This window comes from Arthrobacter globiformis, from assembly GCF_046536215.2.
In the GTDB taxonomy this organism is placed as follows: Bacteria; Actinomycetota; Actinomycetes; order Actinomycetales; family Micrococcaceae; genus Arthrobacter; species Arthrobacter globiformis_E.
The window spans coordinates 2,180,733-2,236,367 of the sequence record NZ_CM143421.1 but is presented as its reverse complement, the minus strand read 5'-3'; the positions used below and the strand labels follow the sequence as shown (position 1 = coordinate 2,236,367).

Here is a 55,635-nt window from a genome sequence, read left to right as displayed (position 1 = left end):
GCAGCGCCCAGGTTAACCGGGCGCTGCCGCCGTCGTTCATTCGGATTTGACCGCAGCCCCAACCCGGGCTTGGACAAAAATACGCCGTCCAGACTGCGTCATAGCTGGACAATCGGCGTATCGCGGCTGCGGGTTTCCGGCAATTCAGAGGTCATTGAATATTCAGCGCGAATTTACGCAGAAATCGAAGAAGATTCTGCAGGACCAGCTTTCCGACCGTCCGTTCGGGAAAATAAAACAAAAAATCGACCGCTCGCAAATCTGTGATTTGCCGCACAAACTGGCCGTTTGTCTCAGCATGCGGACAGTTCCGTCCATTGTTACTTGCAAGTTTTCATTGTTACGTTGCACACTTTCAAATGTGAACAAGAACTCAACAGCACCTGCAGCCGCAGAATATTGGCCCAGCACATCCGCTGCTGCCGAGATGCGCTGTTGTCGAATGCACGCCTAACTTTCACCACCCCACGAAGTTTTTAGGCATTCGCCCCCAGCCCAGCGTAGGGCGCCCCTCCCCAGAATCATTGCGGGGACCCAAGCATTCGAGCCGCGATGACGGCCATTCACATTGAGGTAAGCATTCATGTCAGTTGCATCCGGATACGTCCACATCTCAGTCCGTAACGCCAACAAGGCAGGCCAGGCACAGGGACTGCGCCAGGGATTCGGCGCCCGCCCCGCCTTCGCTCCCGGCGGCCAGGCCAACAGCATTCCGGCAGCCCCGGGTTACGCACCCCAGGGATACAACCCGAACTCCTACGGCCAGCTGCGCGCCGTGCAGGCTGACGAAGCCGCGCCGCTTACCGCGCCCACCCCTCTTGTGGCCCCGGCCGTCACCGCGCCGGTCCGCCCGGTTCCGAACGATAATGTCGCCCGCGGGTTTGTCCTGTACATGGGCATTGACGAGGAGACCGCGGCCGCCGCCGGCACCTCGATCGCCAAGCTTGCCCAGGAGATCCGGGCCTACGCCCAGTCGCTGGTTACCGGTGCCGAGAGCTACGCCGCCGTCGCTGTGGCCCCGGCCAGTGCGCCCGGCTCGGCGCTCGACGTCGTCCGTTCCACCTTCGGTGACCCCACGGTCAATGCCCGGCAGCGCACCGAGACCGCCCGCGTGCAGCCGGCCCAGGACCCGCGTCCCTCCGGTGTCCTGATCGACCTCGCCCGCCGCGAGGTGCACCTCGACGGCGAGTCCCTGAACCTGACCTTCAAGGAATTCGAACTCCTCAACTACCTCGTGGAGAACGGCACCCGCACCGTGGGCCGCGACGAACTGCTCGAGGGCCTGTGGCGCAACGCCGAAGAAGTGCCGAACGAGCGCACCATCGACGTCCACATCCGCCGCCTCCGCTCCAAGCTGGGTCGCCTCGCCAACACCGTGCGCACCGTCCGCGGCCAGGGCTACCGCTTCTACGAGCACCCCGAGGTCGTTGTCTGGGCCGCTCCGGAGTACTCGATCTAGTCCCTGGCCACCTAGCACTGGCCTCCGCGGCTGGGGATAGGCTTGGGCCATGAGCGCGCACCATAAGAAGCGGTTGGTCCTGATGCGCCACGCCAAGGCCGACTGGCCTGGCGGGGTGGCAGACCATGAGCGTCCCCTGGAGGAACGCGGCCACCGCGAGGCCCCGCTTGCCGGCAAATGGCTGCTCAAGCACAACATCGTCCCGGACTTCATCCTGTGCTCCAGTGCGCTGCGGACGCGGCAGACGTGCACGTGGGTGTGCAGTGAGCTCGGTGAGAAGGCCCCGACGCCGAAACTCGAGGACGGCCTCTACGCTGCCTCCGCCCTGCGCATGCTTGCGGTCATCAACCATGTGCCGGACACCGTGACCACGCTGATGGTGATCTCCCACATGCCCGGCGTGCAGGACCTGGCCATGCATCTGGCATCGCGCGACTCCAACCACGACGCCTACATGGATGCCGCCACCCGCTTTCCCACCAGCGGGCTGACGGTGCTAGAAACGGAAAAGCCCTGGGCTGAACTGGATGGCCAGGACGCCAGGCTCACACACTTCAAGGTCCCGCGCGCCCACTAGCCGCGCGCTCTTGCGCCGACGAGTAGGCTTGTCCCCAGCGTCGTCTAATGGGGAAGGGCCGCCATGCTGAATTCCGTATCCGCCCGGTGCCGGGCCGGTGCCCGGCGGTGCGCTGCCGCCGTCGTCGTTCTCCTGATGCTTTCCGCCGGCGCCCAGCAGGCAACTGCGGCGCCGTCCGGTGAGTTGCTGTCCACGCAGGTGGTTTCGAACCCCGGCAATGCGTGGGTCCTGGTGAACAAGTCCCGCCCGCTGAACCCGCGGCAGTTCGCGCCCACGGACCTCGTCAGCTGGAGCGGCACCGGCCATCTGCTCCGGCGCCAGGTCGCAGGCTCCCTGGGCCAGCTGTTCGCGGGCGCGCGTGCCGCGGGCTATTCGTTGGAGGTCATCAGCGGCTACCGGTCCTACGCATCCCAGAGTGCCCTGTACAACTCGTACGTGCAGATGTACGGGCAGGCTTACGCTGACCAGATTTCGGCCAGGCCGGGATACAGCGAGCACCAGACCGGGCTCGCGGTGGACGTCGGCAATGCGGGCGGCGCCTGCGGACTGACGGATTGCTTCGGCGCCACTCCCGGCGGGCGCTGGGTGGCGGCGAACGCCCACCGCTACGGCTTCATCGTGCGCTATCCGCAGGGCTACACCGGCATCACCGGCTACACGTATGAGCCCTGGCACCTGAGGTTCGTCGGCGTTCCGCTGGCCACCGAAATGAAGAGCCGCGGCATTGCCACCATGGAACAGTACTTTTCCGCCAGGCCCACCATCAGGAGCGGGGCTGACGTGCTCGCCGCCGACTCCAGCGGCGTGCTGTGGTCCTATCCGGCCAACGGCAAGGGCGGTTTCGGCACCCGTGTGCGGATCGGACCGGGCTGGTCCGGCCTGAAGGCCGGCTTCGTCGCTGACTGGAATGCCGACGGCGTGAACGACATCGTGGCCCAGTGGAAGACCGGAACCCTCTCCGTGTACCGCGGCAAGCTCTCCGGCGGGTTTCTCAGCCCGGTCCGCGTGGGCAGCGCCGGATGGCAGTCCATGCACATGACCGTGGGGAAGTGGCACAACGGACAGCGCTACCCGGGCGTGGTGGGCACGGCAGCGGACGGCGCCATGTACTTCTACCCGAACGCCACTGGCGGCGCCCTCAGCGCGCGGCTCCGGCTCGGGCAGGGATTCCAGGGCATGAAACTGACCATGGCCGACTTCGACAACGACCGGCGCCAGGACCTGCTGGTCACCACTGCGTCCGGAGAACTCCTGCTGTACAGGTCCGACGGCGCCGGCAAGTTTGTTGCCGAATCCCGCCGTCGGGTGGGGACCGGCTGGAATGCGCTGGTCCAGTCGCACGCGTCGTTCGGCTTCCAGGGGTCGGGAACGCGCGGTCTCACCTCAAAGACGACCGATGGGCGCCTCGTGTACTACAGCCTGGGCAACAGCCAGTTCACGGGTCTTCGGACTGTCGGGCCGGGCTGGCAGTCGTACAACATCTTCCGGTAGCCGGGGCCCCTGGTTTAGTCGCCGCCCTTAGAGCCGCCACTTGTACCGTCGCCGGACTCGGCGCTGGGTGGCTGTCAGCGGCGCGCAGTCCGTCCGTCGGACCGCTGGACCGGCTTCTGTTGGGTGGGCCGCTTTTGCTGCGCCGGTTTTTGCTGTGGCGGCTTGGGCTGGGCCGGCTTCTGTTGGGCCGGCCGCTGGGCCTGCTGTTGCCGGACAGGCGCCTGCGTTGGTTGCCGCGCCCCCGCCGGAAGCCTGGTTGCAGGACGCGCCGGTGCTCCGGCTGCGCGGGCCGGCCCTGGGCTTCTGGCCGTCCCTGTGCCCCGGGCCGGGTCTGCTGCGGTCCGGGCCGGGCCGGCGGCGGCGCGGGGCCTGGCGGTCTGGGTGGAACGGCTGCGTCCTGCTTGCCGCAGACGTCGGCGGGAGGGCCAGACCGCGGCGCAAAAAAGCACCAGCAGTGAGAAGCATCCAGAGGCCGCCGCCAGATAGAAGTAGATGTCCGAATCCCGGGTGGTCACGGCCTGACCCAGGGCTGCCGGACTTTGGTTGAACGCCAGCCCCCACATGCGCAGGAAGGCGATGCTGCAGCCGATGAACAGGCTTGTTCCGGCCCCGCCCGCCAGCAGGGCAAGGTAGCGGCGCCGCGCAAAGGCTTCGGCCACGGATGCCACGTACCCCACGGCAACGGCGCCAAGGAATGCCACCAGGGCGGCTTCCTCCAGGGTGTAGGCGGTCAGCACCAGCAGGCCTGCCGCCGCGGCAAACGCACCAATCGCTGTCTTTCCGCTGTTACCCATGTGACCCATGGGACTAATCATCCCTGAGGATCGAGCCCCTTCAGCACGTAGCCGCGCATGATCGTCATGATCGCTGCAACGCTTTGGTCACGGCTCCGTTCCGGGTTGTAGGTCTGGCGGTCCAGCCCCACCACGAAGCAGGCGCCAAACACAGCCGCCTCCAGGCTTCCGCGGGAAATGGACTGGTCCACGGGGTACTCTGCCGCCACGCTTTCGATGGCCGTGCCGATCACCTGCAGCAGCCGGGTCCGGAGCTCCACGAAGGTTTCCTGCCATTCGCTCGGGGTGCGCCACTGTTCGCCCACCCACAGCCTGGCGAAGGACGGATACTCTGCCATGAAGTCCATGGCCTGGCCGATCATCGCCTCCATGCCGGCCAGCGGATCCGCCGCTCCGCCACGCACGCTGAGCAACCGGGCCTCGAGGATGTCCACGCCATGGCGCAGCAGCTGGGCAATCAGATCTGACTTGCTGCCGAAGTTGTAGTAGACGGTTCCCTTGGACACGCCGGCCGCGGCGGCGATCTCGTCCACGGTCACGCCTGACGCGCCGCGTTCCCCGATCAGGTCCATGGATGCCTCGAACAGCTTCTGCTTCGTGGCATTGGTCCGGCCGGGGCGGAGCTTCCTCGGTGCAGCGGGTTCCTGATCCGCCTCCAGCGTGCTCATACGGCGATCTCCGGTTTCAGGGTCTTGAGGGTCCAGAACTTGTTCTTGCGGACGGCCAGCGTCGAAAGGGCTATCCCCAGCAAAGTGTAGCCAAACAGCCCCGCCAGGGTCGCCGGGATCAGGGACAGGTCCGCGCCGTAGACCAGGTGCCGCATGCCGTCCACCACGTAGCCCATGGGCAGGACCCGGTGGACCGCGTGCAGCGGCTCCGGCGTGGTCTGCCACGGGAAGGTGCCGCCGGAGGAGACCAGCTGGAGCACGAGCAGGATGAGGACCACCAGCTTCCCGGGTGAACCGAGCAGCGCCACCACGCCCTGGATGATGGCGCTGAACGCCATCGCGGCCGCCAGCAGGAACAGCCACATCAGCCAGGGGTGGGCAGGGTGCAGTCCCAGCCCCACATTGACGACGACGGTCAGCACGCTCGCCTGCACGGCGGACACCGCCAGGAACGGAAGCCAGCCGCCGACGGCGATTTTCCACGCCGGCGCGTTGGAAGCGAGGGCGCGCTGGGTGACGGGCCGCATGGCCTGGACCAGCATGAAGATGCCGATCCACAGCGCCAGCGTCATGAAGAAGGGGGCGAGCCCTGCCCCGTAGGAGCCGGCCTTTGCCTGCGAGACGTTGCTGACCGCCACGGGATCGGACATCACGGCCGAGAGGTCGCTCTTCTGCGAGTCGTCGGGGTGGGGGACCTTGCCGGCACCCTGGGCCAACCCGCCAGCCAGTTTCCCGGCCCCGGCGGAGGCGGTGCCCGCTCCGCTCTCCAGTTGCGCCGCGCCGCCGTCGAGCTTCTGGGCACCTGCCGACAGCGCAGCGGAACCGTCTACCGCCGACTGCTCACCGGAGGCCAGCGTTGAGGCGCCGGCCGCCAGCCGGTCTGCCCCGGCAGACGCCGTCGAGATGCCGCCGGTCAAGGCCGGTGCGGCGGCAGCCAAGCGCGCCGCGCCGGCACTGACAGCCGCTGATCCGTCGGAAAGCTGCTGGATCTGCGCGGCGTCTGCCTGGATCTTCGCTTTGGCATCGCCGACCGGGCCGGAGGCGGCTGCGGAATCGGCTTCCGCGAGCACCTTGTCCGCCTGCTCCTGGGTCAGGACACCGGCGGCCACCAGCTTGCTGTTGGACTCCTGCAGCCGGCCACGGAGGTTGTTCTCAGCAGCCGCCAGCTGCCCAACGGCGTCCTGCACCTTGTTGTTCAGCGCCGCGTTTCCGGCGGCAACCTGCGCGGCCCCGTCAGCGAGGCGCTGTGAATCCACCGGCAGCCCGGCCGTTTTGTCCCGAAGCTCTGCCAGCCCGCCGCTCAGCTGCCCTGCGCCGGCCGAAAGCTCGTTGGCACCGTCGCGGAGCCTGACCTGGCCGTTGTAAAGGTCGGCGGCGCCGGTTTTCAGCGTTCCGGTTCCCTCGTGGAGGGTGACAGTACCGTCATGCAGCCTGGTGACGCCGTCGGCCAGCTGGGCGGCACCGTCGGCGGCCTTGACCATCTGGGTGTGGATGGTGCCGAATCCGGTGAGGAGCTGGTTGGCCGTCTCCGCGCCGACCTCCTTGGCCACGGACGCGTGCACGGCAGTGGTCAGCTTGTCCACGATGGTGCTCAGCAGATAGTTGTTGGCGTCGTTGGTGGTCACGTTGAGCATCGCCTGGGTGGCCGAATCGAAGCTGCCGGGCGAGGCGAGGTTGGCCGAGAAGTCCTTGGGGATCTTCAGCGCAAACGCGTACTTTCCGTCGCTGACCCCCTGGTCCGCCTCTGCCGCGGACTGGACGGTCTGCCAGTTGAACACGTGGCCCTCGAGGAGGCTGTCCGCCACCTTTTGCCCGGCTTCCAGCCGCGTCCCGTCGCCGGCGGCGGACCCGGCGTCCTCCACCACGAGCGCGGCGTCGATCCGGTCGAGGTTGCCGTACGGATTCCAGTTCGCGTAGAGGTACACCGCGCCGTAGAGCAGCGGCACCAGGGTGAGGGCCAGGATGGTCAGCTTGGGCAGCAGCCCGCCGGTCATCCGCTTGAGTTCGGAGCGCGCCAGCCGCAGGACAGTCACTTGGCCACCCCACCCGTCACGCTGGAGCCGCCGGTCACGCCGGAGTTTTCGTCCACATAATCGGACTTCGGGGGCGTTTTGGTGCCATTATCTGGACAAAAACTCGCCGCGGAAGGACGGGCGGGGGCGTTGCCGATATCCGCAGTCGGCCCGGTCCAGCCGTCCGGGAGGGCAGTAACGGTTGCGAGGACGGCGAGTGGCCGGCCGCCGTCGTACGCCAGTTCGCTGAGCCGCGGCAGCCAGCCGGCGGGGTCGGCGCCGTGCCTGTCGGGGGAGTCCACGACGAGGAGGTCCGTTGCAGGGTTGGCGAGGGCCAGCGCAGTGAGGAGCTCGGTGCGGCGTGCCGGGGGGAGCTGCTCCGTCCACATGCCGGCGACGTCCTCGAAGCGGTTGACCTTCAGCCACGGCTTGCTGAGCAGGGCGCCGCGGTAGCGCCGGGGCACCAGGGCCAGATCCTCGGTCACCAGGTCAGCGACGCTCAGGTGCTGTTCGGGTTCGTTGACGCCGGGGGAGTCGACCAAGGCGCTGGCGCGCCGCAACGGCCTGATCCCTGCAGTGCCGCTCCAGGTGACCGTGCCGCCGTCGGGCTTCATCCGGCCGCTGAGAACAAGCGCCAGCGCCGTCCGCTGGTCCTGGCGGTCGCCGGTCACCAGCAGCAGTTCGCCGCGGGATACCTGAAGGGAAGTCGGCGGCAGGAGGTCCAGCCGCCGGCCTTTCACGCCGAGCTGTTGTGCGCAGAGCAAAGGGAGCCTTTCGCAGAAGTTGTCTGCATCAAGGCTAACTGAACTGACTAGTCAGTTCAAATAAGAATGTGCCAATCGGGATCAGAGGCCGTATTTCTCCAGCAGCCGCAGCCAGACCTCGCTGATGGTGGGATAGGAGGGGACCGCGTGCCAGAGCCGGTCAAGCGGGACCTCCCCGACGACGGCGATCGTCGCGGCGTGCAGGAGTTCGGCGACGTCCGGCCCGGCGAAGGTCGCACCGAGGAGCACCTTGCGGTCCTCGTCCACCACGAGCTGCGCCCAGCCCTCGTAGTTCCGGGCATGCAGCGAGGAGCCCGCCACTTCGATCGGCAGCTCCACCGACGAGGCGTTGTAGCCGTCCTTGCGCGCCTGCTCCAGCGACCTGCCGACATTGGCCAGCTCGGGGTCGGTGAACACCACGTTGGGAACGGCGTGTTCGTCGGCGGTCTGCGCATGCCGGCTCCACGGCTCCGGCTCCCCGCGCAGCTCGCCCTTGGCCCGGGCGGCAATCGCCGCGCCCGTGGCCCGCGCCTCGTACTTGCCCTGGTGGGTCAGCAGCACCTTGCCCGCGGCGTCGCCCACCGCATACAGCCAGGGACCGTCGCCATTGCCCGCCGCTTCCGCCACCAGGCCGGTGGAGTCGGTGCGGATGGCCAGGGGCTTGCCGTCGCCGGCGGACAGGCCCACGTTTTCCAGCCCGAGGCCTTCCAGGGCAGGCCGGCGGCCGGTGGACACCAAGAGCTTGTCCACCGTGACGGTGTCACCGCCGTCGAGCGTGAGCGTCAGGGAACCGTCGGAGTTCCGGTGGACGCTGCGGGTCTTGGTGCCCAGCCGGAGCTCCACGCCGTCGGCCCGCAGGCCGGCGGCCACCAGGTCCGCGGCCTCGGCAGGGAAGTTGCGCAGCAGTCCGCTGCGGGCCACCAGCGTGACCGTTGATCCGAGCCGGGCGAAGGCCTGGGCAAGCTCCGTGCCGGCGACGCCGCCGCCCAGCACGCCAAGCCGCTCCGGGACCTCCTTGGCCGAGGTCGCCTCGCGCGTGCCCCAGTACTCAACCTCGGACAGCCCGTCGACGGGCGGCTGGTTGGGTGTGGAACCGTTGGCAAGTACGACGGCGTGACGCGCCGTGAGTGCGTAATCGTCGCCGTCCAGCCCGGCCACCTTAACTGTCCGCTCGCCGGTGATGCGTGCCCGGCCTCGGATCAGTTCGATGCCGGCGCCCTCCACCCATTCCACCTGGCTGGCATCCTGCCAGTTTGAGGTGAAGGAGTCGCGCCGTTTGAGGACCGCAGCCGCATCGAGTGTTCCGGTCACGGCCTCGCTGGCGCCGGGAACTGCCTGGGCTCCATGCAGCGCGGTGCCCGGACGCAGCAGCGCCTTGGATGGCATGCACGCCCAGTAGGAGCACTCACCGCCCACCAGTTCGGCTTCCACCAGGACCGCCGTCAGGCCTCCCTGCACCACCCGGTCCGCGGCGTTTTCCCCCGCGGCGCCGGCGCCAATGACAATGACATCGAATTCCCGTTCAACAAGACGTGGCATGGCAAAAGCCTACGCCCGCCGTTACCGCTGGGTATGGTGGCCGCTGCCGTAACAATGGACCGGCCGTTCCGGGGACGTGGGACATCCGCTACGGTGAGGAAAAGTCCGGACAGTGCAAAGGAGCCCCCATGCAGCCCTCCAACGTGGTTCCGCCGGCCCGCTTCAGCGCTCAGGCCCGCTTGCGCGCCCTGCAGTCGGACATCATGGAACTGATCCTGGACCGCGAGCTGGAGCCCGGCGATGCCCTCCCCACCGAAAACGAGCTGTGCCTCGCGCTCGGCGTGGGCCGGAATACCCTCAGGGAGTCACTGAAGGTCCTGCAGGCCCTGGGTGTCATCGAAATCCGCCACGGCTTCGGCATGTTCGTGGCGCCCAGCAACTTCGAGTCCCTCGCCGACGGCCTCATTTTCCGCGGGCGGCTGTCCCTGCGGCACCACGGCCTGGAGGCGCGGCAGCTCGTGGATGTCCGGCAGGCGCTGGAGGCAGGCCTCATCGGGAGCGCAATGGACGAGATGACTGCCGGCCAGCTGGCCGCCATCGAGGAATCCGTGATCCGCATGGAAAAGAGTGCGACGGCGGGGGAGGCGTTCGTGGAAGAAGACGCCGAATTCCACCGCAGGCTCTTCGAACCCCTTAACAATGAACTGCTGCTCAACCTGCTGGGCGTCTTCTGGAAGGTCTACCGCAAGATCTACACGGAGGTCGGCCCTGGGGTGGAGGATCTGCCCGCGATCGCGGCGCTGCACCGGAACATCTTTACGGCCGTGGCCGCCGGGGACAAGGCCAGAGCCGCCCGCGAGCTGACCCAACACTTCGACGGCTTCCGGCAAAGGATTGTGGAGGCCGTCGGCGAATAAGCTATTTTCGGAGGGCAGGGGCGTAGGGTCTCTGCCAAGCAGGGCTTAACGCAGAAGGTCCGCACCGGTTTCCCGGTGCGGACCTTCTCTCTGTGCGCCCAAAGGGATTCGAACCCCTGACCTTCTGTTCCGTAGACAGACGCTCTATCCAGCTGAGCTATGGGCGCATCTTCCGTTTCGTTTCGAACTTTTCCTTTTCGCTCGCCCCGAACCTCGAATAACTTTACGCGAGGACGGCCGCAGTTCCAAATCGAGAGCCATGTAATTTACGCAACTAGACCGGTCTATGTGACCTTCGTCACTAATTTCGAGTTTTCTAAATCCAAATTCCGCGAGTTTCCGCGGAATTTGTCTTCCGGCGGGCAGGACATCCGATGTCTGACCGCGAATTGGTCCAGATCATCAGAAATAGCATTTAGCACACACCACTGAACCCGAAGAAGGGAACTGCAATGGCCCACCTGGCGCGACTGCCGCTGCTTGAGAAAGCACCCACCACCCATGCCGGTCTGCTGGCCTGGGTTGAAGAGGTCGCTGGGCTGACCCAGCCGGACCGCATTCATTGGGTCGACGGCTCCGAGGAAGAAAACACCCGCCTCACCGATGAACTCGTTGCGGCCGGCACCCTGAAGCGGCTGAACCAGGACCTGTTCCCCAACTCCTTCGCAGCCTTCTCGGATCCTGCCGACGTGGCCCGTGTTGAGGAGCAGACCTTCATCTGCTCCGAGAAGGAGCACGACGCAGGCTTCACCAACAACTGGATGGCCCCGGCGGAGATGAAGGAGAAGCTGCGCGGGCTGTTCTCCGGCTCCATGCGCGGCCGCACCATGTACGTCATTCCGTTCGTCATGGGCCACCTCGATGCTGAAGATCCCAAGTTCGGCGTCGAGATCACCGACTCCGCCTACGTGGTTGCCTCCATGCGCATCATGGCCCGCATCGGCACCGACGTCCTGAACCGGATCACCGAAACCAACGCGTTCTTCGTTCCAGCCCTGCACTCCCTGGGCGCTCCGCTGGAGCCCGGCCAGGCAGACGTCCCGTGGCCCTGCAACCCGGACAAGTGGATCGTGCACTTCCCCGAAGAGCGCTCCATCTGGTCCTTCGGCTCCGGCTACGGCGGAAACGCGCTGCTGGGCAAGAAGTGCTACGCCCTGCGCATCGCGTCGGTCATGGCCCACGACGAGGGCTGGCTTGCCGAGCACATGCTCATCCTCAAGCTCACCTCGCCGGAAAACAAGACGTACTACGTCTCGGCAGCCTTCCCGTCCGCCTGCGGCAAGACCAACCTCGCCCTCCTGGACCCCACCATCAAGGGCTGGAAGGTGGAGACCCTCGGCGACGACATCACCTGGATGCGGTTCGGCAAGGAAGGCGAGCTCCGCGCCGTCAACCCCGAGGCCGGCCTGTTCGGCGTGGCCCCCGGCACGGGCTGGGGCACCAACCCCAACGCCATGCGCGCCATCGCCAAGGGCAACAGCATCTTCACCAATGTTGCGCTGACCGACGACGGCGGCGTCTGGTGGGAAGGCATGACGGAGGAAACTCCCGCCCACCTGACCGACTGGCAGGGCAACTCCTGGACGCCTGAGTCCGGCAAGCCGGCAGCCCACCCGAACTCGCGCTTCTGCACCCCGATCGACCAGATCGACATGCTGGCCGAGGAGTACCACAGCCCGAACGGTGTGGAACTGTCCGCGATCCTGTTCGGCGGCCGCCGCAAGACCACCATCCCGCTGGTCACCGAGGCCCGCGACTGGACCAACGGCATCTTCATGGGCTCCACCCTGTCCTCGGAGACCACCGCTGCTGCGGCCGGTGCCGTCGGCGTGGTCCGCCGCGACCCCATGGCCATGCTGCCGTTCATCGGCTACGACGCCGGCGACTACCTGAACCACTGGGTCAACCTCTCCGCCAAGGCCAACCCGGAGCGCCTGCCCAAGATCTTCCTGGTCAACTGGTTCCGCCGCACGGCAGAGGGCGGCTTCGCCTGGCCTGGCTTCGGGGACAACTCACGCGTCCTCAAGTGGGCCATCGAGCGGCTCGAAGGAAAGGCCGACGCCGTAGAGACCCCCATCGGCTTCGTTCCGACCGGCGACGCCATCGACCTCGAAGGACTCGACATGACCCCCGCCGAGGTTGAGGAAGCGGTGCACGTCGACCCCGAGGAGTGGAAGACCGAGCTCGCCTCGATCGAGGAGTGGTTCGCCAACTTCGGTGACTCGCTGCCCGCCGCGCTCCAGGGCGAACTCGACGGCCTGAAGTCCCGCCTGGCCTAGTCCCCACTGCCTCCCCAATCTCGCAAGCTCGATTGGGGCCCCTCGGCAGCGTGGGCCCACCTGGCCTAGACCGGTGAAAGTACGACGGCGGCCCCGCACCTTTTTCTTCAAAGGTGCGGGGCCGCCGTCGTCCGTCTTGGAGTTTTTGTCCAGATAATGGCCGCTAAAGGCCTCCAAAGCCGCGACAAGTGGACAAAAACTCCAAGGCCGGAGGGGCTAGGAGGCCAGCCAGATGTCCGGGCCGAAGACCTCGTAGTGGATCTTCGTGGCCGGGATGCCGGCGTTGATGGCCTCGTTGCGGATGTTCTTCATGAACGGCAGCGGGCCGCACAGGTACAGCGATGCGTCGGCGGGGAGGTCCACTTCGCGCAGGGACATGAAACCGGACTTGGAGCCGGCCTCCGGCTGCTCAAGCCAGAGCTGGAGGTCGGCGCCGTCGAGGCGTTCGACGTCGTCCGTCATCTGGGAGCGCAGGGCCCAGCTGTCCAGGGTGCTTTCGGCGTGCAGGACCAGGACCTGGCGGTCGGAGCCGGTTTCGGCAAGCGAACGCAGGATCGAGGCCGTGGGCGTGCAGCCGATGCCTGCGGAGGCAAGGACCACGGGGCCGTCGCCGTCCTTCAGCGTAATTTCGCCGTAGGGGTTGGAGATGTCGATGACGTCCCCCACTTCAACGCTGTTGTGCAGCACGGGGGAGACCTCGCCGCCGTCGTCGAGCTTGGTGGTGAAGCTGCGGCTGGTGCCGGCGTCGCCGGAAAGGGAGTATTGGCGGACCTGGCGGATGCCGTCGGGCAGGGTGACCTTGACGCTGATGTACTGGCCCGGCAGCGCCGGGGTGACCGGGGTGTCATCGGCAGGCGCCAGGGTGAACGTCATCGATCCGGTGCCGGCGGGGGTCTTTTCGACGACCGTCCACGGCATCCACATTGCGGTGTTCGCCTGTGCCGCGTACAGGTCCTTTTCCAGCTTGATCAGGGCGTCCGCCATGAGCCAGTAGACCTCGGTCCAGGCCTCGGCGATTTCCGGCGTGATGACCTCGGCCAGGTCGTCGGCGATCGCGGCGAACAGGTGCTCGTAGACCACCTGGTACTGCGGCTCGGTGATGCCGAGGGAGGCATGGCGGTGCGCGATGCGGGACAGCACGGTCTCCGGCAGGGTATCCGGGTTGTTCACGAGGTGGGTGGCGAAAGCGGCGATGCTGCCGGCCAGGGCCTGCTGCTGGTTGCCGTTGCGCTGGTTCGAGCGGCTGAACAGCCCGTCCAGGAGTTCCGGGTGCGCGGCGAAGAGCCGTGCATAGAACTTGGGGGTGATCTCGCCGATTCGTGAACCGACCAGGGGAAGGGTGGCTTCGATGACAGGACGGGCTTTGTCCGAGAGCATTGACACTCCTGAGCTAGTGGTCCGGGGTCTTTGGCCGGACCGGGGCTGCAGATACTGGCATTTGAAATGCGACTTTCTGCTGAGTCATTTCTACACCCTGTAGAAGTGATTTTCCAAATGGGGAGGGGAGTGTGCCGGAGCTGGGCCTTGAGGGGCCCGTGACGGGCGAAGCTCAGGCGCCGGGGCGCAGCCCGATCGCCTCGAAAACGGGTGTCATCTGGCGGGACGTCGGCAGCTCGGCCACCACGACGTCGTCGAGCTCGCGGTAGAAGGCCTCGCGCGCCCGGGCGAGGGCGCCGCGGAGCCGGCATTCATTGATGAGGGGGCAGCTGCCCGCCGGGCCGATGCACTCGGCGGCATCCTCGCGGGTGTCCAGCTCCCGCAGGACCTGGCCAACGGTGACACGGCGGCCGGCCGCGCTGAGCCGCGACCCGCCGTTGCGGCCACGCTCAACATCGATGAGGCCCAGCATTCGCAGCTTCGCCACGGCCTTGCTGACGTGGTTGTAGGGGGTTCCGACGGCGTCCGCAACGTTCTGGGTGGTGAGCAGGCCGCCCTCCGGGGCGGCAGCGAGCACCATGAGGGCGCGCAGGCTGACGTCCGCGAAGGCGTTGATTTTCATGCTACTAGCCTAATAGCCTGTGCAAATCGCCGGTCCGCCTTTGGCGCATCGTGTGGTCCGTGCGCGGCGGGGGAGCAGGTCAAAGCGCTGTTCCGGACCGGTCTAGGCAGCCCAAATGACGGGCTCGTTGGAGTCGGCCGCAAGGTCGCCGAACGCCCACTCGCCGCCGCCGTTTCCGGGCGAATACGGCAGGACGGCCGCGAAGACCGCTCCGTCCCGGTGTTCGGTGGCCACGTGGATGGCGTCCGAGTCCTCTTCGACCAGGGTGATGTCGCAGACGATCGCGGCGGCGCGGAATTCGTCCCGGTGCTGGCGCAGAAGTTCCGTGATGTCGCGGATCATCCCGTCGGCGTCGAACTCGCTGTCCCCGCCGGCCTCCGGATCGGCCGGCGACACCGCCACCAGCCGGACATCGCCGTCGTTCTCCACCACGAGGGCGAACGGCAGGAACCCGCCGCTGCGTTCAAGCTGCTCCTGGGCTGCCGCCAGTCCGGTGCCCAGGAGGTTTTCCAGGTCCGTGGCCGTGGCCTCCGGTACGGATGCGCGCCACGACGGCTCGGCCGGTGTCGAGTCGGGTGATGCCACCGGGCGGTCCTAGCTGCGGACCAGGGCCAGCACGCGGTCGCGCACGCGCTCCATCGTGGCCCGGTCCGTGGCCTCGGCGTTCAGCCGCAGGTACGGTTCGGTGTTGGAGGGGCGCAGGTTGAACCAGAAACTGCCGTCGGCGGCCGTGAAGGTGCTGCCGTCCAGGTGGTCCACCGCCACGTCCTCGGTCTCGAAGTCGGCCCGGACGCGCTCCACGGCGCCGGCCTTGTCCTCGATTTCGGAGTTGATTTCGCCGGAGGAAACGTACGGTTCGTACTCCCGGCCGAGCTCGGAAAGCGGGCCGTCCTGTTCGCCGAGGGCGGCCAGCACGTGCATGGCGGCAAGCATTCCGGTGTCCGCGTTCCAGAAGTCACGGAAGTAGAAGTGGGCCGAGTGCTCACCGCCGAAGATGGCGCCTTCCTCTGCCATGACGGCCTTGATGAAGGAGTGGCCAACCCGGGTGCGCACGGCACGTCCGCCGTCTTCGGCTACGAGTTCGGGCACCGCACGGGAGGTCAGGAGGTTGTGGATGATGGTCGGCGTGGCCTCGCCCTGCGCCTTCGCGCGGGCGATTTCGCGGCGGGCCACCATGCCGGTGATGGCCGACGGCGAGACCGCCTCGCCCTTTTCGTCGATGACGAAGCAACGGTCGGCGTCGCCGTCGAACGCCAGGCCGATGTCCGCGCCGTGCTCGACGACGGCGGCCTGCAGGTCTCGCAGGTTTTCCGGCTCCAGGGGGTTGGCCGGGTGGTTCGGGAAGGAGCCGTCCAGTTCGAAGTAGAGCGGAACGATGTCGAACGGCAGCTTGGGCAGCAGCGTGTCGCCCAGGACGGCCGGCGTGGTCAGTCCGGCCATGCCGTTACCGGCGTCCACCACGACCTTGAGCGGGCGCGAGCCGGAGAGGTCCACGAGCGTGCGCAGGTATTCGGCGTAGTCCTTCAGCACGTCCCGGACGCCGATCTGGCCCTGGGTTTCGGCAGCAGGGATGGAGCCCGTGTTCAGGTACTGCTCGGCGAGTGCCTGGATCTCCTTGAGGCCCGTCTCCGACGAGATGGGGACGGCGCCGGCCTTGGCCATCTTGATGCCGTTGTATTCGGCGGGGTTGTGGCTGGCGGTGAACGTCGCGCCGGCGGCGTTCAGGGCGCCGCAGGCGTAGTACAGCTCGTCCGTGGAGATGAGGTCCAGCAGCTGGACGTTGGCTCCGCGGGTGGCGGCGCCGCTGGCGAACGCCTTGCTGAACTCGGGGGAGGAGGGGCGCATGTCACCGCCGACCAGGACCGTCTGTCCCTCCAGGCCAAGTACGTCAACGAACGCTGCGCCTACGGCCTCGACGATTTCAGCGGTGATGGATTCGCCCACGATGCCGCGGACGTCATACGCCTTGAACGAGGCCGAAAGGTCAAATGTACGGGTCTGGTCGCTAGTCACGGCACTTATCTTACGGGCACGCGCGCGGCGGCCTGTGAAGGGGGAGTCACAGAGTTGTGTGGCGGCGGGTTGTCCACATAGCGGGCGCCCGGGGTTTGGTGTGTCAGAGGCGGCTGGGATACTGAATCAATGGCAAATAACCAGCACGCTCCTGTCCTTGCTTCTGCCCCCGGCCCCTCCGGTACCGGTGCCGGAAGTGAAGAGGGAACGCTCAACGGGACGCGCGGCCAGGCCCTGTCGGTGCTGCGCGAGCTGGTGGGCCGGCCGGAGGCCGACTTCCACGACGGCCAGTTCGAGGCCATCGAGGCACTGGTCGACGGCGGCCGCCGGACACTCGTGGTGCAGCGGACTGGCTGGGGAAAATCGGCCGTTTACTTCGTGGCGTCGTTGCTGCTCCGGCGGCGCGGGGCCGGACCCACGCTGATCGTGTCGCCGCTGCTGGCCCTGATGCGGGACCAGGTGGCCGCTGCCGCCCGGGCGGGTGTCCGGGCCGTGGCCATCAACTCCGCCAACCAGCTGGAGTGGGACGCGGTGCGGGAACAGCTTGCCGCAGACCAGGTGGATGTCCTGCTGGTGTCCCCCGAGCGGCTCACCAACCCCTCGTTCCGGGAGAACCAGTTGCCCGAACTTATCCGGCGGACGGGCCTGCTGGTGATCGACGAGGCCCACTGTATCTCCGACTGGGGCCACGACTTCCGGCCCGACTACCGGCGCATCGCACACCTCATTTCGGAACTGCCAGACACCGTGCCTGTGCTGGCCACCACAGCCACCGCCAACTCCCGGGTGGTCCACGACATCGAGGAACAGCTCGGCGACGGCGTGCTCACCATCAGGGGCGCGCTCGGCCGGGAATCGCTGCGGCTCGGTGTCCTGGCGCTGCCCGATTCGCGCGAGCGGCTGGGCTGGCTGCTCACACACCTGGCCGATCTGCAGGGCAGCGGGATCATCTACACCCTGACGGTCTCCGCCGCCGAGGATACCGCCAGGCTGCTCGCGGAGGCGGGTCACGAGGTGCTGGCATACACGGGCCGCACCGACCCCGCCGACCGCGAGCGGGCGGAGCAGCTTCTCAAGGACAACCAGGTCAAGGCGCTCGTGGCCACGTCGGCGCTGGGGATGGGCTTCGACAAGCCGGACCTCGGCTTCGTGGTGCACCTGGGCGCACCGTCGTCTCCGGTGGCCTATTACCAGCAGGTGGGCAGGGCAGGCCGTGGCGCCGCCAACGCCGACGTCCTGCTCCTGCCCGGGTCCGAGGACCGCGAAATCTGGCAGTACTTTGCCACGGCTTCCATGCCTTCCGAGGAGAAGGCCACTGCCGTGCTGACCGCCCTGGCAGAGGCGGGCTCGGCGGTGTCCACGGTAGCTCTGGAAGCCCGGGTGGACCTGCGCCGGACGCCTCTGGAACTACTGCTGAAGGTACTCGCCGTGGACGGGGCGGTGGAACGCGTCGGCGGCGGCTGGCGCTCCACCGGCATGCCGTGGACGTACGACGCCGAACGGTACCGCCGCATCGCGGAGGCCCGGGTGGACGAGCAAGACTCCATGGTCATCTACCAGGACACGGCCGGATGCCGGATGGAATACATCACCTCCGTCCTGGATGACGAGACCGCCGCCGCCTGCGGCCGGTGCGACAACTGCGCCGGCCGGTGGTTCCCGTCAGAGGTCGCCGCCACAGCCACGGAGGCTGCCGGGCAAACCCTCAGCCGCGCGGGCATCGTGCTGGAGTCCCGGCTCCAGTGGCCGAGCGGAATGGACCGCCTGGGAGTGCCGGTGAAGGGCAAGATCAAGCCCGACGAAAATACGGCGGACGGCCGGGTCCTCGCCAGGCTGACGGATCTGGGCTGGGGCGGGGCGCTGCGCGAACTTTTCGCGGCCGGGGCTCCGGACCGCGCCGTCGATCCCGGCATGCTGCAGGCCTGTGTCCAGGTGCTGCGTGAATGGGGCGCCGGTGACTCCCGGATTCCCGGCTGGAGCGGCGCAGGCAGGCCGGCCGCGATTGTCAGCATGCCCTCGCGCAGCAGGCCCGAACTCGTGGATTCCCTCGCCCGGGGCATTTCCCAGATCGGCCGCATTCCGTACATCGGCCAGCTGCAGCTCGAACACGGCGGGCCCACCGGCGGGCGCGGCGGCAACAGCGCCTACCGGCTGGCCGGCGTGTGGGACCGCCTCGTGGTGGGGGAACAGTTGGCCGCAGAGCTCGCAGGCATGGGCGGCGGCCGCGTGATGCTCATCGACGACCTCGTGGACAGCCGGTGGACCGTCACCGTCGCCGGACGCGCCCTTAGGCGGGCCGGCGCGGGCGCGGTGCTTCCGCTGGCGCTGGCCCAGGCCGGCTGACCTCGGCTCCCGCGTGCCGGTGCAGCATCAGGCTGTCAACGGTGCTGAGGAGCATCAGCACCGCAATCGACACGAACGCGCCGCGGTAGGCAGCCACGCCGCCGCCGTCCGGTCCGGCTGACAGGATGCCGCCAAGCCCGGACGAGAGCAGCGAATCCGATTCGAAGAGGCGCAGCAACAGGGCGCCCACTGCGATTCCGGCCCCGGTGGCCAGCTGCACCAGCGTCGCGGAGACGGCGTTGGCTGACGTCAGCTGGGCCGGCACGATGTCTGCGTACTGGACAGATGCATAGGCGGAAAAGCCGATGGACCGGAACGCCCCGCTGCACACGAGGAGCGCGAACACCAGCGGTTCCGGTGTGTCCGGGGTCAGCAACGCGCAGAGGGCAAAGGTGGCGGCCGAGGCCAGAGACGCGAACACCAGCACCGGCTTGAACCCGAAGCGCCTGATCAGCGGCGTCGTGGTGGGCTTGATGCCGATGTTCCCGACAAACACGGCGGCCACCATGATGCCTGCGTGCAGGGGGCTCCAGCCGAAGCCGTTCTGGAACATCAGCGGCAGCAGGAACGGCACAGCGCTGATGGTCAGCCGGTAGATGAAGCCGCCCGAGTTGGTGGCCCGGAACGTGCGGGTTCCAAATACCGTCAGGTCAAACAGCGGGTGGGCCGCGCGGCGCATCCAGAGGACCGCCGCGGCCAGTGCGAGGACCCCGGCCAGAATGCTCGGCCAGGTCCAAATACCGCCCGGGTGGCCGCTGGCCAGTTCCAGGCCCGCCACCAGCGCCCCCACACCCGCCGTCGTGAGGGCAAGCCCCAGCCAGTCCAGCCGGCGGCTCCGGTCGCCGGGAACGGCGGGAACCAGGCGCAGGGCGGCCAGGAAGGCTGCGGCACCGAGGGGCAGGTTGATCAGGAAGATCCAGTGCCAGGACAGGTAGGTTGTCAGGGCGCCGCCCACAAGCGGTGCCAGGACCGGAGCCAGCAGCCCGGGCCAGACGAGATAGGCCGTGGCGCGCAGCAGATCCGACTTTGGCGTCCCGCGAAGCACCAGCAGCGTCCCCACCGGCACCATCATCGCGCCGCCCAGGCCCTGCAGGACCCGGCTGACCGTCAGGACCGTGAGGTCCTGACTGGCAGCGCACAGCAGGGACGCCACGGTGAAGACGGCGATGGCCAGGCAGAAAATCCGCCGGGCCCCGAGCCGCTCCGCCAGCCAGCCGCTCAGCGGGATGCCCATGGCCACCGTCATCAGGTAGGCGGTCATGGTGATGTTCACGCTGGCCGACGGCACGCCAAAGTCGCCGGCGATGCTCGGGATGGCGGTGGTCAGGACCGTCCCGTCGAGGAACTCCATGAAGAACGTGGCTGCCACAAGCAGGGCCAACCTGGGACTCCAGGCCTCGTTGGCGGAAAGCTTGTTCATGGAGTCATCCTGCCACCGGAAAGCGCTTTATCGCCTTGAGCGTCCGGTACGCGGACGGCCGGGGGCCAAACGAAGGGGGTCGCGGGGCCTGAGGGATTTCGGGGTCCGGGAACGCAAAAGGCCCCGGTCCGAGGACCGGGGCCAAACGCGGAGACGGGGGGATTTGAACCCCCGGTCGAGTTTAACCCCGACCCTTCATTAGCAGTGAAGTCCATTCGGCCGCTCTGGCACGTCTCCAATTGCTATTACTAGCCCACCAAGGATACGCAGAACCGGCCATCCAGTGCAAAACGGCCGACGCAGCCCGCCTAAAACGCGCCAACACCCGCAAACCGCCGGAGTTTTTGTCCAGATAATGGGGCCTCGGGCGCTCCTAACTCGCGATATCTGGACAAAAACTCCAAGAGGGTGGCGGCAACGTCCCGAAGGTGCCCGCGGGCAGCGCGCGCTGAGCGGCCGGTCAGGCCGTGCCCTCTGCCAGCGCCTTCCACAGGAAATGCTGGCTGCGGCCCTGGAGCGCGGCTGCCTGCCGGTTGTCCGAGGCTCCCGCGTGCCCGCCTTCGAGGGCTTCGTGGAACCAGACGTTGGGGATGCCCATGGCCAGCATGCGCGCGGCCATCTTCCGGGCCTGCACGGGGCCCACCCGGTCGTCGGACGTCGCCGTCCAGATGAACGTTTCCGGGTACTCCACGCCGTCTTTCAGCTGGTGGTACGGCGAGAAGGTCTTCATGAACTCCCAGTGCTCGGGGAGGTCGGGGTCCCCGTACTCGGCAATCCACGAATGGCCCGCCGACAGCTTCGTGTACCGGCGCATGTCCAGCAGCGGCACCCCGCAGGACACGGCACCGAACAGTTCGGGGTACCGCGTCAGCATGTTGCCCACCAGCAGGCCGCCGTTGGAACCGCCCACGCAGCCGAGCCGTTCCCTGCTGGTGACCCCCCGCGAGATCAGGTCCCGGGCCACCGCCGCGAAATCCTCGTACGCGCGGTGCCGGTTCTCCTGCAGCGCGGCCCGGTGCCACGAGGGACCGTACTCGCCGCCGCCGCGGATATTGGCCACCACGTACACGCCGCCCCGGCTGTGCCCCTCCGGAAGGCCGTCGCCCGGAACCGGGGCAGTGCGCCGTTCCAGCCACGCCCGGCCGATGGTGCCGCTGTACGCCGGCGTGCGCGAAACCTCGAAGCCCCCGTAGCCGGAAAGCTGCGTGGGGTTCTGCCCGTCCAGCACCAGGCCGCGCGCCGCCACCTGGAAGTACGGCACCTTCGTGCCGTCCGCAGAAACCGCGAAGTGCTGCTGCACCTCATACTCCGCTTCGTTGAAGAACGACGGCGACGCCTTGACTTCCGCATGGCTGCTTACCACGCCTGCCGCGGCAGTTCCGCCGGAAGCTTCGCCGGCGGCCGTGCCGCCGTCGGCGGTGCCGTGCGTTAGCGGCCCGCGGGTCAGGGTGCCTCGGGTCAGGGTGCTCGGCGTCGTGAAGCCGGTGGCCACGAGCCAGAAGTCGTCCCCGGCCCCGCCGTCCGCACCGGCCCCGCCTTCCGCCTCGTCCTCGTCGTCCACCGCGAAGGCATTGACATCGTGCAGCGGCGGGCAGGCGTCCAGCAGCGAGGACCGCCATGAGTCGGCGGGATCCAGCACCCGGATTTCCGAGGACACGTCCTTGAGCAGGTTCAGCAGCAGGAAGTTGCGGGTCCAGCTCCAGGACTGCAGCGACGTGTGCGCGTCCGGGGCGAAGAGGACCGTCAGCTCGCGCTCGCCGGCCAGGTACGCCCGGAAGTCGGCGGCGATCAGGGAACCGGCCGCGTACGTGGTGCCGTCCACCGTCCAGTCGCGCTGCGGCCTGAACAGCAGCCATTCCCGGTGGACGCCGGTGTTCACGTCGGTGGGCACGTCCACCGGCACCCAGTCACCGTCCTGCAGGACGGACGTGCGGCGGTTGAAGAAGTCGATCCAGTCCACCGCGAACGTCCGCTCGAAGCCGGGTGTGGAGTCGTGGGCCACGATCGCCATCATGTGGTCCTCGGGGATCTCGAAGATGCGCGGCGCATCGGCCAGGGCCTGGCCCCGGTGCAACCGCACGGCGGTGCGGGCGTACGAGGACGCCGTGCGCGGGAGATCCTCCGCGGTGCTGGCGACCAGCAGCGTGTCCGCATCGAGCCACGAGACGTTGCCCTTCGCCGTCGGGAGGTCAAAACCTTCAGCGGCAGGGTCAACGAAGGCGCGGGTCTCGACGTCGAATTCGCGGTAGCGGTTGGCGTCGCCGCCGTCGGGGGAGAGCGCCACCATCGCGCGCCGGTACGGCTGCCCGGGTTCGGGCCGGAGCAGGTTTGCCCCGTGAAAGACCCATTCCACGCCGTCGGCGGCCGCCAGGGCATCCACGTCAAGCAGCACGTCCCACTCCGGGGCGTCGCTGCAGTAGCTCTCCCAGCTGGTCCGGCGCCACAGACCCTTGGGGTTCTCCCGGTCCTTCCAGAAGTTGTAGTACCACTCGCCGTGCTTGCTCACCATGGCGATCTTGTCCGTTGAGTCCAGCACCTCGAGGATCTCGCCCTCCAGCCGCGCGTAGTCGGCGTCCTCCAGCAGGTCCTCCGTGCGGGCATTCTGCTCGCGGACCCAGGCCAGCTGTTCCTCGCCGTAGATGTCCTCCAGCCAGATGTTCTCGTCAGTGGGCGCGGGCGCGGTTTCCGGAGGAACGGCGCCGGACGCGGGGGCAGAGTCAGCTGCAGTGGTGGTCATGCGCCCATCCAAACAACATCCCCGCTCAGCTAGCAAGTCACATGCCGATACTCTGGAAGGCGTGGTTATTTCGCAGAGCATCCGGACGGCGCTGATTGGCGCCGGTCCGAGGGGTACCAGCGTGCTGGAGCGGCTGCTCGCCAACTGGTCCGCCGCCCGCCCTGCCGGAGCCCGCCTGCACATCGACGTCATCGACCCGTTTCCCGCCGGTCCCGGCCACGTCTGGCAGCCCGGCCAGTCCCGTCTCTACCTGATGAACACACAGTCGTTTTACCCCACGCTGGTTCCCGAAGACACAGGCCTGGCCGCGCCGGTAGCAGGCACCACCTTCGACCGCTGGCGGAAAGCTCAGCAGCACAGCCCCCTGCCGGAGCTGTCCGACGACGAGCGGGCAGAGCTCGCCGTGCTGGGATCCGGCGACTTCCCCAGCCGCGCCATCTACGGCCTCTACCTGCGGTCCACCCTCGAGGAGCTGCTCGCCGCGCTGCCCGACGGCGTCACCATCGAGATGCACCAGACGACGGCCACCGCCGCGCGCCGGCGGCCGGACGGAAAGTTCGACGTCGAACTGGAGGGCGGTGAATCGAACGACGGCGGGACCCTCACCGTCGATTCCGTGGTCCTCGCGCTCGGCCACCTGGCGTCCCGCCTCAGCCCGGAACAGCGCGAACTGCAGGCAGCCGCCGCCCAACTGGGCCTGCGCTACCTCCCGCCGGCTGTTCCGGCCGACGTCGACTGGGGCTTGGTTCCGGCCCAGGAACCGGTGCTGGTGCGCGGAATGGGCCTGAACTTCTTCGACGTGATGGGCCAGCTCACGGAGGGCCGTGGCGGGAAGTTCGTGGAGGCCGGGGACCGTCTGGAGTACCTTCCCTCGGGCCAGGAACCGGTGATCTTCGCCGCGTCCCGGCGCGGCACCCCGTACCGGTCCAAGGCCAGCCTCGAAGGGTACTACCCGGCGTCGGTAACGCTCCGCTACTTCACCGGCAAGGCGCTGCAGAGGTTCACGGCGGCCGGGATTGTGCCGGCCTTCGACCACGATCTCTGGCCGCTCCTGCACCGGGACGCGCTCTGGGCCTACTACACGACCCTGGTGCGTTCGCAGCCGGACGCCGTGCAGGACCATGCCGCGTTCCTCAAGGAACTGGACGAGGCGTTGCACCCGCATGCCCACAGCACCGGCCGCTGGGAAGAGGGATTTAACGCCGTCGTCGGCCGGCATGTCCATCAGGGCAGCAGGCTGGACCTGCGCGGGCTTGCCGCCCCGCTGTCCGGGCGGACCTTCGCTTCGCGCTCTGAGCTGGATGCCGCCGTCGTCGATTACCTCGACGACGATGCCCGCCGCTCCGCGCTCGGCGAGGACGACCCCGTCAAGATGGCCATCGGTGCCCTGCACCACGGCCGTGCCGTGCTGAAGTCGGTGGTGGCCGACGGCGGTATCACCGATGAGTCATGGGTCGCCGGCCTGCGTGGCTGGTTTGAGTCGCTGGTGGAGGGCCTCGCCAGCGGCCCTCCCGCGCTGCGCGCCGAGCAGCTGGCGGCACTGGCGCGCGCCGGAATTGTCAGCTTCGTGGGCCCTGACCCCAAGTTCGGTGTGGCCCGCGGGAAGAGGACCTTCACCGCTGCCTCGCCGTGGGTCCGGGGCGGTGCCGCGGAAGCACGCACACTGGTGGAGGCACTGGCGCCGGCCAACAGGGTGGCCCTCAACGAGTCCCGGCTACTGGAACAGCTCCTCGCCGACGGACTCGTCCGGCCGCGGACCATGATGACCGTGGAAGGCACGCCGGTGCAGTCCTCCGGGCTCGACGTCCGCCCGCACCCGTACCGGCCGGTGGCTGCGAACGGCGAGGTCACCGAAGGGATGTACGTGCTGGGGCTTCAGCTCTCGGCCACGCAGTGGGGGACGGCCATCGCCGCCGAAGCCGCGCAGCAGGCCGGGCCCGTCTACCCCAGCGGGCAGCGCACGCTCCGCGACGCCGACGAGATCGCCCGCGCCATCCTCGGCCTCACCCCAAACCCTCTCGCAGCTCCTGCCGCATAGCCCCAAACCCTCTCGCAGCTCCTGCCGCTTAACCCCAAACGCTCTCGCAGCTCCTGCCGGAACGCCACCCCCACGCGAGCACAAAGAATGCCGGCCGGCAGCTCCCACGGGGAAGCTGCCGGCCGGCACTTGTTCAGCGGAGTCCCTACAGGGCGCCCTGTCCGCCGGTCCCGGCGTCGGCCGCGTTACCCTGGCCGGTGTCGGTGATGAGCTTGAACCTCGCCCCGGTGGGGTCCGTCAGCGTGGCCATGCGGCCGTAGGGTGTGTCGTCCGGGCCGTCGACGAGGGTCGCGCCCAGGCTGACGGCCTTGTCAACGGCGGCGTCGGCGTTCTCGACGGCGAAATAGACAACCCAGTTGGAGGGGACTTCAGCGGGAAGGTCGTTCGAGGCGTCGTAAATTCCGGCCTTGGCATCCCGCCCGGAGCCGAGGGTGGTGTAGCGGAATTCGGGGGTGTCGGACATGACGTCGGTGTTCCAGCCGAACACCTCCTGGTAGAACTTCACCGCGGCGGCGTAGTCCTTGGTGTGCAGCTCGTGCCAGGCCGGGGCGCCCGGCTCGCCAACAAGTTCGTAACCGCGCATCTCCCGCGGCTGCCACACACCAATCGTGGCGCCGGAGACATCACCGAAGAACGCCATGTGGCCCTGCTCGGGGACGTCCATGGGTTCCATGTACACCTGGCCGCCGTTTGCGGAGACCGCCGCAGCCGTGGCGGCGGCGTCGTCGGACCACAGGTAGGTGGACCACATGTCCGGCATGCCTGCCTGGTCCGCCTGCTTCTGCATGATGCCGGCGACGGTCTTGCCGTCCTTCTGGGCGGTGATGTAGCCGCCGTATTTTTCCTGGTCTCCGGTCTGGAAGTCCCAGCCGAACAGTTCGCCATAGAACTGTTTCGCCTGGTTGGCATCGGTGGTCATGAGGTCGACCCAGCAGGGGGCGCCGGGAGTGGGTTCGGGCGTAGGCATATTCTGCTCCTGGTGTGGTTTGCGGGATATCCCCGCAGGTCATGGAGGTGCTACGGACAGAACCGACACTATGCCGGGGGTGTGACAGTTTCAATGGGGAGCGGGGCGCTCAGCGCTGGTCCGAGAATGACGTGGCCGGCTCCTGGTCGTCGTCCGCCTCGATCCACTCGATGAAGTCCTTCAGCGACATGCACCAGTAGTAGTCCGAGTACCGCAGGCTCTGCTTGTCAGCCTTGCTCATGACCTCGACCCCCACATGCAACGGTGGATGCGGAAGCTCCATCCTGCGGTGGCAGGAAAGCGCTGATTCAAGTGAACGCCTTCCGGCAGCGCCGCGCATGCGTGGCGCGTACTCGAATTCTGCAGGGCAGGTACTCGGAATACCTGATTTTCGGGCCCCGGTCCGCACCCCTACTTGCCCGTAAATTTGCGCACTACTTGCCCACGCAAAAGGCCGGCCGGACCAATCTTTCGATTGGCCCCGCCGGCCTTCAAAATGGCCGCCAATTCGGTGCTTTCGCACGGCGCCGGCCCCTGCGCGGAAGGTAAGAGATTCGAACTCTTGGTACGGGGTTACCGCACACTGGTTTTCAAGACCAGCTCCTTCGGCCGCTCGGACAACCTTCCCTAACTAGTAGTGTTTCATAGGCAGTTGGCTGCAACAAAAACCACCGCGTGGCAGTTGTCGCCGGTGCACAGTATTTTTGGGGCAGGAATCAGCTAGAAATCGGGAGTTCGCCATGAAAGCCGTCTTTATCTCGGAGCCCGGCGGGCCGGAAGTGCTGGAAATCCGCGAGGTGCCCGCTCCCGAGCCGGGCCAGGGCGAGGTCCTCATCGATGTGGTGGCCGCGGGCCTGAACCGCGCCGACGTCCAGCAGAGGCGGGGCTACTACCCGCCCCCGCCGGGTGCTTCGGAGATACCCGGCCTGGAGGTTTCCGGCCGAATCGCGGGCTTCGGCCCCGGCGTCACCAAGCCGTTTTCCATCGGGGACAAGGTGGTGGCGCTGCTGTCCGGCGGCGGCTACGCGCAGCAGGTCGCGGTGCCATCGGAGCAGGTGCTGAGGATTCCCGACGGCGTCGACCTGGTTACCGCTGCGGCCCTGCCTGAGGTAGCGGCCACCGTGTACTCAAACCTGGTGATGACCGCGCAGCTGCAGCCGGGGGAGACGGTCCTGATCCATGGGGCCACGGGCGGCATCGGCACCATGGCCATCCAGCTGGCCAAGGCCCTGGGCGCCACCGTGGCCACCACCGCGGGCACAGACGAAAAAGTCAGCACAGCCAAGGCCTTCCTTGGCGCCGACATCGCTATCAACTATGCCGAGGAAGACTTCGCCGAGAGCCTTCGCGCCCAGAACGGGGGCAAGGGCGCCGACGTCATCCTGGACGTCGTGGGCGCCAAGTACCTGCAGAAGAACGTCGACGCCCTGGCGGATTACGGCCGGCTCGTCGTCATCGGGCTGCAGGGCGGCGCCAAGGGCGAACTGGACCTCGGTCAGCTGCTGCGCAAGCGTGCAGCCGTCGTGGCCACGGCGCTTCGGCCGCGCCCGGCTGCGGAGAAGGGCGTCATCATGACGGCGGTCCGGGACTCCGTCTGGCCCCTAGTCGCTGACGGACGGATCCACCCGCTGGTGGCCAAGACCTTCCCGCTGGACCAGGCCAGGGCGGCCCACAAGTACTTCGACTCCGGCGAGCACGTGGGCAAGATCCTGCTGGTGATGTGACGCCCTAAAACGCCGGTAGATACTCAGTATTGCCAAGCGCAAACACTCAGGCTAGGCTCTGGACATACGCGGTATGCACACGTCTTGGGGGCGTGTGCATGCCGCCGACTTCCAGCCAAGGAGCCAGATGTCCATCCGCCACAGCCTCCTCGCCCTCCTGCAGGACCGGCCGCGTTACGGCTACCAGCTCAGGGTCGAATTCGAAGACCGCACCGGTTCCACCTGGCCGCTGAACATCGGGCAGGTCTACACCACCCTCGACCGGCTGGAACGTGACGGCCTGGTCAGCAACGACGGCGGCGACGGCGAAGGCCACGTCGTGTACAGCATCACCGATGCCGGCAGGGCCGAGGTCCAGGGCTGGTTTGCGACCCCGGTGGAACGCAGCAATCCGCCGCGCAACGAGCTCGCCATCAAACTGGCGCTCGCCGTCACCCTGCCCGGGGTGGACGTGGCAGCCATCATCCAGGCCCAGCGCGCCGCGTCCATGCGCGCTTTGCAGGACTACACGAAGTCCCGGCGGGACACCGCGGCCAACCAGCGGGCGGCTGACACGGCCTGGCTGCTGGTACTGGATTCGCTGATCTTCCAGACGGAAGCCGAAATCCGCTGGCTGGACCTGTGCGAGGCCCGGATGGTGCAGCTTGCGCAGGCCTCCGGGACCCGCAGCCAGGCACGCAAAAACGGGGTTACCGCGGAAGAGGCTGCCCCGCTCACAGCGGAGAACGGCCGGTGAGCGTGCAGGGGCCGCAGCAGGTCCTCGAACTCGCCAAGGTCAGCAGGACGTTCGGGCAGGGGGCGATGGCGGTCGCCGCCCTGCGGGAGGTTGACCTGACCGTCAACGCCGGGGAGTTCGTCGCGGTGATGGGGCCGTCCGGATCCGGAAAATCATCCCTGCTGGCGCTGGCAGGCGGACTGGACCGGCCGACGTCGGGCGGTGTCTTTGTGGAGTCAACGCCCCTGGCGGGGCTGGGACTGAACGCGCTGGCACGGCTCCGCCGCCGTGCCGTGGGCTACGTCTTCCAGGACTTCAACCTGGTTCCGACGCTGTCGGCTGCGGAAAATGTCGCACTGCCGCTCGAACTCGACGGCGTGCCGGCGCGGAAAGCGCACCGGCAGGCACTGGACGCCCTGCGGCAGGTGGGAATTCCCGAGCTGGGGCACCGGTTCATGGATGAGATGTCCGGCGGACAGCAGCAGCGCGTGGCCATCGCACGCGCCATCGTGGGGAGCCGCCGGCTGATCCTCGCCGACGAACCCACCGGCGCGCTGGATTCCACCACGGGGCACGGCGTGATGGAGGTGCTCCGCTCCCGGGCCGACGCCGGTGCCGCCGTCATGCTGGTCACGCACGAGGCCCGCCATGCCGCGTGGGCGGACCGCGTGGTGTTCATCCGCGACGGCCGGATCGTGGACGAGGCAGCCGCCATGCACGATCCCGCAGTTCTCCTGGCGCCGGCCGGCTGAGATGGCCCTTGACGTTGCCCCCGTGCCGCACGGCCGCTGGCACAGTTTCCGCCTTGCCCTCCGGATGGCGCGCCGGGACATCAGCCGGCACCGCGGCCGCTCCCTGCTGATCATCCTCCTGATCCTGCTGCCCGTCGGCGGCATGACCGGCGCCGCGGCACTGGCGCAAAGCATGCAGGAGACGCCGGCGGAACGGGTGCAGTACCAGCTGGGCAGCACGCAGGCGCGGTTCCGGAGCATGCATGCCTCCAACGCCGAGACGGTGCAGGATCCGGTGCTTGAGACGGCAACCATGTCGCGGAACTTCACCGTCGATCCGGACTTCACGCCGCGGAATCCGCGGGATGCCATTCCCGCCGGCTACGAGGTCCTCACCGAAACGCAGCTGACGCTCACCGTCCGCGCCGGTGCGTCCCAGACCGGTGCATCTCATGGCGGCGCGTCCGACGTCCCGGTGATGGCCAAGGCCGTCGACGCCCTCAATCCGGCCTTCACCGGCAAATACACGCTTCTGGACGGCCGGCCCGCGACCGCCCGCGACGAGATCCTCGTCTCACCCGGAGCGCTGGAACGCTTCGGGATCCGCCTCGGGGACAGGCTCACGACGGCGGACGGCACTTACGCCGTGGTCGGCACCCTCCGGGATGCCACCTACTCGGACGGCAACCCCCTCCTGTTCCTCAAGCCCGGCCAGGCGGCAATGAGCAGCCCGGCTGCCCAGGGGAATCCGCTCGGCGAAACGATGTACTACCTCGTGGGGTCAAAACCCGTGACGTGGGACCAGATCCGTGAGCTGAACGGGTCCGGCATTGCCGTGCTGTCCCGTGCCGTGGCACTCGACCCGCCGGTGCCTTCAGGCGCTGCCGCGGGCTCCAGGCACATGGACGCCGCCGGCTATGTTACCGGCGTGCTGATCGGGACCCTTGCCCTGCTCGAGGTGGGGCTCCTGGCGGGCGCGGCCTTTGCCGTGGGCGCCAAGCGTCAGGTCCGCGAGCTCGCCCTGCTGGCCGCCAACGGCGCCGAAGCACCCACGGTCCGGGCGGTGGTGACCGCCGCCGGACTGTGGCTTGGGACCATCGCGGTCCTAGCAGGCGCCGCGCTGGGCGCCGGCGGGGCCGCCGCCGTCGTGGCGGTGGCCAGACACCTCGGCTCGGTCCGCTTTCCCGGCTTCCACCTGGACATCCTGCCCACCGTCGCAGCCATGGTGATGGGCCTGCTGGCATGTTTCCTGGCCGCGGTGGTTCCTGCCCGGCAGGTGGCGCGGCAGGCGGTGCTCGGCGCCCTGAAGTCCGGCCGCGCACCGGCAGTTTCGAGGCCGTGGCCGGCGCGGGTGGGTGCCCTGCTGCTGGCCGTGGCCATCGCCTGCCTCGCCGCGGGGAGAACCCTGGGCATGACTGGTGACCTGGACGCCGTCGCGGCCCGTATCCCGCTGGTCGCGGCCTTGCTCACCGGCGGCGCGGTCGTTGCGGTGGCGGCCCTCGTGCTGCTCACCGGGACGTTCGTGAAAATCCTGACCGCACGTACGGCCTGGCTGCCGCTGCCGCTGCGAATGGCCGCCCGCGACTCGGCCAGGAACCGGAGCCGCACCGTGCCCGCCGTGGCGGCAGTCCTCGCCGCCGCTACGCTGGCCAGTGCCGCGATGGTCCTCTCTGCCAGCCAGATGGCTGAGGCGAAGCGCACCCACATGTGGGCTGCGCAGGAAAACCAGGTCTCGCTGCCCCTGGAAACGGCGCCGGTCCAAGCACCGGGGGCGGCGCCCGCCCCGGACATTGACCCGGCCGCCGTGGCCGCGGCACTGCAGCGGGAACTGAGCACCGTGCAGTGGACGCAGGTCCTGAAGGGCCCGGTCCTGAGCAAATGCAATATGGCGGCGCCCGCCGACGGTTCCCGCCCCGTGCACAACGGCGATATGGACTGCAGGCAATACCAGCTTGCCGTGCCGGCAGGCCACGAGTGCCCTGCAACGCCGCAGGGCCGGGTCCTGGACGGGCAGGACTGGCGGTGCAACGGATCAATGTTCCCCGCCGGGGTGTCCGGCCAGCTTCCGCAGCTCGTGGTCGGTGGAGTGGACGAGTTGCGGGCACTGCTGGGCCGGGAACCCAGCCCTGCCGCGGCGGACGCCTTGAACAGCGGGGGAATGGTGGTCAGCAACCCGGTCTTCGAGAAGGACGGAAAAACCACCCTGCAGTCCTTTGATGTCCGCCAGTCCGTTCCCGGCCCCGGTTCAGTCGCTGCCCGCAATCCGCTGAACAACACGCAGCTGCCGGCAGTCGTGGACGCGCCGGAGGTACCTGTCCCGTTCTACGGCGTGCTTTCCCCGGAGACCGCGTCCAGGTTGGGCATCCACGTCGGCAACTCCGTGCTGCTCGCCCAGCTGTCCGCCTACCCGGAAGCCGCTGAACAGGACAGGGCGTCGGCGGCACTGGCGCAGGTCTACCGGATCCAGGCCTTGGGCTTCTATGTCGAGCCGGGAGCAGACAGATCGGGGTCCGAACTGCTGTGGCTGATCGTTGGCACGGCCGCCCTCATCACGCTCAGCGCGGCCGGCATCACCACGGGCCTGGCGCTCGCCGATGCGCGGGCAGACCACATGACGCTGGCCGGGGTTGGTGCGCCGCCGCGCCTGCGGAAGGCGCTCGCCGGAGCGCAGTCGCTCATGACGGCGTCCCTCGGCACCTCGCTGGGAGTTGCCGCCGGCGTGGTGCCGGCAGTCCTGCTCATCGGGGCCACCCGGATGTTCGCAGAGTCCGTGGTTCCCTGGATGCCGCTGCTGGCGCTGCTCGTTGCCGTGCCGCTGACCGGCAGCGCACTGGCGTGGGTCTTCGCCCGTGCCCGCCTGCCGGTGTCCAGGCGGAGTCCCGGCACCTGAGAGCTGCATCTGGGAAGGTGCGGACGGTCCCGGCAGCTTACCGCTCACCGCGGCATCGGGACCGCTCGTCGATTCCTCCCGCAGCACCGGGCACAAGGCCGCGGCTCAGGCCGTACCCGCTGGTAAGGTGCCCGTGGCACACTCCGTGCCAGCTGGGAATCTCAAGGAGGAGACATGGGCACCACGCCTGAGGACGGGACCCGAACGGCGGACGGGGAACTGAATTCCGCCGCCGACGAAGCGCTGCCTGCCGCGTCCGTTGATGACGCGGTCCGCGACGCCGAGGAGCGCAGATGGACCCCCGCAAAGATCGCCCTCTGGGTAGCCATCGCACTCCTGGGCGGCGTGGCCTGGTTCATGCTGGCCATCGTCCGGGGCGAAACCGTCAACGCCATCTGGTTTGTGTTTGCCTCGGTGTGCACCTACCTGATCGGCTACCGCTTTTACTCGAAGGTCATCGAGCGCTATCTGCTCAAGCCGGATGACCGCCGTGCCACACCGGCTGAATACAAGGCCGACGGCAAGGACTACGTCCGCACGGACCGCAACGTCCTCTTCGGCCACCACTTCGCCGCCATCGCCGGAGCCGGCCCGCTCGTGGGGCCCGTCATCGCCGCCCAGATGGGCTACCTCCCCGGCACCATCTGGATCATCATCGGCGTCGTCCTTGCCGGTGCGGTCCAGGACTACCTGGTCATGTTCTTCTCCATGCGCCGCGGCGGGCGTTCCCTCGGCCAGATGGCGCGTGAGGAACTCGGCGTCATCGGCGGCACCGCCGCCCTGGTGGCCACCCTGCTGATCATGGTGATCATCGTCGCGATCCTGGCGCTCGTCGTGGTGAACGCCCTGGGGGAGAGCCCGTGGGGCGTGTTCTCCGTGGGGATGACCATCCCGATCGCGCTGTTCATGGGCGTGTACCTGCGGTACCTGCGTCCGGGCAAGGTCATGGAGGTGTCCGTCATCGGGTTCGTGCTGCTCATGGCGGCCATCATCGGCGGCGGCGCCGTGGCAGGCACCGAATGGGGTGCGGCGTTCTTCCACCTGGACAAGGTCACCATCGCGTGGGGCCTCATCGTCTACGGCTTCATCGCTGCCATCCTGCCCGTGTGGCTCCTGCTCGCACCGCGTGACTACCTCTCCACGTTCATGAAGATCGGCGTGATCGCGATGCTCGCCGTGGCCATCATCGTGGTGCGCCCCGAAATCACCGTCCCCGCGTTCAGCGAGTTCGCCGGCCGCGAGAACGGTCCCGTCTTCTCCGGCGCCCTGTTCCCGTTCCTGTTCGTGACCATCGCCTGCGGCGCGCTGTCCGGCTTCCACGCCCTGATTTCCTCCGGCACCACGCCGAAGCTCATCGAGAAGGAGCGGCAGACCCGCTTCATCGGCTACGGCGGCATGCTGATGGAATCCTTCGTGGCCATCATGGCCCTCGTCGCGGCCATTTCGATCGACCGCGGGATCTACTTCGCCATGAACGCCCCCGCGGCGCTGACCGGCGGAACCGTGGAGACGGCGGCCCAGTGGGTCAACAGCCTCGGCCTGGCCGGCGTCAACATCACCCCCGACGTCCTGGCGCAGACCGCCTCGAACGTGGGCGAGGAAAGCATCGTCTCGCGCTCCGGCGGGGCGCCCACCCTGGCCGTGGGGCTGGCCCACATCATGCAGCAGTTCATCGGCGGGACCGGCATGATGGCCTTCTGGTACCACTTCGCCATCATGTTCGAGGCACTGTTCATCCTCACCGCGGTCGACGCCGGAACGCGGGTTGCGAGGTTCATGCTGCAGGACTCGATCGGGAACTTTGCCCCGAAGTTCAAGGAGGCGTCCTGGCGGCCGGGGGCGTGGCTGTGCACGGCCATCATGGTGGGCGCCTGGGGCGCGGTGCTGCTGATGGGCGTCACCGACCCGCTGGGCGGCATCAACACCCTGTTCCCGCTGTTCGGCATCGCCAACCAGCTGCTGGCGGCGATCGCCCTGGCCGTCTGCATGGCCATCGCGGCGAGGCGCGGTTCCTTCAGGTACCTGTGGATTGTTGCCGTGCCGCTGGCCTTCACGGCCGTCGTCACCGTCACGGCGAGCATCCACAAGATTTTCTCCTCCGTTCCGGCGGTGGGGTACTTCGCCAACAACGCGGCGTTCAGCAAGGCGCTGGCCGACGGGAAGACCTCCTTCGGCACGGCCAAGACCACCGCGGCCATGGAAGCGGTGGTCCGCAACACCATGATCCAGGGCTGGCTGTCCGTCATCTTCGTCGTCCTGAGCATCATCGTCATCGTCACGGCCGTGGTGGCCACCGTGAAGGCCTTCCGGAACACGGCGGCGGGGATCCCCAACGTCAACAACGAGGACCGGCCCCGTCCCTCGCGGACCTTCGCGCCTGCCGGGCTGATCCCCACCGCCGCCGAGCGCGAGCTCATGGCGGAGTGGAACAACCTGCCCGCTGACCTGCGCGTTGAGCGGGCGGGACATCACTGATGTCTGCCGCACCCGGACCGGCCGGCCTGCTGCATCCGGTGGTGCAGGCCTTCCGTGGCTTCTCGCGGTACCTGCAGGGGGTCATGGGGGCTGACGCCTACCGGAAATACCTGGAGCACCATGTGGCGGCCGGCCACGGCACGCCGCCCATGGACGAACGGGCGTTCTGGCGGGACCGGACCGACCGCCAGGACACCAACCCGCAGGGAAGGTGCTGCTGACCATGGCTGTTTTGCCGGCCGGATTCGCCGTCCGCAGGATCGGGCCGGTGGATGCCGGCGCGCTCGTCGCGCTGGCTGCCTCGGACAATCTCTTTGACGAGGACCCGGGCACCGCGCCGTCGGGGGAGTTAAACCCCGACGGCGCCAGGGACTTTCTCGCGGACCCTTCCGTTCTGTTCTGGCTGGCGGAGGCCGGGGGACAGACCGTGGGTTTCCTGCACTGCTGCGTCCAGCGGCGCCGGACGCCAGGCCCCTGGGCCGAGCTGCTGCTGATGGAGATGGGAACCCATGCCCAGTGGCGCCGCCGGGGCATCGGCCGGGCGCTGATTGCCGAGATGGAGGCCTGGATGCGGAGCAACGGTGTGGCGGAGGTGTGGGTTCCGGCCAACACCTACGCGGTCGGCTTCTACCGCAAATGCGGTTTCGCTACGGACGAAGGCGAAATCCTGGTCAAGGAGCTTCATTGACTGGACTCCGCATTCCGGGCCCGTGAGAGTATGAACGCATGAGCGATCCCGAAGACACTCAACCCACTCAGACGGCGGATGACGAGGTGCCAGTGGAGGGCACCACCCTGGATGCCGGGCCTGCCCAGGATGCGTCCGCTGACCGCCCGGCCGAGGCGGAAAAGGCCAAGACGAGCCTGCAGGATCTCGTGGATGAGCCGGCCAAAGTGATGCGGATCGGCACCATGATCCGTCAGCTGCTGGAAGAGGTGAAGTCGGCGCCCCTGGATGACGCCGCGCGGGGCCGCCTGGCGGAGATCCACGAGCGCTCCATCAAGGAGCTTGAGGACGGCCTGGCGCCGGAACTGGTGCAGGAACTGGAACGGCTCAGCCTGCCCTTCCCGGACAACGCCACCCCCTCGGACGCCGAACTGAGGATCGCCCAGGCCCAGCTGGTGGGCTGGCTGGAGGGCCTGTTCCACGGCATCCAGACGGCGATTGCCGCCCAGCACGCAGCCCGGGAACACACCTTGGCCCAGATGCAGCTCCGCCAGCTTCCGCCGGGCACAGTCATCGCGCCCGGCGTCGTCATCGGTGAAAACGGCGAGCCGCAGCGAGCCAAGGCACCCCAGCCCGGCGCTGACCCGCTGCACCCGGGCCGCAAGGAAGACTCAGACCACGGCCCCGGCCAGTATCTGTAGGCCCCTTTGGGATTTTTCACGGCCGCCCGGCAAGGGCGGAAAGACGACGCCGAACTTGGCAAGGGCTTATGGCGCCGCGCCCACGACCGGTTCCACCGCGGCCTGGACCGGTACCACCAGGTGCTTGAGGGCGTGGAGGACGAGCAGCTCTATGCAGAGCTGGTGGAGATAGCCAACCAGCTGGCCGGCCTCTCCGGACGCGTCCGGGAGATCTGCGTTGAGGCGCAGCGCCGCTCGCCCAGCGATGGTCTGGATATTCCGCACAGCCTGTCCGGTGTTCACCGCTCGCTCTCCAAAGCGGGCAACTCGCTGGCCGCCACGGCCGAGGCGGCCGCGATGCTGCGGCTTGCCGTGGGGCCCGTGCCCGTTGGCGCGGCCTCTGTCTGGCGGCGGGCGGAGACTGTATTTGAGCAGGTGGCCGACGCCGAGCGGCGCCTGTCGGAGTCCTGAGCGGCGGCACCCTCCCGAGGCTGAAATATTCCCCGGGACGCCCCGTTACGCGGCTAGCTTAGCTTCGTCATATTCGGTGCGATTCACGTTTGATTGTTGGCAGGATGGACAGATGACTTCTTCACCAACACTGACTTTCAATGACGGCAACACCATTCCCCAGCTCGGCTACGGGGTGTGGCAGGTAGAAGACGACGTAGCCGAGAAGGTTGTCTTCCAGGCGTTCCAGGCCGGGTTCCGCCACATCGACACCGCCAAGATCTACGGCAACGAATCCGGCGTGGGCCGGGCGATTGCCAGCTCCGGGCTGTCGGCGGAGGAAATCTTCATCACCACCAAGCTGTGGAACGCCGACCAGGGCTACGAATCAACGCTTGCCGCGTTCGAGGAGTCCCTGGAGCGCCTGGGCCTTGAAACCCTGGACCTCTACCTGATCCACTGGCTCCAGCCGAAGCAGGACAAGTACGTGGACACCTGGAAGGCGCTGATCGAGCTTCAGAAGCGCGGCAAGGTCAAGTCCATCGGCGTTTCCAACTTCACCGTCGAGGGCCTGCAGCGGATCATCGACGAGACCGGCGTGGTTCCCGCCATCAACCAGGTGGAACTGCACCCCTACTTCAGCCAGTCGGAACTGCGGGAGTTCAACGCTTCCCAGGGCATCCTGACCCAGGCCTGGTCTCCGCTGGGCCAGGGCGGGGAGCTCCTGGCGGACCCGGTTATTGCGGGCATCGCGCAGAAGCACGACGCCACTCCGGCGCAGGTGGTCATTGCATGGCACCTCGCCATCGGCAACGTCGTCATCCCCAAGTCCGTCACCGAGTCCAGGATCCGTGAGAACTTTGACGCCCTGAACGTCACGCTGGATGCCGGGGACGTTGAAGCCATCAACGGACTGGACCGCACCGCCGAAGGAAGCGGCAGGATCGGCCCGGACCCGGCCGTCTCCGACTTCGCCTGATAGCCAGGCAACCGCCGAGAGGCCCCGCTCCGTCCGCCAACGCGGATGGGCGGGGCCTCTCCGCGTTGTTCGGGCCGTGCTAGGTTGTCCGGGCCATGCTAGCTAGGTCGTTCGAGCCCTGCTAGGTTGTTCGGCCCGTAGGGGTAGCCTTTTGCAGGGTCAGGCCGCGAGCTGTTCCTGCTGGACGGCGACGGCGTCGACGATGGCCCAGCTGTCCTCGCCGGTGATGCTGCGGCTGGCGAAGCGCTCTGCCGCCGCCACGGTATCGAAGACCTCGGTGCGGATCCGGCCGCACTCGGCGTCGAAGTACGTTACGTGGAATTCCTGATTATTTTCCATGGCTCCATCGTGCAACCGGGGTCTGACATTTTTGGCAGTTCAGTCCGGCGTGTTGCGGAGCCGGAGGACGCGTTCCTTCGCCAGCACCGCAGACCGCTCGCTTTTTTCTGCTGCCCGGGCGTACTGCTTCGCCTCAGCGGCGGCGGTCTCGCGTTCCTTGCGGGCGGCATCGAGTGATTGTTCCAAGGCCCGGAGCCGTTGCCGGGCATCGTTGACCTCGGCTGTGAGCCGCACGAAGTCTGCCGCGGCTTCCTCCTGCGCCCGGGCGCGGCGTGCAGCCTCGTCTGCGGCATCTGCAGCTGCCTCCTCCGCCTTCGCCAGCGCTGCCTCGGCCTTCTCCAAGAGGGACGGCGAGACGGGGCGGGGCGCGGTGCGGACGGCCTGGAGGCGTGGTTTTTCCTGGTCTACGGCATCCGTGCCGGTGTCCGCCCGGGCGGCGGCTTTGCGTGGCTGGGTCCGCGCCCGCCGGCTGGCCGGAGCCGCGGTGGCGGGTGGTTCCTGCCGGCGGTCTTTGGGTGCCCCGCCAGCCGTGCGCGGCGCGCCGCCTGCCGGCTGCTGTGCTTGAGCTTCGCCGGAAGGCTTTGCTTGAGCGGGCCGCTTCGGCGGGAGCGGCCGGGGCGGCAGCTTGCCGAGGGCCGATGGAACCGCCACGGCGTCGCTGAGATCCACCTGGTCAACGCCGTCGGCGGACAGCCCCCGGAGCAACAGACCGCTTTCGACGGCGGCGGCAGCGGCGAGGTCTGCGGTGGCGGCCCGCAGTGTCTCTTCCACCTCGGTGGCAACTGCGCCGCTCACCTTGCGGCCCTGCTTTTCGGCGGCGAGCCGGGCCTCACCCACAGCGGTGCCGAGGAGCTTCCGACGTTCCTGGGCAAGCTCCCTCAGGGCCGTGGCATCGAGTGACGCCTGGGCCTCCTGCATGGTCTGTCCGAGAGTCCTGAGCTGCTGCACGGCGTCGGGGCTGTGGTGGGCCAGCATGTTGACGGTCCAGGCGGCGACGGAAGGCTTCGGCAGGGACCGGATCGCCAGGGCAAGGGGCTTGTCCGATGCCGCGGCGTCCTTGGCGGCAGCCGTGCGGGCGGGGATGAACTCGTCGAAGGGAAGCGCGTACAGGGCCTGGGCGGCGCGCTCCAGTTCCTCCTCCATGACAGCCATCATATGTACCGTCACGCAGGTTTCAGCATGCGCTCACGCGGGCAGGGCGTTTGCGGCGCGTCGGCTAGCCGGCCCGTCGGCCGCGGGCCGTTCCGCCCTAGTGGGCGGCCAGCCTGCCGTGCGGGCGGTGCTGCCACCGGTCCACCAGATGGTGATACAACCTGAGGGCAGCTTTGTAGATGCCCACGGCCATGGCATTGATGAGCAGAACGATCACCTGCACGGCGCCGGCCCCGAGCAGAAGCAGGCCAAGAACAGCGAGCGCCGGCAGAAGCATAATGAAAACGGCTATAGCAACGGCGATATAGCCGAGGGCGAAGCTGACGATAGTCGCCTGGTCCACTGGAATCCCACCACAACCAGCTCAAGAACTCCGGATGCTGCGATCCCCTCCGCAGCTAGGGTGATGTGGTCCCCGGCTGCTCCTGCAACCGGGGACCACTTAGCGGGAATAGGATCCGCACGCTGACGATGCTGCACCTGCACACTATGCGCTGTGGCGTTCTCTGAAAGCTCTTCGCCCAATAAGCAGCTTGGCGTTTACCGGTATCCCGTCCCGGTCCATGAGGCGTTAACTGGCTGCCGGGGACCCCTCCTTGACCTCAGTTTCCGATGGTGGCTGATACCGATTTTTATAGCACCGCCCCACGGGACTGACAAGGGAATTTTCGGGCTTCGCGCGTCGGACGCTTGCCAGCTACTAAGCATGCTGATTAACTCATCTCTATAGCTGGTGCCACACCCGCGGTACCTGTCTGGTGGAAAGGAAAGTGCGTCATGGGAATTCTTGGATTTCTCCTGCTCGGTCTGATTGCGGGGGCCATTGCAAAAGCCATTCTTCCCGGGAGGCAGGGCGGCGGTTGGATAGTCACCCTGGTCTTGGGCGTCGTCGGGGCTATCCTTGGCGGCTGGATCGGTTCGCTGATCTTCGGTGGCGGCTTGGGTGACTTCTTCGACCTCAGGACCTGGCTGTTGTCCATCCTCGGAGCTGTCATTGTGTTGCTGATTTACGGCGCCGTCACCCGCCGAAGCCGGGTCTGACCTGATTTCATAACAGGGATCTGTTGGTGGGGCTGGCCCAAGGGCCGGCCCCACTGGTTCCCGCTTCCCCGCAGCCAAGCAGGGACGCTGGAAGCGACGGTACTGACCTGGGAACAGTGCCAATCGAGGGAACGGTGCCAATCGAAAGAACAGTCGGGGGAGAGAGTTCGCGGCCGGACAGGAGGTGCACGTGACGTACGCTTCAGAGGATTGGACGATACGCCGTCAGGTAATGGACGTCATCATCGATGTGCTTTCTGCGGTTGCCACAGGCCCCGACGTGCGCATCAGCCTGTTGCGCCACCTCGAGGAAAACCCGGGCAATCCGGAAAAGGCCCTGCTGGCCCACCTGTCCGACCGGGACGTTGCCGACGACGTCGCGTAGCGGGTACGGCTCGAAAAGAGACTTCCGGTCGAAAAGAGGCGGCTAGCGCCGCGCCCGGAGTGCGCCGCGCAGCGCCAGGCCGGCGGCGCATACCAGCGGCACCAGACAAGCCATCAGTGACAGGGGGTTCGGACGGAAAGTCAGCCTGCCGCCGTCGTCCTGGGTATACACGCCCAGCGGGAACACGAGTCCGCCACCCCCGCCACCTGAGCCTGCGCCCTCCGGATCACCGCCTTCGGTGCCGCCGCCAAACCCGAAGGAAACCAGGGCGACGGGAATGATCTCCTTTCCGCCCAGCCGGATCGGATCCCCATAGGCCCTGGATACGCCCACATTCCTGAAGCTTTCAGTGAGGGACTTCATCGCGTCTGCCATAGCCCCACTCTAAGTGAGTGGCCACTCAGGGTGACAGGCCGCAAAAAGGCCGCAGGCGGCCCGGAGGCGCATTCAGTCTCAGGACCAGAATTCGCGGCCTTGGCGGAGTCCGAAACGTCCGCACATATCAATTCACGCGGTGAAAATCGCAGTAAATTTTCTCCATCGAACGGCCGCTGCGGCAGTTTGCCCCCTACGATGGGCTCGTCTCATAACTCAGAACCCATGGGGGGGAATCCATGAGCTATCAGCAATATCCACAGCAGCAGCAGGGCTACCAGGCGGGAACCGGCGAACCGCCGCTTTGGGCGCCGTACTACGGGGCACCCCTTCCCGTTGCCGTCCGCCGGTTCTTCAAGAAGTACGCCACGTTTACGGGCCGTGCCAGCCGGAGTGAGTACTGGTGGTGGGTGCTCGTCGCGGTAGTGGTCGGCATCATCATCAACATCATCACGGGCGCAGGGGGAACAACCGTGACCGCCGAGGGCACGCCCGTGCCCGGACCGGGCGCCACGGTTGGCCTCGTCCTTGCCGTTGTCTGGGGCCTGGCCACCATCGTGCCTTCCCTGGCCTTGACTGCGCGGCGCCTGCACGATGTGAACCTCAGTGGCTGGCTTGTGCTGCTGGCTGTCGTCCCGTTCCTTGGGGCGATCGCCCTGCTGGTCCTGACGATCCTGCCGTCCAAGCCCGAAGGGCAACGGTTCGACGTGCCAACCGCCTGAACGCACACGGCCTTGCCGTAAGGCGCCCGCCGACGACCGCCACCCGGCCGTCCCGGCGGGCTCCTTTTTGCCCTGACACTCATGTGTGACGCGTTGGACTGCCAGGTCGGGGACCTTCTGGTCACCTCCGGCGGCACCGCCGGCATTTCCTGAGCCCATTCGTCTGCAGGGTCTGGACACAGCAAGCCGCCGGACCTACCGTTCAGGTGGCGGCTGCTGTGGGGAACGACGGCGACTGCCGAGGGCCCGTAACCGGGCCACCCGTAATGACAGGAGGAAGCAGATGGAAACTGTTGAAGAGACCGTTGATGTCGCAGTTCCGGTCCATACGGCCTACAACCAGTGGACGCAGTTCGAATCATTTCCGCAGTTCATGTCCGGCGTGGAATCCGTAACCCAGCTCAGCAACACCACCAATCACTGGGTTACGAAAGTCGGCGGCGTGAAGCGGGAATTTGATACCGAAATCGTGGACCAGGAGCCTGATGACCGGATCGCCTGGCGCAGCACCGACGGCAAATCCCTTGCCGGCATCATCAGGTTCACGCCCCTGGACGCCACGCACACCAAAGTGAAGGTCCACTTCGAGTGGGCGCCGGAAACCGTCACCGAGAAGGCGGGCGCGGCCCTGAAGATCGACAAAATGCAGGTCAGGTCCGACATGCGCAAATTCAAGGACTTCATCGAATCACGCGGCACCGAAACCGGCGGCTGGCGCGGCGAAGTCGAGGACAGCGGCCCCACCGGGCAGTTCTAGAAGGGCCGAGGCCGTGGACCTGTTGCCTGAACAACAGGTCCACGGCCCGCGCGCGCATGCGCCTGGCCGTCAACATACGTGGTCGCCTGCGCGCCGGTGGCCCGCGATCGCGGCGGCGACTGCCTTGGTGGCGGTTCCTGTGCTGGCGGCCTGCACGGCGCCCGAACCGCAGGAGCCGGGGCCGCACGATTCTGCTGAACCGCTGCCGATAACGGTGGAGGTGGACCAGTCGCGCGATCAGTACGGAAAACAGGCCATCGAACTCCTGCTTACTAATGTGTCCGGCGGTTCCCTGACCGTTGCCGCGGCGCGGCTCGAGTCGCCGTTTTTTCAGCGGGACATCCAGTGGGAGCCAACCGGCGGCGGGAGCCTGGAACTGCCGCCCGGCCAGCCCAAGAGTCTTCCGGCCCGGCTTCCGGCCCCGGTCTGCGGTCCGGGCCAGTCGGGCACACAGCTCCCACCCCCACCTGGATCAGCCACGCATCAGCCCGTCGCCACCGTGAGATATTCGGAGCCCGGGCAGGCCGGACTGCGGGAGGTGGCGCCCGTCGCCGCCGACCACTTCGGGGTCCTGGAACGGAACAACCTGGAGCTGTGCCTTGCGGCGGATGCGGCCGCCGTGGCGGACATCGCCCTCGACCCCGGACTTGCGGTGGCCCCGGACTCCCGCACCGCCGTCGTCCGCCTGGTCATCACGCCGAAGCAAACGGACGGCGCCGGCCCGGACGTAAAATCTATGACCATCACGAGCATCGCCGGGACCACCCTGATTGCCGAGCCGGCGGATGATCCATGGCCGCGGAACCTGCGCATCGCGCAGGGCGCAGCACGCTCTGAACTGCGTTTGCGGATCCGCCCTTCCCGCTGCGATCCGCACGCCATCGCCGAGGACAAAGTGGGCACCCTGCTGCCCCTGCATGTGAGTGTGGGAGGACGCGAGGGGCAGGTGAAGATCGCGGCAGGCACGGCCCTGCGCGGGCAGATCTACGACTTTGTGACCGCGGCGTGTGCCCGGGGCTGAAACAGCGCGGCCAAACCTACTGGTCCGGGCGGCGCCGGTTCGCGAGTGCCTGCTGCAGCTCCGGCAGGTGAAGGTCGATCTCCAGCGCAACGCCTGCCGCAGCGGCCAGGTCGGCTGCCACCAGGGCTTTCTCCAGCCGGGCGCACAGGTGGCTCATCCGCAGGGCACCAGCCATTGACGACGCCGTGCGCAGGCTGAGGGCGGCATCCATCGCCATCTCCCGGTGCCCGACGCCGACACTCCGGGTGATGCGGTCAACGCGCTGTGTGAGGAGGGCCGTGTAGTTGTCCGCGAAGGCCTCGGCTGCCGCCGACGAACAATCTTCCGCCAGGTCCCGGAGGTGCTGCCCGTCCAGGGTCGGCTGGGATGCGTCAGCCTGCGGCCGGTGTTTTTGCACCATCGGCGCCGCTCTTCGACTCGTCAGCAGCGTCGGGGCCCTTCCGCCAGATCCTGGCCAGCATCATGAAGACCAGCATCCCGGGAACGCCGTACGTCAGGGCCATCAGCACCGCCGGTTCGCGCAGTGCCTGGACCGCTGTGCCAAAGTAGGGGACTGTCGCGGCGTGGATATCTACGGTGCTGCCTTCGAAGGTCGCCAGCCAGGGGGCGGCGTCGTGGTTGGCGTCGCCCTTGGTCCGCACGGTGGTGCTTCCTCCGTCCCGGGTCAGCTCGACGATCCGGTGCGTCTCGACGCGCCGGTCCTGTACCGGGATCCTGTACGTGATGATGTCCCCGGTCTTCAGCGAGCTCACCGGCGACGGTACGGTGACAACGACGTCCCCCGGATTGATCGTCGGAGCCATGGAACCGGTCAGCACGATGCTGGCCTGGTAGCCGAGGAAACCGGGGCCAACAGCCAGGAAAAGGAAGGTTGCGACGGCGGCGGCCAGCAGCACGGCGGCAGCCGTGCGCACCAGCAGGCGGCCGGCCTTCAGCAGCAGCCGACCGTGGGCGGGGACCACGGGGCCGGGTACCTCGGCCGCCGGCGTTGCTGCTGCTGTCATGGCGTGTGGCCTTAGGGGTGGGCCCCCTCCGCCGCGGTTCTGGGGCCAGACGACGGAGGGGACGTGTGTGGGTTATTCGTTGGCACGGAAGGGCTGGGTGCCGGCGAAGACCGAGGAGGCGGTGGCCCTGCCGGTGGCGGAGTTCAGCTTGCGACCCATGATGGCGAACGTCCGTTCTTCAGGAGCCCGGTGCGCGGACTTCGGATAACCGGTCTTCCGTGCCGGTAACGAACACTCTGCCTGCATTGACTCAAGGACCCATCGAGGGCCGATCAATACTGGCTCAAGAAAACCGGCCGCGGCTGGCTGTGCCGGATGAATCGGATGGTTGCGCCGAACGGCGCCAATGATGTGCCCGGGCCTGTCGGCGTCTCCGGGCGAAACCAGCAAAAAACCCCGTACCGCCGCCGAACGAGCGACAATACGGGGTTTCTCCCGAGCTTCCTATCAGAATCGAACTGATGACCTTTTCATTACGAGTGAAACGCTCTACCGACTGAGCTAAGGAAGCACCGCACCAATCAGCCGGGAAACCGGCCGGTTCATGCAAGAGACAACTGTAATAGAGTCCCCGCGTCCGGGTCAAAATGAGCGCTTCGCAGGCTGCGATTGACGTTGGCAGGACGTTCATTCCGCCGTCGGGTCCGGTTCAGGCCCGCAACAGCAACAGCCGCGATGCTGGAATGAAAAGCGTGGCGCAGCATGCCTGCGCACCAGCGGCAAAGGAGCTCAACCATGACACCAGACAGCGCAATCTCAACCGGCAGCGCAGTCCGCACTGCCGTTTCCCCCGGTGCGGATACGGACGCGGCGGAGCACGGCCTGCCCGTCCGGCTCGCGGTGCTCGCCATGGTGGGAACAACCGTGTACGACGGCGGACTCATGGACCGCGCGATGTCCCGCACGCTGGCTGAACAGGGAGTTGCGGCCGGCTCGGCGCGGTTCGAGGGGATGCTGCATTACGCGCGGGAGCGTTCCGGCATCTCCCGGATGACGGTTTTCGGCGAACTGTTCGACGACCCCCAGGCAGCGGCCAGCGCCAACAAGAGGTTCGAACTGAACTGCGATGAACTCATCGCCGACGGCGGAGTCCGGGCTGTCCCCGGGGCGGAGGACACCATCGGCTGGCTCCGGGACGCAGGCATCAAGGTCTGCCTGGCCACAGGCTTCGGGCGGCACACGCAGAACATGGTGCTGGAATCCCTGGGCTGGATGGGCCTGGCGGACCTCAGTCTCTGCCCGGCGGACGCCGGCCGGGGCAGGCCGTTCCCGGACATGGTGCTGACGGCGGTCCTGGCCCTGGACATCGACGACGTCCGGAAGGTGGCCGTGGTGGGGGATTCCGCCGCGGACATCCATTCCGGCCTCCGCGCCGGGGCACCGGTTGCTGCCGGTGTACTGACCGGGTCCAGCTCCGAGGCGTCGCTCCGCAATGCCGGTGCCACGGACGTCCTGCCCTCCATCAAGGACTTTCCGGCGCTCCTGGAGCGCCGCGCTTCCCGGTATTGAGGGCTCCGGCGCACCCAAGCGCCCGCATGCTTAAACGCCCGACGGCGGCCGGTGCGGCAATTGCTGCACCGGCCGCCGTCGGGTTGGGACCGCCGTCGGGCTGGGGTCAGCAGACGGTGTTGTCCGCCGGCTCCTTGCCGTCCACCAGGTACTTGTCCACGGCGTTGCTGATGCAGGTGTTGGACCGGCCGTAGGCCGTGTGGCCCTCGCCCCTGAAGGTCAGCAGGGACGCGTTGCCCAGCTGCTTCCGGAGTTCGCTGGCCCACTCCACGGGGGTGGCCGGGTCGCCGGTGGTGCCGACGACGACGATCGGTGCGGAGCCGCTGTACTTCACCGGGGCCGGGGTACGGACGTTCTTGTACGGCCAGTCGGCGCAGTTCGCACCGCCGTAGGCGAAGAAGTAGCCCAGGGTGGGGGACGCCTCGCGGAGCCGCTGCTCTTCGGCACGCATGGCCGCCGGGTCGCTGTTTGTTGGGTAGTCCAGGCAGTTGATGGCGCCGAAGGCCAGTGCCGTGTTGGACGTGTACTTGCCGTTGGGGGAGCGGTCCGCGCCCAGGTCGGCCAGGCGGAGCATGGCGCTGACATCACCCTGCATGGCCAGGTCCAGTGCCTGGGTCAGGGCCGGCCAGCTTTCGTTGGCGTACAGCGGAACGACGATGCCGCTGACGAAGAGGTTGCCGCCCACCAGCCTGCCGTCCTTGGCGGTGCGCGGGGTCTGCACCACGGAGGTGATGAGGTCGCGGATCTGCTGCACGCCGTCGTCGACGGTGCCGCTGAGGGGGCAACCTTCCTCGCCGAGGCAGTGCTCAACATAGGCGCGCAGCGCCTTCTCGAAGGCCCGGGCCTGGCCCAGTGTCAGGTCCTCGGCGCTGAGCGAGGGGTCGATGGCGCCGTCGAGGACCATGCGCCCCACGTTGTCCGGGAACAGCGACGCGTACGTGGAGCCGAGGAAGGTCCCGTACGAAAAGCCCATGTAGTTCAGCTTGGAATCATTGAGCACGGCACGCAGGACGTCCAGGTCCTTGGCCGCAGTGACGGTGTCGATGTGCCCGAGCACCGGCCCGGTCTGCTCCGCGCACTTGGCGGCGATGGCCTTGTTGTCGGCGCGCAGCACCGCCAGTCCGGCGTCGGTTTCCGGGGTGTAGACCTTTGTCCGGGCCTCGTCCCGCTCCTTGTCGGTGAGGCAGGTGACAGGCGCCGAACGCTTGACCCCGCGCGGATCGAAGCCGACGAGGTCATAGTTGGCGCGCACGGTGTCGGAGAAATGGCTGTTGCCGGCGTCCCTGACGAAGTCGTAGCCGGACGCGCCCGGACCGCCGGGGTTGACCAGCAGGCTCCCCTTCTTGTCCCCGGTGCTGGCGATCTTCACCGCGGCCAGTTCGATGGTGTCGCCGTCCGGCTTTGCGTAGTCGACGGGCACCTTGACCTTGGCACACTGCAGCTTGTCCTCGCAGGGCTGCCAGATGATCTTCTGCGAGTAATAGGACTTGAGCCCCGCCGGGGCGGCCGCCGCTATGGAGGGGTCGGCCTGTCCCGTGGAGCCGTTCTGCGAGGACTCGTCCTTCGACGGGCCCAGGGCACTGCACGATGCCAGCAGTACGGCCAGCGCCATGGCGCCGGCCGCCCGCATCCCGGCCGCGAGGCTCCGGGGTCGCGGGGACAGGGGCGGTGCAGACATCATGCGGGTTCTCCTTGTGGGGCGGTGTCAGCTCGGTCAGGCAAATGGCGGGCGGTGGCGTGGCTACTGGATCAGGCTTGCGGCCATTGACTCTACGGCCAGCAGCGGTGCGACGTTGGTGGTGGTGATCCGCTTGCGGGCGTTGTTGATGGCGTCCATCCGGGCGAGGGTCACGTCCGGCCCGGACCGTAGGGCAAACTCTTCCAGCTCACTCCTGAGCTCAACGTTCACCAGTTCCACGGCGTTCCCGAGCTGGATGATCAGGACGTCCCGGTAGAACGAGAGGAGATCCGTCAGTGTCCGGTCCAGGGAATCGGTGACGGAGCGCTTGGCGCGCCGCTTCTGGTCGTCCTCCAGCTGCTTCACCTGGCTGCGCATGGCCGGCGGCAGGGTGCCGGTCTCCGGGGCGCCGAGGGTGGCCAGCAGTGCGGCTTTTTCGGCGGCGTCCCTTTCTTCGTTGGAGCTCGTGGCTTCTTCCGTGGCGATCTTCACGAGCTTGTCAGCCATCATTACGGCGGCCGTGATGCCGCGCAGTCCCAGCGGGAACCGGACTGTCTCCAGTCGCCGCTCCCGGGCCTCGGCGTCGCGGGCCAAACGCCGGGCGATGCCCACGTGGCTCTGGGCCGCCCGGGCGGCGCGCTCGGCAAGGGCCGGATCCACGCCGTCGCGCTTCACCAGCAGGGCCGCGACGTCGGCGGCGGGCGGCAGCCGCAGCGCCACTGCCCGGCACCTCGAGCGGATGGTCACCAGGACGTCCGCGGGGGAGGGGGCACACAGCATCCAGATGGTGCGCGGCGTGGGCTCCTCGATGGCCTTGAGCAGCACGTTGGTGGTCCGCTCAGCCATGCGGTCGGCGTCCTCCACCACGATGATCCGCCAGCGTGCCGAGGACGGCCGGTTACCGGCGGTGGCGACGAGTTCCCGCGCCTCTTCGATGGTGATGGTCACCTTTTCGGTGCGGACAAAGGAGACGTCGGCGTGGGTTTCGCCCAGGATGGTCAGGCACGCCGGACAGGTGCCGCAGCCGCGCATGATGACGTCGTCCTGGTCGCAGTTCAGTGCAGCCGCGAAGGCCTTGGCCGCATTGGACCGGCCGGAGCCAGGAGGCCCGGTGAACAGCCAGGCGTGGGTGAGCCCCTCGCCCATGGATGCCTGCCGCAGTTGGGCGACGACGGCTGGCTGCCCCTGCAGGTCATCCCAGACGGTCATGGCTGCGTGTCCGTTGTTGCAAGGAGCTTTTCGACGCGCTCCAGGATCAGTTCCGCGATTTCCTCCACGGGCCGTCCCGCCTCGAGGACGAGGTAGCTCTCCGGCCTGGCCTCCGCGAGGTCCAGGAACGCCTGCCGGATCCGGGCGTGGAACTCGTCGGCTTCCGATTCCAGCCGGTCCTCAGCAGCGTCCCCGGCGGTGCGGCGGCTCCGCCCCTCGGCCGGGTGGACATCCAGGAGTACTGTCAGGTCCGGCTGCAGCCCGGAGGTGGCCCATTCGTTAACACTGCGGACGGCGTCCGTGCCGAGGCCGCGGCCCGCACCCTGGTACGCCACCGAGGAATCGATGTAGCGGTCTGTGAGCACCACCTCGCCGCGCGCCAGGGCCGGCCTGATGACCTGGCTGGCGTGCGCGGCCCGGGAGGCGGCGAAGATCAGGGCCTCGGTATGGGCGTCGATGTGGCCGTGGCCGTGGTCCAGCACCAGGGAACGGAGCTTCTCGCCGATGGGCGTCCCGCCGGGTTCCCGGGTGCGCAGCACGGTGAGGCCGCGAGATTCCAGCGCGCCGGCCAGCCGGGCCGCCTGGGTTGACTTGCCGGCACCGTCACCGCCCTCGAAGGCGATGAAAAGTCCGGAGCTCTGCATATTCACCTATCCAGCCTACCGATTTCCACAGACGAAAATGGCCGGTGCCCGGTTCTGTACGTCTCCGGAAGCGGCCGCTTTCCGCGCAGGCAGGCAGCCAACGTACCCTGTGACCATGAGTCTTTCCGATCAGCACGCCGCCTCCCTGTCTGCCGAAACGGTGGTCGTGGCCGCCGGCCGTCCGCCCCGCGAGCACGATGCGCCCGTCAACCCGCCCATCGTGCTCTCGTCCACCTATTTCGGCACCGGCGCGCTGGACGACGGCGACCGGGGCTACGGCCGCTACTCCAACCCCACGTGGGACCCGTTCGAGGAAGCACTCGGCCAGCTGGAGGGCGCGTCGCTGCCCGGCCTCCTTTACTCCTCCGGCCTGGCCGCCGTCAGTTCCGCGCTCTCCCTGATCCCCAACGGGGGCGTCCTGGTGATGCCGTCCCACAGCTACTCGGGCTCGCTGGTCATGGCCGCCGAGCTGGCTGAAAAGGGACTCCTGGAGCTCCGCACCGTGGACATCGCGGACACTGACGCGGTCCGCGCCCAGATAGCCCCGCAGGGCGGCAAAGCGGCTGACATGCTGTGGCTGGAAAGCCCCACCAACCCGATGCTCGGCATCGCGGACATCCGTGCACTCACGCAGGCCGCGCACGACGCCGGCGCCGTCGTTGTCACGGACAACACCTTCTCCACGCCTTTGGTGCAGCAGCCGCTCAGCCTGGGGTCCGATGCCGTTCTTCACTCGGTGACCAAGTACCTGGCCGGCCATTCCGACGTGGTGCTGGGCGCCCTGGTGACCTCTGACGCGGAGCTGCGCGGAACCCTTCTTCACCACCGCATCATCCACGGCGGCATCGCCGGGCCGTTCGAAGCGTGGCTGGCTTTGCGGGGGCTGCGGACCCTGGCCCTGCGGATCGAGCGTTCCCAGGCCTCGGCGGCGGTGCTCGCGGAGCGGCTGAGCGCGCATCCGGCCCTGGAAAGCGTGCGCTACCCGGGCCTCGTCACGGACCCGGGCCACGATCTGGCCAAGTCGCAGATGACCGGCTTCGGTTCCATCCTCTGCGTCCAGGTCGCCGCGGCCGGCGGGCTCAGCGCCTCCGAAACCGCGGACAAGCTGGTCCGCGCCCTGAATCTGTGGCTGCCCGCCACGTCCCTCGGCGGCGTTGAGTCGCTCATCGAACGGCGGCGCCGGCACGCCGCCGAACCCGTCAGCGTCCCCGAGAACCTGGTCCGGCTGAGCGTTGGAATCGAAAACGTCGAGGACCTCTGGGCCGATTTGAAGCAGGCGCTGGACGCGCTGGACCGATAGGCTGGGCTGGTGGACGGACGACTACTGATTTTCTACGTTGAGAGCACGGTCTACTACATCCTGGGGTTGATCGCTCTGGTCCTTGAGGTGTGGGCCTTCTTTGACTGCGTCCGCCACCGGCCAAACGCCTTCGAGGCTGCCGGTAAGCGCACCAAGACCTTCTGGCTGGCATTGACCGGCGGCAGCCTGGCCGTCGGCGCGCTGTCCGTGCTGGGCGGCGGGTCCGGCGGCCTCCTCGGCCCGCTGGGCCTCTTCGGCCTCGCAGCCGTGGTGGCGGCCTCCGTTTACCTGGCCGACGTCCGGCCGGCCGTGAAGGACGCAGGCCGCGGCGGCAGCCGGAACATGGGCCCGTACGGCCCCTGGTAACCAGCGCTTTGACCACAGCCCCGCCCGGCACTTAGCCGGGCGCCACTGCTTCCCAGCCGACCGTAAGTTCCCCGAGCCGCCAACGCGAGGGGCCATCATGTACCGGCCACCCGCCGTCGAGCAGTGCCCGGCACATGGCAGTCCACCGTTGCCGGTTTCCAAACGGCGCCAGCGGCGCCGCCTCCAGCCAGGCCCGGTCCATCGCCTGCAGCAGCGCGTGGATGTGTTCGTCGGGAACATTGCGGTGGATGAGGGCCTTGGGCAGCCGTTCGGCCACCTCGGACGGCAGCACGAAACTCCCGAACCGGACCGACATGGTGAGGCTCAGGGGACCCCCGGCGTCGATGGCAACCCATGCGGAGCGGCGGCCGATCTCGTCGCACGTCCCGTCGATGAACAGGCCGTCCGGAGCCAGCCGGCCCTGCACCAGTTCCCAGATGCCGCGGACGTCCGCTTCCTCGTACTGCCGCAGCACGTTGAATGCGCGCACAAACACGGGGTTCCCGGGCACCGGAAGCTCGAATCCGCCGTTGTGGAAACTCAGGCCCGGGCGCTCCAGGGGTTTCGCCGCGCGGACCCGTTCCGGTTCGATTTCGATCCCGCAGAGGCGCACATCCGGCCGTACCGCCCGGAGCCGTTCAAAGAGTTCGACGGCGGTGGCCGGCGAGGCGCCATAGCCCAGATCCACCACGAGCGGGTCAGCCGCCCTCCGCAGCCGCCACGCCTGCGGCCCGGCCAGCCACCGGTCCAGCCGGCGCATGCGGTTCGGGTTGGTGGTGCCGCGGGTCACATTCCCCACCGGCTTGCCCCGGCTGCTCCGGTTGGTCACCACCCGTTCTGCTTTCTGCACCACGGCCCCAGCCTATCGGGCGGTCCCAGGATGCGGCCCCGTTGGGCGGCGGCCGCCGCGTGATGTAACTCTCGGCGCCTGCGGGCCGTGCTCGGCTAGGATGAAAATCATGACTTACAAGCTGATTCTGCTGCGCCACGGCCACAGCGAATGGAACGCCAAGAACCTGTTCACCGGCTGGGTGGACGTTGACCTGAACGACCAGGGCCGCGAGGAAGCAGCACGCGGTGGGGAACTGCTGGTTGAGAACAACATTCTCCCGGACATCCTCTACACCTCGCTCCTGAAGCGGGCCATCAACACGGCCAACATCTCCTTGGACAAGGCTGACCGCGGCTGGATTCCCGTCAAGCGCGACTGGCGCCTCAACGAGCGCCACTACGGTGCACTGCAGGGCAAGGACAAGGCCCAGACCCTGGCCGAATTCGGCGAGGACCAGTTCATGCTGTGGCGCCGTTCCTACGACACCCCGCCGCCCGCCCTGGACGACAGCAGTGAGTTCTCCCAGTCCCGCGACCCGCGCTACGCCGGCCTCGGCGACGACCTGCCCCGCACCGAGTGCCTCAAGGACGTCCTCATCCGCCTCCTCCCGTACTGGGAATCGGACATCAAGGAAGACCTGAAGGCCGGCAAGACCGTCCTGGTCACCGCCCACGGCAACTCCCTGCGCGCGCTGGTCAAGCACCTGGACGGCATCAGCGACGACGCCATCGCCAGCCTGAACATCCCCACCGGCATCCCGCTGGTCTACGACCTGGACGAGAACTTCCAGCCGATCACCCCCGGCGGAACGTACCTCGATCCCGAGGCTGCAGCCGAGGCCATCCTTGCCGTGGCCAACCAGGGCAAGAAGTAGCCTTCGCCCCCAAAAACGGACGACGCCGGCCGGTCACCTTAGGTGACCGGCCGGCGTCGTCCGTTTGTTTCACTGGAGTTTTTGTCCAGATAATGGCCGCAAATACCCCCTGAGGGCCAATACGTGGACGAAAACTCGAAGAGTTGCCCGGTTGTTTAGCCGTGCTCGATGCTGTTCGGGTGCCACGCGCCGGTCACGAGGTAGGTGACCTTCTGCGCAACGGACACGCCGTGGTCCGCGAACCGCTCAAAGTAGCGGCTGGCCAGGGCCACGTCCACGGTGGTGGCCGGGGATTCCTGCCAGTCCGGGCGCGCGATCGCCTTGAAGACGCTGAGGTGGAGGTCGTTCACCGCGGTGTTGGCCTTGAGGATGTCGCGGGCAACCTCGAGGTTGCGGGTCTCCAGCAGTTCGGTCAGCTTGTTGGCGATCTCGATGTCGTGCTCGGCGAAGCTCTTGAACGTCCCCGTCAGCGACTCCGGGATCACCGTAGAGGGGAACCGCAGCCGGGCGAGCTGGGCGATGTGGCGGGCAAGGTCACCCATGCGCTCCAGGGATGCGCTCATTCGCAGCGAACCGACAATCATGCGCAGGTCACTGGCCACGGGGCCCTGCAGCGCGAGGATGTCGATGGCGCGCTCGTCGAGGCTGTTCTGCAGGAAGTCGATCCTGGCGTCCGCGGCGATGACGTCCTGGGCCAGGTCGACGTCGGCACTCTCGAACGAGGTGGTTGCCTTGCCGATCGCTTCGCTGACCAGCTTTGAAATCTCGATGAGGTCCTCGCCCACGTGGGCCAGCTCCTCCTGAAAAACCTTGCGCACGTAGGCGTCCTTTCCTTGGAAACTCCGCCCCGCCGCGGCGGTCAGAATTTCGTGTCACCGTTCCGGCAGTCCAACGGCACACTCTTCCAGTGTTCGGTGAACTGTTACACATCTCAAGATGAACGTTAGCTGAATCCGCACCGCATGGGCCGTTTATCGGATATTGGGGCTTTCCGGAAGCATAAGCTGGAGGCGTGGATCCAATGCTCTTAGGTGTCATCGCCGGCCTGCTGGGCCTGTCGTTCGGCGTCTTTGGCGTGCTCGCGTTCCGTGCCAGCGAGAAGCAGCGCGAGCTCGTGGAGATTGAGTACGACGAACCGGCGCTGCCCCCGGGCTCCGCGGAAGTCCTCGCCGTCGTCGGCCAGGCGTTCGTGGTGGTGGACGCGATCGACGGCGTCGTCCGGGCAAGCCCCGCGGCCTACGCCTACGGCCTGGTGCGCGGGCACACGGTGGTGCACCGCGAGCTGCTGGATATGACGGCCAACGTCCGGCGTGACGGCGTCATCCTGGAGCGGCAGCTTGAACTGCCCCGGGGACCGCTCGGCCAGGGAACCATCGTCGTGCAGGTCCGGGCAGCAATGCTGGGTGAGGAATATATCGTCCTGCTGGCCGACGACCGCACCGAGATCACCCGTACCGAGGAGATCCGCAACGACTTCGTGGCCAACGTGTCCCACGAACTGAAGACCCCGGTGGGCGCCATCTCGCTGCTGGCCGAAGCGCTCGAATCGTCAGCGGACGACGAGGACGCCGTCCGCCGCTTCGCGAAACGCATGCACAAGGAGTCGGCCCGCCTCGCCGCGCTGGTGCAGGACATCATTGAGCTGTCCCGGCTGCAGGGCGCGAACGTGGCGCAGCAGGGGCACCCCGTGGACATCAACGACGTCATCTCCGAGGCCGTGGACCGTTCGCAGCTGCCCGCCGAGAGCAAGAACATCCAGATCGTCATTGGCGGCCGCGCGGAGGCCAAGGTCTACGGCGACCGGGACCTGCTGGTCACGGCGCTGCGCAACCTCATCGACAACGCCATCCGGTACTCGCCGGAAAACACCCGCGTCGGCATCGGAGTGCGGTCCAAAGAGGGCCTGGTTTCCGTCTCCGTCACGGACCAGGGTGAAGGCCTGTCACCGGAGGACCAGGAACGGGTGTTCGAGCGGTTCTACCGGGTGGATGCGGCCCGGTCGCGCCACACCGGCGGAACCGGTCTGGGCCTGAGCATCGTCAAGCATGTTGTCTCCAACCACGGCGGGGAAGTCACGCTCTGGTCCCAGCCCGGCCAGGGCTCCACCTTCACCCTCCGCCTGCCGGAGATGGAAGGGCAGGAAGAGGACGCCGCAGCCGAACCGCGCCCCTTGCCCGCCAAGGAAGCCAAGACGCAGGCCCCCGCGCCGCCACTGGCCCCCGCCTCGCCGCAGGCCCAGACCGACCGGCCGCAGGCCAAAGAACCACGCGACGCCGCCGGCGTCCACGAACGAGGAGCTAACGCTTGAGCAGGATTCTTATTGTCGAGGACGAGGAGTCGTTCAGCGATCCCCTGTCCTATCTACTGGGCAAGGAAGGGTTCGAAGTGGAGGTCGTGGACAACGGCCTCGACGCCATCACGGAATTCGACCGCAACGGGGCAGACCTCGTGCTGCTCGACCTGCAGCTGCCGGGACAGTCCGGCACGGAAGTCTGCCGGCAGCTGCGGCAGCGCTCCACCGTCCCCGTCATCATGCTGACCGCCAAGGACACCGAGATCGACAAGGTGGTCGGGCTGGAGCTGGGCGCGGACGACTACGTCACCAAGCCGTACTCCTCCCGTGAACTGGTTGCCCGTGTCCGCGCGGTGCTCCGCCGCCAGGGCGAGCCGGAGGAACTCATTTCATCCACCGTCCACGCCGGTCCGGTGCGGATGGACATTGAACGGCACGTGGTGAGTGTCGACGGCGAGCAGGTGTCACTGCCGCTGAAGGAGTTTGAACTGCTGGAGATGCTGCTGCGGAACTCCGGCCGCGTGCTGACCCGGGGCCAGCTGATTGACCGGGTCTGGGGCTCCGACTACGTGGGCGATACGAAAACGCTCGACGTCCACGTCAAGCGGCTTCGCAGCAAGATCGAACCGGACCCGTCCCTGCCGCGGTACCTCGTCACCGTGCGCGGACTGGGCTATAAGTTCGAGCCCTAGGCGCTCCTCGCCGCCGGCCGGAGGTGGCCCCGGGACGGCACCACAAAGCACCGATAACACGAAGAAGGAGGGGTTCCCGCCGGAACCCCTCCTTCTTGTATTGCCAGCGTTGCTGGCAGGCGCTGCTAGTGGCTTTCGGTGGGCGTGGCCGTGGCGGATTCGCCCGGCGTCGCG

The 55,635-nt window shown here is 67.6% G+C and carries 54 protein-coding genes and 4 tRNA genes (1 of these 58 cut by a window edge); 28 read left to right on the top strand and 30 right to left on the bottom strand.

Annotated elements, in window-relative coordinates; all coding sequences use genetic code 11:
* Positions 1-583: 583 nt before the first annotated feature.
* The 3 genes from R5O87_RS09960 (at position 584) to R5O87_RS09950 (ending at position 3,527) form a co-directional block, all read left to right on the top strand.
* Positions 584-1,459 (top strand): winged helix-turn-helix domain-containing protein, encoded by an 876-nt coding sequence (locus tag R5O87_RS09960; RefSeq protein ID WP_410555155.1) that lies wholly within the window; start codon positions 584-586, stop codon positions 1,457-1,459.
* A gap of 49 nt (positions 1,460-1,508) precedes the next feature.
* Positions 1,509-2,036, top strand: coding sequence for a SixA phosphatase family protein (locus tag R5O87_RS09955; RefSeq protein WP_410555154.1), 528 nt, complete (start codon positions 1,509-1,511; stop codon positions 2,034-2,036).
* Between the two features lie 63 nt (positions 2,037-2,099).
* The gene (locus tag R5O87_RS09950) at positions 2,100-3,527 is read left to right on the top strand and encodes a D-alanyl-D-alanine carboxypeptidase family protein (RefSeq protein ID WP_410555153.1); all 1,428 of its coding nucleotides are present in this window, start codon (positions 2,100-2,102) and stop codon (positions 3,525-3,527) included.
* Between the two features lie 74 nt (positions 3,528-3,601).
* Here R5O87_RS09950 and R5O87_RS09945 read toward each other — a convergent pair whose 3' ends face one another.
* The 5 genes from R5O87_RS09945 to R5O87_RS09925 all read right to left on the bottom strand — a co-directional run bounded on the left by R5O87_RS09945 (position 3,602) and on the right by R5O87_RS09925 (position 9,304).
* Positions 3,602-4,321 carry a hypothetical protein gene (locus tag R5O87_RS09945; RefSeq protein ID WP_462836421.1) on the bottom strand — a complete coding sequence of 240 codons (720 nt, stop codon included), beginning with the start codon at positions 4,319-4,321 and terminating at the stop codon, positions 3,602-3,604.
* 17 nt (positions 4,322-4,338) lie between these two features.
* Positions 4,339-4,989, bottom strand: a complete 651-nt coding sequence (locus R5O87_RS09940; RefSeq protein ID WP_410555151.1) for a TetR/AcrR family transcriptional regulator — start codon at positions 4,987-4,989, stop codon at positions 4,339-4,341.
* On the bottom strand, positions 4,986-7,022 hold the full coding sequence (locus R5O87_RS09935; RefSeq protein WP_410555150.1) for a YhgE/Pip family protein: 2,037 nt from the start codon (positions 7,020-7,022) through the stop codon (positions 4,986-4,988). The genes R5O87_RS09940 and R5O87_RS09935 overlap by 4 nt, the downstream gene beginning before the upstream one ends.
* Positions 7,019-7,765, bottom strand: coding sequence for an ABC transporter ATP-binding protein (locus R5O87_RS09930; RefSeq protein ID WP_410555149.1), 747 nt, complete (start codon positions 7,763-7,765; stop codon positions 7,019-7,021). Before R5O87_RS09930 ends, R5O87_RS09935 begins: the two co-directional genes overlap by 4 nt.
* Positions 7,766-7,846: 81 nt before the next feature.
* Complete coding sequence (locus tag R5O87_RS09925; RefSeq protein WP_410555148.1) at positions 7,847-9,304, bottom strand: dihydrolipoyl dehydrogenase family protein; 1,458 nt, start codon at positions 9,302-9,304, stop codon at positions 7,847-7,849.
* 128 nt (positions 9,305-9,432) lie between these two features.
* On the opposite strand from R5O87_RS09925, the gene R5O87_RS09920 reads away from it, so the two are divergent.
* Positions 9,433-10,161, top strand: coding sequence for a FadR/GntR family transcriptional regulator (locus tag R5O87_RS09920; RefSeq protein WP_410555147.1), 729 nt, complete (start codon positions 9,433-9,435; stop codon positions 10,159-10,161).
* Between the two features lie 93 nt (positions 10,162-10,254).
* Here R5O87_RS09920 and R5O87_RS09915 read toward each other — a convergent pair.
* Positions 10,255-10,328 (bottom strand) — tRNA-Arg (locus R5O87_RS09915).
* 285 nt (positions 10,329-10,613) lie between these two features.
* Here R5O87_RS09915 and R5O87_RS09910 point away from each other — a divergent pair.
* Complete coding sequence (locus tag R5O87_RS09910) at positions 10,614-12,440, top strand: phosphoenolpyruvate carboxykinase (GTP) (protein WP_410555146.1); 1,827 nt, start codon at positions 10,614-10,616, stop codon at positions 12,438-12,440.
* Positions 12,441-12,656: 216 nt separating this feature from the next.
* Here the strand turns inward: R5O87_RS09910 and R5O87_RS09905 are convergent, their stop codons facing one another.
* From R5O87_RS09905 to R5O87_RS09890, 4 genes are all read right to left on the bottom strand, one after another.
* On the bottom strand, positions 12,657-13,817 hold the full coding sequence (locus tag R5O87_RS09905) for a globin domain-containing protein (protein WP_410555145.1): 1,161 nt from the start codon (positions 13,815-13,817) through the stop codon (positions 12,657-12,659).
* Between the two features lie 172 nt (positions 13,818-13,989).
* Complete coding sequence (locus tag R5O87_RS09900; RefSeq protein WP_003801248.1) at positions 13,990-14,439, bottom strand: RrF2 family transcriptional regulator; 450 nt, start codon at positions 14,437-14,439, stop codon at positions 13,990-13,992.
* 102 nt (positions 14,440-14,541) lie between these two features.
* Positions 14,542-15,024 (bottom strand): hypothetical protein, encoded by a 483-nt coding sequence (locus tag R5O87_RS09895; RefSeq protein WP_410555144.1) that lies wholly within the window; start codon positions 15,022-15,024, stop codon positions 14,542-14,544.
* 9 nt (positions 15,025-15,033) lie between these two features.
* Positions 15,034-16,452: a phosphomannomutase/phosphoglucomutase gene (locus tag R5O87_RS09890; RefSeq protein ID WP_410555143.1), complete on the bottom strand. Its 1,419-nt coding sequence runs from the start codon at positions 16,450-16,452 to the stop codon at positions 15,034-15,036.
* A 129-nt stretch (positions 16,453-16,581) separates the two neighbouring features.
* Here R5O87_RS09890 and R5O87_RS09885 point away from each other — a divergent pair, with 129 nt between their 5' ends.
* Positions 16,582-18,795, top strand: a complete 2,214-nt coding sequence (locus R5O87_RS09885; protein WP_410555142.1) for a RecQ family ATP-dependent DNA helicase — start codon at positions 16,582-16,584, stop codon at positions 18,793-18,795.
* On the opposite strand, the gene R5O87_RS09880 is transcribed toward R5O87_RS09885, so the two are convergent.
* The 3 genes from R5O87_RS09880 to R5O87_RS09870 all read right to left on the bottom strand — a co-directional run bounded on the left by R5O87_RS09880 (position 18,740) and on the right by R5O87_RS09870 (position 22,952).
* Entirely contained in the window at positions 18,740-20,215 is a 1,476-nt protein-coding gene (locus R5O87_RS09880) for an MFS transporter (RefSeq protein WP_410555141.1), read from the bottom strand. The two genes, R5O87_RS09885 and R5O87_RS09880, sit on opposite strands and share 56 nt — an antisense overlap.
* Positions 20,216-20,363: 148 nt before the next feature.
* Positions 20,364-20,452 (bottom strand) — tRNA-Ser (locus tag R5O87_RS09875).
* A gap of 223 nt (positions 20,453-20,675) precedes the next feature.
* The gene (locus R5O87_RS09870) at positions 20,676-22,952 is read right to left on the bottom strand and encodes a prolyl oligopeptidase family serine peptidase (RefSeq protein WP_410555140.1); all 2,277 of its coding nucleotides are present in this window, start codon (positions 22,950-22,952) and stop codon (positions 20,676-20,678) included.
* Positions 22,953-23,013: 61 nt separating this feature from the next.
* Here R5O87_RS09870 and R5O87_RS09865 point away from each other — a divergent pair, with 61 nt between their 5' ends.
* Positions 23,014-24,990, top strand: a complete 1,977-nt coding sequence (locus R5O87_RS09865) for an FAD/NAD(P)-binding protein (protein ID WP_410555139.1) — start codon at positions 23,014-23,016, stop codon at positions 24,988-24,990.
* Positions 24,991-25,135: 145 nt separating this feature from the next.
* Here the strand turns inward: R5O87_RS09865 and R5O87_RS09860 are convergent, their stop codons facing one another.
* The 3 genes from R5O87_RS09860 to R5O87_RS09850 all read right to left on the bottom strand — a co-directional run bounded on the left by R5O87_RS09860 (position 25,136) and on the right by R5O87_RS09850 (position 26,584).
* Entirely contained in the window at positions 25,136-25,957 is an 822-nt protein-coding gene (locus R5O87_RS09860) for a VOC family protein (protein ID WP_410555138.1), read from the bottom strand.
* Between the two features lie 109 nt (positions 25,958-26,066).
* Positions 26,067-26,198, bottom strand: coding sequence for a hypothetical protein (locus R5O87_RS09855; protein WP_410555137.1), 132 nt, complete (start codon positions 26,196-26,198; stop codon positions 26,067-26,069).
* A 298-nt stretch (positions 26,199-26,496) separates the two neighbouring features.
* Positions 26,497-26,584: transfer RNA gene (locus R5O87_RS09850), tRNA-Ser, on the bottom strand.
* A gap of 113 nt (positions 26,585-26,697) precedes the next feature.
* On the opposite strand from R5O87_RS09850, the gene R5O87_RS09845 reads away from it, so the two are divergent.
* From R5O87_RS09845 to R5O87_RS09800, 10 genes are all read left to right on the top strand, one after another.
* Positions 26,698-27,681, top strand: a complete 984-nt coding sequence (locus tag R5O87_RS09845) for an NAD(P)H-quinone oxidoreductase (RefSeq protein WP_410555136.1) — start codon at positions 26,698-26,700, stop codon at positions 27,679-27,681.
* A gap of 127 nt (positions 27,682-27,808) precedes the next feature.
* On the top strand, positions 27,809-28,417 hold the full coding sequence (locus tag R5O87_RS09840) for a PadR family transcriptional regulator (RefSeq protein WP_410555135.1): 609 nt from the start codon (positions 27,809-27,811) through the stop codon (positions 28,415-28,417).
* A complete protein-coding gene (locus tag R5O87_RS09835) occupies positions 28,414-29,148 on the top strand; it encodes an ABC transporter ATP-binding protein (protein ID WP_410555134.1) in 735 nt (244 codons plus the stop codon). The genes R5O87_RS09840 and R5O87_RS09835 overlap by 4 nt, the downstream gene beginning before the upstream one ends.
* Position 29,149: 1 nt before the next feature.
* Positions 29,150-32,017, top strand: a complete 2,868-nt coding sequence (locus tag R5O87_RS09830; RefSeq protein ID WP_410555133.1) for an FtsX-like permease family protein — start codon at positions 29,150-29,152, stop codon at positions 32,015-32,017.
* Between the two features lie 174 nt (positions 32,018-32,191).
* Positions 32,192-34,492: a carbon starvation CstA family protein gene (locus R5O87_RS09825; RefSeq protein ID WP_410555132.1), complete on the top strand. Its 2,301-nt coding sequence runs from the start codon at positions 32,192-32,194 to the stop codon at positions 34,490-34,492.
* A complete protein-coding gene (locus R5O87_RS09820) occupies positions 34,492-34,713 on the top strand; it encodes a YbdD/YjiX family protein (RefSeq protein WP_410555131.1) in 222 nt (73 codons plus the stop codon). The genes R5O87_RS09825 and R5O87_RS09820 overlap by 1 nt, the downstream gene beginning before the upstream one ends.
* 2 nt (positions 34,714-34,715) lie before the next feature.
* Positions 34,716-35,180 carry a GNAT family N-acetyltransferase gene (locus R5O87_RS09815; protein WP_410555130.1) on the top strand — a complete coding sequence of 155 codons (465 nt, stop codon included), beginning with the start codon at positions 34,716-34,718 and terminating at the stop codon, positions 35,178-35,180.
* Between the two features lie 38 nt (positions 35,181-35,218).
* The gene (locus tag R5O87_RS09810; protein ID WP_410555129.1) at positions 35,219-35,860 is read left to right on the top strand and encodes a bacterial proteasome activator family protein; all 642 of its coding nucleotides are present in this window, start codon (positions 35,219-35,221) and stop codon (positions 35,858-35,860) included.
* A 6-nt stretch (positions 35,861-35,866) separates the two neighbouring features.
* A complete protein-coding gene (locus tag R5O87_RS09805; RefSeq protein WP_410555128.1) occupies positions 35,867-36,310 on the top strand; it encodes a hypothetical protein in 444 nt (147 codons plus the stop codon).
* A gap of 112 nt (positions 36,311-36,422) precedes the next feature.
* Positions 36,423-37,268 (top strand): aldo/keto reductase, encoded by an 846-nt coding sequence (locus R5O87_RS09800; protein ID WP_410555127.1) that lies wholly within the window; start codon positions 36,423-36,425, stop codon positions 37,266-37,268.
* A 159-nt stretch (positions 37,269-37,427) separates the two neighbouring features.
* Here R5O87_RS09800 and R5O87_RS09795 read toward each other — a convergent pair whose 3' ends face one another.
* The 3 genes from R5O87_RS09795 to R5O87_RS09785 form a co-directional block, all read right to left on the bottom strand.
* A complete protein-coding gene (locus R5O87_RS09795) occupies positions 37,428-37,607 on the bottom strand; it encodes a hypothetical protein (protein WP_410555126.1) in 180 nt (59 codons plus the stop codon).
* 39 nt (positions 37,608-37,646) lie between these two features.
* A complete protein-coding gene (locus tag R5O87_RS09790) occupies positions 37,647-38,750 on the bottom strand; it encodes a hypothetical protein (RefSeq protein WP_410555125.1) in 1,104 nt (367 codons plus the stop codon).
* A gap of 106 nt (positions 38,751-38,856) precedes the next feature.
* Complete coding sequence (locus R5O87_RS09785) at positions 38,857-39,102, bottom strand: hypothetical protein (RefSeq protein WP_410555124.1); 246 nt, start codon at positions 39,100-39,102, stop codon at positions 38,857-38,859.
* Between the two features lie 434 nt (positions 39,103-39,536).
* Here R5O87_RS09785 and R5O87_RS09780 point away from each other — a divergent pair, with 434 nt between their 5' ends.
* Together R5O87_RS09780 and R5O87_RS09775 are read left to right on the top strand one after the other, a co-directional pair.
* Positions 39,537-39,800: a GlsB/YeaQ/YmgE family stress response membrane protein gene (locus tag R5O87_RS09780; RefSeq protein ID WP_003801204.1), complete on the top strand. Its 264-nt coding sequence runs from the start codon at positions 39,537-39,539 to the stop codon at positions 39,798-39,800.
* 190 nt (positions 39,801-39,990) lie between these two features.
* Complete coding sequence (locus R5O87_RS09775) at positions 39,991-40,185, top strand: hypothetical protein (protein ID WP_410555123.1); 195 nt, start codon at positions 39,991-39,993, stop codon at positions 40,183-40,185.
* Between the two features lie 42 nt (positions 40,186-40,227).
* Here R5O87_RS09775 and R5O87_RS09770 read toward each other — a convergent pair whose 3' ends face one another.
* On the bottom strand, positions 40,228-40,560 hold the full coding sequence (locus R5O87_RS09770; protein ID WP_410555122.1) for a hypothetical protein: 333 nt from the start codon (positions 40,558-40,560) through the stop codon (positions 40,228-40,230).
* Between the two features lie 239 nt (positions 40,561-40,799).
* On the opposite strand from R5O87_RS09770, the gene R5O87_RS09765 reads away from it, so the two are divergent.
* The 3 genes from R5O87_RS09765 (at position 40,800) to R5O87_RS09755 (ending at position 43,060) form a co-directional block, all read left to right on the top strand.
* Positions 40,800-41,282 carry a DUF805 domain-containing protein gene (locus R5O87_RS09765; protein ID WP_410555121.1) on the top strand — a complete coding sequence of 161 codons (483 nt, stop codon included), beginning with the start codon at positions 40,800-40,802 and terminating at the stop codon, positions 41,280-41,282.
* A gap of 283 nt (positions 41,283-41,565) precedes the next feature.
* Positions 41,566-42,039: an SRPBCC family protein gene (locus R5O87_RS09760; RefSeq protein WP_410555120.1), complete on the top strand. Its 474-nt coding sequence runs from the start codon at positions 41,566-41,568 to the stop codon at positions 42,037-42,039.
* Between the two features lie 127 nt (positions 42,040-42,166).
* Positions 42,167-43,060 (top strand): hypothetical protein, encoded by an 894-nt coding sequence (locus R5O87_RS09755; protein WP_410555119.1) that lies wholly within the window; start codon positions 42,167-42,169, stop codon positions 43,058-43,060.
* A gap of 16 nt (positions 43,061-43,076) precedes the next feature.
* Here R5O87_RS09755 and R5O87_RS09750 read toward each other — a convergent pair whose 3' ends face one another.
* The 4 genes from R5O87_RS09750 to R5O87_RS09735 form a co-directional block, all read right to left on the bottom strand.
* Complete coding sequence (locus R5O87_RS09750; RefSeq protein ID WP_410555118.1) at positions 43,077-43,460, bottom strand: hypothetical protein; 384 nt, start codon at positions 43,458-43,460, stop codon at positions 43,077-43,079.
* Positions 43,432-44,064, bottom strand: a complete 633-nt coding sequence (locus tag R5O87_RS09745; protein ID WP_410555117.1) for a signal peptidase I — start codon at positions 44,062-44,064, stop codon at positions 43,432-43,434. The genes R5O87_RS09750 and R5O87_RS09745 overlap by 29 nt, the downstream gene beginning before the upstream one ends.
* A 72-nt stretch (positions 44,065-44,136) precedes the next feature.
* Positions 44,137-44,310 (bottom strand): hypothetical protein, encoded by a 174-nt coding sequence (locus R5O87_RS09740; protein WP_410555116.1) that lies wholly within the window; start codon positions 44,308-44,310, stop codon positions 44,137-44,139.
* A gap of 192 nt (positions 44,311-44,502) precedes the next feature.
* Positions 44,503-44,575: transfer RNA gene (locus R5O87_RS09735), tRNA-Thr, on the bottom strand.
* Between the two features lie 224 nt (positions 44,576-44,799).
* Here R5O87_RS09735 and R5O87_RS09730 point away from each other — a divergent pair.
* On the top strand, positions 44,800-45,573 hold the full coding sequence (locus tag R5O87_RS09730; protein ID WP_410555115.1) for an HAD family hydrolase: 774 nt from the start codon (positions 44,800-44,802) through the stop codon (positions 45,571-45,573).
* Between the two features lie 106 nt (positions 45,574-45,679).
* Here the strand turns inward: R5O87_RS09730 and R5O87_RS09725 are convergent, their stop codons facing one another.
* The 3 genes from R5O87_RS09725 to tmk all read right to left on the bottom strand — a co-directional run bounded on the left by R5O87_RS09725 (position 45,680) and on the right by tmk (position 49,104).
* Positions 45,680-47,251, bottom strand: coding sequence for an alpha/beta hydrolase (locus R5O87_RS09725; RefSeq protein ID WP_410555251.1), 1,572 nt, complete (start codon positions 47,249-47,251; stop codon positions 45,680-45,682).
* Between the two features lie 63 nt (positions 47,252-47,314).
* The gene (locus tag R5O87_RS09720; RefSeq protein ID WP_410555114.1) at positions 47,315-48,460 is read right to left on the bottom strand and encodes a DNA polymerase III subunit delta'; all 1,146 of its coding nucleotides are present in this window, start codon (positions 48,458-48,460) and stop codon (positions 47,315-47,317) included.
* Positions 48,457-49,104, bottom strand: a complete 648-nt coding sequence (gene tmk, locus R5O87_RS09715; RefSeq protein ID WP_410555250.1) for a dTMP kinase — start codon at positions 49,102-49,104, stop codon at positions 48,457-48,459. The genes R5O87_RS09720 and tmk overlap by 4 nt, the downstream gene beginning before the upstream one ends.
* A 115-nt stretch (positions 49,105-49,219) precedes the next feature.
* Between tmk and R5O87_RS09710 the strand changes: the two genes are divergently transcribed.
* Together R5O87_RS09710 and R5O87_RS09705 are read left to right on the top strand one after the other, a co-directional pair.
* Positions 49,220-50,404, top strand: coding sequence for a trans-sulfuration enzyme family protein (locus R5O87_RS09710; protein ID WP_410555113.1), 1,185 nt, complete (start codon positions 49,220-49,222; stop codon positions 50,402-50,404).
* A 9-nt stretch (positions 50,405-50,413) separates the two neighbouring features.
* Positions 50,414-50,770, top strand: a complete 357-nt coding sequence (locus R5O87_RS09705) for a DUF2516 family protein (protein WP_410555112.1) — start codon at positions 50,414-50,416, stop codon at positions 50,768-50,770.
* Between the two features lie 31 nt (positions 50,771-50,801).
* Here R5O87_RS09705 and R5O87_RS09700 read toward each other — a convergent pair whose 3' ends face one another.
* Positions 50,802-51,623, bottom strand: coding sequence for a class I SAM-dependent methyltransferase (locus tag R5O87_RS09700; protein ID WP_410555111.1), 822 nt, complete (start codon positions 51,621-51,623; stop codon positions 50,802-50,804).
* A gap of 106 nt (positions 51,624-51,729) precedes the next feature.
* Between R5O87_RS09700 and R5O87_RS09695 the strand changes: the two genes are divergently transcribed.
* Entirely contained in the window at positions 51,730-52,476 is a 747-nt protein-coding gene (locus tag R5O87_RS09695) for a phosphoglyceromutase (protein WP_410555110.1), read from the top strand.
* 155 nt (positions 52,477-52,631) lie between these two features.
* Here the strand turns inward: R5O87_RS09695 and phoU are convergent, their stop codons facing one another.
* Positions 52,632-53,294, bottom strand: coding sequence for a phosphate signaling complex protein PhoU (gene phoU / locus R5O87_RS09690; RefSeq protein ID WP_410555109.1), 663 nt, complete (start codon positions 53,292-53,294; stop codon positions 52,632-52,634).
* Positions 53,295-53,497: 203 nt separating this feature from the next.
* On the opposite strand from phoU, the gene R5O87_RS09685 reads away from it, so the two are divergent.
* Positions 53,498-54,784, top strand: a complete 1,287-nt coding sequence (locus R5O87_RS09685; RefSeq protein WP_410555249.1) for a sensor histidine kinase — start codon at positions 53,498-53,500, stop codon at positions 54,782-54,784.
* Positions 54,781-55,461 (top strand): response regulator transcription factor, encoded by a 681-nt coding sequence (locus R5O87_RS09680; protein WP_003801167.1) that lies wholly within the window; start codon positions 54,781-54,783, stop codon positions 55,459-55,461. The genes R5O87_RS09685 and R5O87_RS09680 overlap by 4 nt, the downstream gene beginning before the upstream one ends.
* A 125-nt stretch (positions 55,462-55,586) precedes the next feature.
* Here R5O87_RS09680 and R5O87_RS09675 read toward each other — a convergent pair whose 3' ends face one another.
* Positions 55,587-55,635 carry the end of a hypothetical protein gene (locus R5O87_RS09675; protein ID WP_410555248.1) on the bottom strand. The gene runs 548 nt beyond the window's last position, so the window shows 49 of its 597 coding nt (coding positions 549-597); the start codon falls outside the window, past its right edge; its stop codon occupies positions 55,587-55,589.

Coding starts and splice junctions, on each gene's coding strand:
- R5O87_RS09960 (WP_410555155.1), top strand. CDS start 584: ATGTCAGTTGCATCCGGATACGTCCACATCTCAGTCCGTAACGCCAAC.
- R5O87_RS09955 (WP_410555154.1), top strand. CDS start 1,509: ATGAGCGCGCACCATAAGAAGCGGTTGGTCCTGATGCGCCACGCCAAG.
- R5O87_RS09950 (WP_410555153.1), top strand. CDS start 2,100: ATGCTGAATTCCGTATCCGCCCGGTGCCGGGCCGGTGCCCGGCGGTGC.
- R5O87_RS09945 (WP_462836421.1), bottom strand. CDS start 4,321: ATGGGTAACAGCGGAAAGACAGCGATTGGTGCGTTTGCCGCGGCGGCA.
- R5O87_RS09940 (WP_410555151.1), bottom strand. CDS start 4,989: ATGAGCACGCTGGAGGCGGATCAGGAACCCGCTGCACCGAGGAAGCTC.
- R5O87_RS09925 (WP_410555148.1), bottom strand. CDS start 9,304: ATGCCACGTCTTGTTGAACGGGAATTCGATGTCATTGTCATTGGCGCC.
- R5O87_RS09920 (WP_410555147.1), top strand. CDS start 9,433: ATGCAGCCCTCCAACGTGGTTCCGCCGGCCCGCTTCAGCGCTCAGGCC.
- R5O87_RS09910 (WP_410555146.1), top strand. CDS start 10,614: ATGGCCCACCTGGCGCGACTGCCGCTGCTTGAGAAAGCACCCACCACC.
- R5O87_RS09905 (WP_410555145.1), bottom strand. CDS start 13,817: ATGCTCTCGGACAAAGCCCGTCCTGTCATCGAAGCCACCCTTCCCCTG.
- R5O87_RS09900 (WP_003801248.1), bottom strand. CDS start 14,439: ATGAAAATCAACGCCTTCGCGGACGTCAGCCTGCGCGCCCTCATGGTG.
- R5O87_RS09885 (WP_410555142.1), top strand. CDS start 16,582: ATGGCAAATAACCAGCACGCTCCTGTCCTTGCTTCTGCCCCCGGCCCC.
- R5O87_RS09880 (WP_410555141.1), bottom strand. CDS start 20,215: ATGAACAAGCTTTCCGCCAACGAGGCCTGGAGTCCCAGGTTGGCCCTG.
- R5O87_RS09870 (WP_410555140.1), bottom strand. CDS start 22,952: ATGACCACCACTGCAGCTGACTCTGCCCCCGCGTCCGGCGCCGTTCCT.
- R5O87_RS09860 (WP_410555138.1), bottom strand. CDS start 25,957: ATGCCTACGCCCGAACCCACTCCCGGCGCCCCCTGCTGGGTCGACCTC.
- R5O87_RS09855 (WP_410555137.1), bottom strand. CDS start 26,198: ATGAGCAAGGCTGACAAGCAGAGCCTGCGGTACTCGGACTACTACTGG.
- R5O87_RS09845 (WP_410555136.1), top strand. CDS start 26,698: ATGAAAGCCGTCTTTATCTCGGAGCCCGGCGGGCCGGAAGTGCTGGAA.
- R5O87_RS09840 (WP_410555135.1), top strand. CDS start 27,809: ATGTCCATCCGCCACAGCCTCCTCGCCCTCCTGCAGGACCGGCCGCGT.
- R5O87_RS09830 (WP_410555133.1), top strand. CDS start 29,150: ATGGCCCTTGACGTTGCCCCCGTGCCGCACGGCCGCTGGCACAGTTTC.
- R5O87_RS09825 (WP_410555132.1), top strand. CDS start 32,192: ATGGGCACCACGCCTGAGGACGGGACCCGAACGGCGGACGGGGAACTG.
- R5O87_RS09820 (WP_410555131.1), top strand. CDS start 34,492: ATGTCTGCCGCACCCGGACCGGCCGGCCTGCTGCATCCGGTGGTGCAG.
- R5O87_RS09815 (WP_410555130.1), top strand. CDS start 34,716: ATGGCTGTTTTGCCGGCCGGATTCGCCGTCCGCAGGATCGGGCCGGTG.
- R5O87_RS09810 (WP_410555129.1), top strand. CDS start 35,219: ATGAGCGATCCCGAAGACACTCAACCCACTCAGACGGCGGATGACGAG.
- R5O87_RS09800 (WP_410555127.1), top strand. CDS start 36,423: ATGACTTCTTCACCAACACTGACTTTCAATGACGGCAACACCATTCCC.
- R5O87_RS09795 (WP_410555126.1), bottom strand. CDS start 37,607: ATGGAAAATAATCAGGAATTCCACGTAACGTACTTCGACGCCGAGTGC.
- R5O87_RS09790 (WP_410555125.1), bottom strand. CDS start 38,750: ATGGAGGAGGAACTGGAGCGCGCCGCCCAGGCCCTGTACGCGCTTCCC.
- R5O87_RS09780 (WP_003801204.1), top strand. CDS start 39,537: ATGGGAATTCTTGGATTTCTCCTGCTCGGTCTGATTGCGGGGGCCATT.
- R5O87_RS09770 (WP_410555122.1), bottom strand. CDS start 40,560: ATGGCAGACGCGATGAAGTCCCTCACTGAAAGCTTCAGGAATGTGGGC.
- R5O87_RS09765 (WP_410555121.1), top strand. CDS start 40,800: ATGAGCTATCAGCAATATCCACAGCAGCAGCAGGGCTACCAGGCGGGA.
- R5O87_RS09760 (WP_410555120.1), top strand. CDS start 41,566: ATGGAAACTGTTGAAGAGACCGTTGATGTCGCAGTTCCGGTCCATACG.
- R5O87_RS09750 (WP_410555118.1), bottom strand. CDS start 43,460: ATGGTGCAAAAACACCGGCCGCAGGCTGACGCATCCCAGCCGACCCTG.
- R5O87_RS09745 (WP_410555117.1), bottom strand. CDS start 44,064: ATGACAGCAGCAGCAACGCCGGCGGCCGAGGTACCCGGCCCCGTGGTC.
- R5O87_RS09740 (WP_410555116.1), bottom strand. CDS start 44,310: ATGCAGGCAGAGTGTTCGTTACCGGCACGGAAGACCGGTTATCCGAAG.
- R5O87_RS09730 (WP_410555115.1), top strand. CDS start 44,800: ATGACACCAGACAGCGCAATCTCAACCGGCAGCGCAGTCCGCACTGCC.
- R5O87_RS09725 (WP_410555251.1), bottom strand. CDS start 47,251: ATGTCTGCACCGCCCCTGTCCCCGCGACCCCGGAGCCTCGCGGCCGGG.
- R5O87_RS09720 (WP_410555114.1), bottom strand. CDS start 48,460: ATGACCGTCTGGGATGACCTGCAGGGGCAGCCAGCCGTCGTCGCCCAA.
- tmk (WP_410555250.1), bottom strand. CDS start 49,104: ATGCAGAGCTCCGGACTTTTCATCGCCTTCGAGGGCGGTGACGGTGCC.
- R5O87_RS09710 (WP_410555113.1), top strand. CDS start 49,220: ATGAGTCTTTCCGATCAGCACGCCGCCTCCCTGTCTGCCGAAACGGTG.
- R5O87_RS09695 (WP_410555110.1), top strand. CDS start 51,730: ATGACTTACAAGCTGATTCTGCTGCGCCACGGCCACAGCGAATGGAAC.
- R5O87_RS09685 (WP_410555249.1), top strand. CDS start 53,498: ATGCTCTTAGGTGTCATCGCCGGCCTGCTGGGCCTGTCGTTCGGCGTC.